This window comes from Sinorhizobium sp. NFACC03, from assembly GCF_900103435.1.
Classification (GTDB): Bacteria; Pseudomonadota; Alphaproteobacteria; order Rhizobiales; family Rhizobiaceae; genus Ensifer.
Map to the genome: position 1 here is coordinate 1 of NZ_FMXF01000030.1, position 56190 is coordinate 56190.

Sequence of the window (56190 nt, forward strand, 5' to 3'; positions counted from 1 at the left end):
CACCATCCAGTTGCGCGTTGCCTCGACAACCGCATGGCTATTCTCGCGATAGCGTTCGAGAAAGCTGCCCAGCGACTGGCGGTCGTTCTTCACCCGGCCGGATCTGAGCGTTTTGCCGCCCGAATCCTGCACCACCAGGTGGCTGTAGGATTTGTGGTAGTCGACGCCGATATGGTATTCATAGGACGCAGTCATGCTTCCAACTCCCGTGTTGAAGATCTCCAAAACCCCAACAGGATAAGCCGACAGGCTGGAAGCGTGACTGTCCCTCGATCATCACCTGCATCTCAGTGATCCGTTCTCTCAGTGGGCGGGCGCTCTTTCATGCCACCTCCTTTTGTCGTGCGACAGCCGAGCACAACAATAAGGCGAAGCCATAGCAGGATTCGCTACCCGCATGTTTCCCCAAGTCTTCGCCGACGCGGCGCTGAGCTCAGGCCGGTGGCAAGCCGGCGCGGCGGCGGGCGACGACGCGCTCGCGCCACACGGTGAAGATGCCGGCGGCGACCACCAGCACGGAGCCGACGATCATGTTGACCGTCAGCGTCTCGCTGAAAATCGTCGCGCCCATGATTGAGGCAAAGACGAGCTGGAGGTAGGTGAGCGGCTGAACGGCCACCGCATCCAGCACCTCATAGGCCCGGATGAGGAAGTAGTGGCTGGAGGATCCGGTGATGCAGAGCAACAGCATCCAGCCCCAGTCCGCCGGCGCAAGTGTGACCCAGAAGAACGGGCCGACCAGGCTGATCGCGGCAGCGCCCACGACGCCGGTGTAGAAGAAACTGGTCATCGCCGAATCCTGCCGGCTGACGAGCCGCGTGACGATGACATAAAGCGCAAACAGCAGAGCCGCCCCGAGCGGCAAGAGGAAGGTCCGGTCGAACAAGCCGTCTGCGGGCTTCAGAATCAGAAGCACACCGCCGAGACCGACGGAGATTGCCAGCCATCGCCGCCAGCCGACGCGCTCGCCGAGAAGCGGCATGGACAGGAGGGCAACGAAGAGAGGCGTCGCCGCCAGAATCGCTTGCGAATGGGCAAGCCCGACCCAGGTGAAAGACGTGATCACCATGACGATCTGGGTCGGCAGCAACACGCCGCGCAGGATCTGAAGCCACGGTCTCCTGGTTGTCGCCGTGATCTTCAGGCCTTCCTTGGTACGCGCAGCCAGCGCAATCGCGAAAAGTGCAAAGGCCCAATAGCGGATCATCGCGACGAAGACCGGCGGATAGATCGCGCCCAGATGCTTGGAGATGCCGTCCTGGATCGAAAAGATGACGATCGCCAGAAGCGTGAAGATGTAGCCGTTTGCCTTGGAAGCCTGTGAGACGGTGGACGTCATGGCGCGCCGATACCTGCGAGAACCCGCCGCGCCGCCAATTGCGCACGACAGGTGCCACATACAGGGAAACACGGCCGTATTCGAGACATGAAAAGAGCCCCGTGTGGGAGGAGGTACACGGGGCTCTCGAACTTGATCGGTGACTGGGAGGAGGAGTGCCACCGACCCGCATCGGGCGCCGCGGGAGGAGGTGCAGCGCTTCGATAAGTCATATAATAATCGTGCGTCGCAGCAATTTCAAGACGTGATTTTTGCATTGCACAAAATCGTGAAGGCGAAGCGTCAGGTCGAGCCATCTTGACCCGCTGATCGGAGCCTGAGCCAGGGAACAACTCGTCGCCGGGCCGGCACGCGAAAGCCATGCATGGCGCGGTAACCAGCCGGAAACCACAACCTTTGATAGCTTTTTACTCTACTTCAGCTTTCCTGATATACGACCAGCAATATTAGAAGAAATATATTCACTCTCCATAATTGCAGGCTTTCAGATGAAATTATTGCTCCAGGTCCCCACCGCAATCATCGTTGTCCTGATCCTCGCCACCTGGATCGCCAGCCTGCGCCTCGTCGTGCTGCCACCGGGCTCCTTCAAGTTAAGAGCGATGACGGCGCTCGTTTATCAAGGGCACGACTACCGGCTGGTGGACAGCCCGCGCGCCATGTGCGACCGACAGGCCTACCAGGCGAAGGACTGCGAGGAAGTGGCGATGAACCACCTGGGGAAACGGGTTCTGTTTCGGCTTCCCTATAGCCAATGGCTCTACGACTTTACCGAGCCCGGTGCTGCCGCATCGAACGTGGCGGTCGAAGATACGCCACTGCGCAGCTCCATCCAGTAGTTGCGACCATATTGGGCTCGTTAGCACAACGGAGTGGACGTCTCACCCACTGCCACGCGCAGCGCATCGCTTAAACGCAAGCTGTTGAAGACCATGCGTATTTCACGTTCCGCTTCTTAACTCCCCCTTAAATTGCCGTATTTAAAGTTCACCCGGTCGCCGTGGCGGATGAGCGCAGAGCGCCGGTACCGCCGTCGAGATCGAAGTCACCGTCGTGGTTGAGCCAATCGGCCCCGCAGACGGCAGAGGGACAAATCCAAACGGCATGGCAACAAACGGCAGGTCAGGACAGCGGATCGAGCCATCGTTCGGCGGAAACGAGGACGATGATGACGATTTTCGCGTCGAGGCCAGCGACCGTGTGACCAGCAGCCGCAAGGCACCCCGCGGCAAATCTTCGGGCAGCGGCAAGAAGGGCAACAGCAAGAAGAAGGCAGCCGGCAAGCGCGGCAGCGCCCGGCGCAACTCTGGCAGCGGCGGCTTCATTGGCCTTGTCCGCACGCTGTTCTACTGGTGCATCGTGCTGGGCATCTGGGGCGCCATGGGCGTCGGCGGCCTGGTGCTCTACTACGGCGCGCGCATGCCGAGCGCCGAGAGCTGGTCGATCCCCGAGCGACCGCCGAACGTCAAGATCCTTGCGGTCAGCGGCGACGTCATCGCCAATCGTGGCACCACCGGCGGCGAAGCGCTGTCGCTGGAAAACATGTCGCCCTATATCCCGCAGGCGGTGATCGCCATCGAGGACCGCCGTTTCTATTCGCATTTCGGCATCGATCCGCTGGGTCTCGCCCGCGCCATGCTGACGAACCTCACCACCGGGCGCATGGTGCAGGGTGGCTCGACGCTGACGCAGCAGCTTGCCAAGAACCTGTTCCTTTCGCCGGAGCGCACGCTCGAGCGCAAGGTCCAGGAGGTGCTGCTCGCCTTCTGGCTCGAGCAGAAATATTCCAAGGACCAGATCCTGGCGATGTATCTCAACCGGGTGTTCTTCGGCTCCAACGCCTATGGCGTGGAGGCGGCATCGCGGCGCTATTTCAACAAATCGGCGCGCGACGTGAACCTCGGCGAGGCCGCACTGCTTGCAGGCCTGCTCAAGGCCCCTTCCCGCCTGTCGCCGGCCCGCGACCCGAAGGCTGCGGAAGAACGCGCCCAGGTCGTTCTCGGCGCCATGCGCGAGGAAGGTTACGTCACCGATAGCGAGATCAAGACGGCGATGTCGCAGACCCCGACCAAGGCCAAGAGCTACTGGTCAGGCGCCGAGCACTACGTCGCCGACATGGTGATGGACCAGCTTCCCGGCATGATCGGCGAGATCAAGGAAGATCTCATCATCGACACGACGATTGACCTCAACCTCGAGAAGAAGGCCGAGGAGGTGATCGCTGCCACGCTAGACGCCGACGGCAAGAAGCTCGACGCTTCGCAGGCAGCACTCGTCTCGATCGATGGCACCGGCGCCATCCGGGCGCTCGTCGGCGGCAAGGACTACGCAGAGAGCCAGTTCGACCGCGCCTCCAAGGCCAAGCGTCAGCCGGGTTCCGCCTTCAAGCCCTTCGTCTATGCCGCGGCACTCGAGATCGGCCGCACGCCGATGTCGATCCGCAACGACGGCCCGGTCCGGATCGGCAACTGGACGCCCGAGAATTACGACCAGAAATATCGCGGCGAGGTAACGATCGCCGATGCGCTCGCCAATTCGCTGAACACCATCGCCGCACAGCTGGTGATGGAGGTCGGGCCGCAGAACGTCGTCAAGGTCGCCCATCGCCTCGGCATCGATACCGAGATGCAGGCAAACGCCTCGATCGCGCTCGGCACGTCCGAAGTCAGCCTCGTCGAACTGACGTCGGCCTATGCCCCATTCATGAATGGCGGCTTCAAGGCGACGCCGCATGTCATTCGCCGCATTTCCAAGGCCGACGGCACGGTGCTTTACGAAAACACCTACGACAACCCGCCGCGTGTGCTCGACCCGGCGATCGTCAGCGAAATGAACCAGATGATGGTGCGTGTGCTGACCAAGGGTACGGGCAAGAAAGCGCAGCTCAAGGGCTGGGAGGCGGCCGGCAAGACCGGTACCACGCAATCCTTCCGCGACGCGCTGTTCGTCGGCTACACCTCGAACCTGACGACCGGCGTCTGGTTCGGCAACGACGACGGCAAGTCGATGAAGAAGGTCACGGGCGGCGGCCTGCCGGCCAAGGCCTGGCACGATTTCATGATGGCGGCCCACGAAGGCCTCTCGCCCTCGCCGCTCTTCGGCACGACGGGCGTGCAGCCGGTCTTCGATGAAGGCGTGGGCGCACCGGCCGGCGACTTGCTCTCCGGCGATCCGGAAGCCTTCCCGGAAGCACCCGTGGGCGTCAATGGCGCGGTCGCAGTGGGGCAGCGCCCGGTAGACCAGGGGGGCGAATGGGATGGCCAGAGCGCCGATCAGGGCAATGGCGGTCTCGTACCACCGGCCGATGTCGGCCAGACGACGGGTGCCACGCGCCGCACGACCCTCTTCGACATTTTGACCGGCGGTTGAGCCGGCGCGACTGGCGCTGCAAGCGTGCGACTGGTGCCATTCTCACCAGCCGCGCATAGCCCATTTCTAGCTAGGCAAATCCCGGACTTGCATTTGCCCCCAAACGCCCCGCAGAATGCCTTGCAGTCCGAAACGCCGGTCCTTATATACGCCGCATCGGCGCAGTCTCGACTGCGAAGAAATCCTGAGACCATCCCGTTAGGGGCTGTCTTACGAATGCCTGACCGGGTTCCGACAGTCCGCTGCAAGGAGAGAACGACATGGCTAAAGTTATTGGTATTGACCTGGGAACGACCAACTCCTGCGTCGCCGTCATGGACGGAAAAGACGCGAAGGTGATCGAAAACGCCGAGGGTGCGCGCACGACCCCCTCGATGGTGGCATTCAGCGACGACGGCGAACGTCTCGTCGGCCAGCCGGCCAAGCGCCAGGCCGTCACCAATCCGGAAAACACGCTTTTTGCGATCAAGCGCCTGATCGGCCGGACCTTCCAGGACCCGACCACGCAAAAAGACAAGGACATGGTTCCTTACAAGATCATCAAGGCCGACAATGGCGACGCCTGGGTCGAAGCGCACGGCAAGGATTATTCCCCGTCGCAGATCTCCGCCATGATCCTTCAGAAGATGAAGGAAACGGCCGAATCCTACCTCGGTGAAAAGGTCGAAAAGGCCGTTATCACCGTACCGGCCTACTTCAACGACGCCCAGCGCCAGGCAACCAAGGATGCCGGCAAGATCGCTGGTCTTGAAGTTCTGCGCATCATCAACGAGCCGACCGCGGCAGCCCTTGCCTACGGCCTCGACAAGAAGGACGGCAAGACGATCGCCGTCTACGACTTGGGCGGTGGTACCTTCGATATCTCGGTTCTGGAAATCGGCGACGGCGTCTTCGAAGTGAAGTCGACCAACGGCGACACCTTCCTCGGCGGTGAAGACTTCGACATGCGTCTCGTCGAATACCTCGCCGGCGAGTTCAAGAAGGAACAGGGCATCGACCTGAAGAACGACAAGCTCGCCCTTCAGCGCCTGAAGGAAGCCGCCGAAAAGGCCAAGATCGAGCTGTCTTCGTCGCAGCAGACCGAAATCAACCTGCCGTTCATCACGGCTGACGCTTCCGGTCCGAAGCACCTGACGATGAAGCTGTCGCGCGCCAAGTTCGAAAGCCTGGTCGACGACCTGATCCAGCGCACCGTTGCGCCGTGCAAGGCAGCCCTCAAGGATGCCGGCGTCTCGGCTGCCGAGATCGACGAAGTCGTTCTCGTCGGCGGCATGAGCCGCATGCCGAAGGTTCAGGAAACCGTGAAGCAGTTGTTCGGCAAGGAGCCGCACAAGGGCGTGAACCCGGATGAAGTGGTCGCCATGGGCGCCGCCATCCAGGCCGGCGTTCTGCAGGGCGACGTCAAGGACGTTCTTCTGCTCGACGTCACGCCGCTGTCGCTCGGCATCGAAACGCTCGGTGGCGTCTTCACCCGCCTGATCGAACGCAACACGACGATCCCGACCAAGAAGTCGCAGACCTTCTCGACCGCCGACGACAACCAGTCGGCCGTGACGATCCGCGTCTCCCAGGGTGAGCGTGAAATGGCCGCCGACAACAAGCTGCTCGGCCAGTTCGACCTCGTCGGCATTCCGCCGGCACCGCGCGGCATGCCGCAGATCGAAGTCACCTTCGACATCGACGCCAACGGCATCGTGCAGGTTTCGGCCAAGGACAAGGGCACCGGCAAGGAACACCAGATCCGCATTCAGGCATCTGGCGGTCTTTCCGACGCCGACATCGAAAAGATGGTCAAGGATGCCGAAGCCAATGCCGAGGCCGACAAGAAGCGCCGCGAAGGCGTCGAAGCCAAGAACCAGGCCGAAAGCCTGATCCACTCCAGCGAGAAGTCGCTGAAGGATTACGGTGACAAGGTTTCGGAAGCCGACCGCAAGGCGATCTCCGACGCGATTGCAGCACTGAAGACTGCCGTCGAAGCCTCCGAGCCGGACGCCGAAGACATCAAGGCCAAGACCAACACGCTGATGGAAGTTTCCATGAAGCTTGGCCAGGCGATCTACGAAGCGCAGCAGACGGAAGCCGCCCATGCGGATGCCGCAGCAGACGCAGCGCGCGACGGCGATGTCGTCGATGCCGACTACGAAGAAGTCAACGACGAGGACGACCGCAAGCGTTCGGCCTAATCCGTCCCTTCGATCAGACGAAAAGCCCGGGTTCGCCCGGGCTTTTTTTGTTGGCCGGAGGGGCCGTTCATGCGGACAAGAATGACGACGGACGCTGTGAGCCGCCGCAAACGTTACTTTTCCGACAAAAAACCGCATCTAGCGTCGTTCGGGCTATGGTATCGCGCTTCAAGGTTTACTAAATCGGTGGCAAGGTAAACGGGCAGCCGCCGAGCCCTCGCGCTGGCATGCCAACAGGATAATCTTCGACGAATGAAACGTGATCTCTACGAAACGCTTGGCGTTGCCAAGAACGCCGACGAGAAGGAGCTAAAGGGCGCCTTCCGCAAGCTCGCAATGAAGTATCACCCGGACAAGAACCCCGGCGACGCGGCAGCGGAGAAGACCTTCAAGGAAATCAACGAGGCCTATGAGACCCTCAAGGACCCGCAGAAGCGCGCCGCTTACGATCGCTACGGTCATGCGGCCTTCGAGCAGGGCGGTATGGGCAACGGCTTCGGCGGCGGGGGGGCCGGCGGCTTCTCCGACATTTTCGAAGACATCTTCGGCGAGATGATGGGCGGCGGGCGCCAGCGGCGTTCCTCGGGCGGCCGCGAACGCGGCGCCGATCTTCGCTACAACATGGAGATCTCGCTCGAGGAAGCCTTCTCAGGCAAGACCGCGCAGATCCGCGTTCCAACCTCGATCACCTGCGACGTCTGCAGCGGCTCCGGCGCCAAGCCTGGCACGAGCCCGAAGACCTGCGGCACCTGTCACGGCTCCGGTCGCGTGCGCGCTGCCCAGGGCTTCTTCTCGATCGAACGCACCTGCCCGACCTGCGGCGGGCGCGGCCAGACGATCACCGACCCCTGCGGCAAGTGCCATGGCCAGGGTCGTGTCACCGAAGAGCGCACGCTCTCGGTCAACATTCCGGCGGGCATCGAGGACGGAACGCGTATCCGCCTCTCCGGCGAAGGCGAAGCGGGGCTTCGCGGCGGACCGGCTGGCGACCTCTACATTTTCCTCTCGGTTCGGCCGCATGAGTTCTACCAGCGCGACGGCGCCGATCTCTATTGCAGCGTGCCGATCTCGATGACGACGGCGGCCCTTGGCGGCAAGTTCGATGTGACCACGCTCGACGGCACCAAGTCGCGCGTCACGGTTCCCGAGGGCACTCAGGCGGGCAAGCAGTTCCGCCTCAAGGGCAAGGGCATGCCGGTGCTGCGCTCAGCCCAATCCGGCGACCTCTACATCCAGATCCAGATCGAAACACCGCAGAAGCTGACCAAGCGTCAGCGCGAACTGCTGCAGGAATTCGAGCAGATCTCCTCGAAGGACAACAATCCGGAATCGACGGGCTTCTTCGCCCGGATGAAGGATTTCTTCGATACGCTGAGCGACTAAAGCGCCCCCACGTTCCCACAGCGATCTTGCGCGCCGGATGGGGCGCGCAGTGCTGTAAGCTTCACGTCATGGCCGCAAGCTGCCACAGCCCGGCCATGACGAGCACCACCCCAGCGACACGGGACAGGAGCCGGCCGCCGGGCACCACCTTTTCGGCGAGCACGAAGATGGCGATCGCCGCGATCCACAACACGTTCATCACCCCGCCGACGAACAGAAGCGCCATCAGCGCCCAGCAGCAGCCGACGCAATAAAGGCCATGCCGCAGGCCGAGGCCGAAGGCGGCACCCGCCTCGCGGCGAAATCCGCCGTGGTTCTGGATGAAAAGTAGCGGCGACTGGCATTGCGTGAGGCAACGATCCTTGAGCGACGTCCACTGAAACAGGCCGACGGCGACGAGGACCGCACCGCTCAAGGCTTCGTTGGTGCTCGAGAGCGCCGGAGTGAGCAACAGGGCGCGATCAAGGAGCCATTGCCCGAGAACGGCGACCAGCGCGAACAGGGTCCAGGCCAACAGATAGCCGCCGGCGAAGAAGCCGGTCGCGGCGAAGGGCTTGCCCTGCTGCGCCGCCTGTCTTCCGACCCGCGCATAGAGCAGGATCATCGGCGTTGCCGACGGCACCATCATGCCAACCATCATGACGGCCCACATGACAAAGGCATAGGCGAAGGTTGCCGCGGTCCAGGGACCGGCGGCCGCAGTCGCCATCGATGTCATCGATCCCCCTTGCGCCTCCATGGGCATGTTCATCGGCATGTCCATGGGCATCTCCATGTCCATGCCCGAACCCATATCCATGGTGTCGGAGGCTGCCGGGGGCGCAGTCATGTCCATGGCCGAAGCCAGCCACAGGACGTAAATCCAACTGATCGCCGTCAGCGTAATCAGCGCCGCCACAACGATGGCGCGATCACGTCTGAGCAGGGTTTCGAGCGCCGTATCCTTCATCGACGTCAGTGGATCACGCCGCTTTCGGTCAGGTGCATGCGCGCGAAATGAGCATGCGAGTCCGCCAGTGCCAAGGTCAGCGGCCCCTTCGTATCGGCCCATCCGCGCCCGACTTCGCAGACGTCGTATTCGAACCCCTGAGGGAGATTGATGCGCGCCTGATGGGCGGCGCCAGTCACCGGATTGAGGATGGGTTCGCCGCGAGCGACGAGCCAGCCCGGCACATTCAGCCGCGCCGTGCGCGCGCCGACATCGACCTCGAAATCGATCTCGGCAAAGACGGGCTCGTGCATGGTTTCGAAGGTCGTCGCAAAGACCTGGAAGAAGGTAGCACCCGGTTCCGTATCCTCGCCGCTCATGATGCGCAGCAACGCACCGCGCTGTTCGGCCGAAGCGCGGCTATCGACGATCGGCACAACCTGCCCCCTCCCCTCGTGGATGGCGCCCGGCCAGGCGGCGATCAGGCCGCCACGAAGCCCATCGAGCCGCGTATCGCCGTGATAGCCTTCCTCGATCTCGAAGGCGCCGACGGCGCTGCAATGGCCTTGTGTCGGCAATGCATTGAACTGGCAAGGACAGCCATAGGCGCAGTTGCAATGTATGAATTCGCGCCCCTTCATCATCCATCTCACACTCGTCATCGTCTCCTCCTGGGATCTGATCGGTGTTCGGTCTATGTCGATTTCTTGCGACTGAATGCATTCCATTAGATTGCAGAAATATACTCCTGCCTACCGGCGATGCCAACGGCCGGCCGAAGACGACGGGAAGCGCCGCGCCTCCGATTGAACACGCGGCGCTTCTGTCTGTTCGTTAGAGTTGAGCCGTGATCAGAGCGTCGCCATGCCGCCATCGATGATCAGTTCGGCGCCGACAGTGAAAGCAGCCTCGTCGGAGGCGAGGAAGACGACCGCCTTGGCGATTTCGCTTGCGTTGCCGAAGCGGCCAAGCGGGATCTGCGCCGCGATCGCATCGACGACCTGCTTATTTTCCTCCACCGTCGGGGCATGGCCGTCATGCAGCGGCGTGCGGATCGGGCCGGGGCTGACGGCGTTGACACGGATGCCGCGGCCGAGGAGTTCGCCGGAGAGCGTTTTGGCGAGCGACAGCAGCCCTGCCTTGGTCAACGCATAGACGCTTGAGGTCGGCATGCCGATATGGGCGTTGATCGAGGTGTTGAACACGATCGATGCCGGTTTGGAAAAGACCGGCAGCAAGGCCTGGATCAGGAAATACGGACCCTTGAGGTTAATGGCGAGCGAGCGGTCGAAGCTTGCCTCGTCCCACTGTTCGATCGGCTGCAGCTTGGCGATGCCGGCATTGACGAACAGGATATCGAGCGTGCCCAAGGCGGCGCGGATCTTTTCAGCGACGGCGGCCTGGCCGGCGACATTGCCGGCATCGGCCTCGATGATCAGCGCGCCGTCGCCGAGAATGGCGCGGGCTTCGGCAATGTTCTTCGGATTGGTGCCGGTGACGGCGACCCTTGCGCCTTCGGCGATGAACTGGCGTGCGGTTTCGAGACCGATGCCGCTGGTGCCGCCGGTGATGAGTGCCGTCTTGTTCTGCAAACGAGACATGATGAAAGTCCTCTTGTTGGGTTGAAGAGGAGATCGGCTCGGTAGGCTGGAACCGTCGTCCTCGAATGCAGACAGTTATGGCGGAAAACGATCGTTCGGATTAGTCTTCCAATTGTGGAACTCGAATTCGGAAAAGTCGAACGATGGTGAAGATCGAGGGAATAACCGCCTTTGTCGCGGTCGCCGAAGCTGGCTCGATCAGTGAAGCGGCGCGGCGCCTGCGCCTGTCGAAATCCGTCGTCAGCGAACGCGTGGCGGAACTGGAGCGCGGGCTCAACGCCACGCTCCTCCATCGCACGACGCGCAAGCTGACGCTCACCGAGGACGGCATCGCCTTCCGCGAGCGCGCCGTCAGGATCGTCAGCGAGGTGCAGGCGGCCGCGAGCGACCTTGCCGAGCGGCGCGGACAGCTGACGGGGCCGCTTCGGATCGCCGCGCCCGTCAGCTTTGGCCGCCGGCATCTCGGCCCGGCGCTCTATCCGTTCCTGGCGCGCCATCCGGAAATCGAACTGACGCTCGATCTCGACGACCGGCGGGTCGATGCCGCCTCGGAAGGCTACGACGCGATTGTCCGCCACGGCGTGATCGCCGATTCCCGCCTGGTGGTTTGGAAACTTGCCAGAAGCCGGCGCCTGCTCGTCGCCTCGCCCGATTATCTCGAACGACACGGCACACCGGCGTCGCTTACCGAGCTCGAAGGCCATCGCGGCGTCTTCTACACCAATCGCGGTGCGGCCGATTGGCGGTTCGAGGGACCTTCCGGTGCAACGATCGTCAGGGCGCGCCTAGCCCTCGGCATGAACAATGGCGACATGATGCACGACGCCGCCGTCGCCGGGCTCGGCATCGCGCTGTTGCCCGCCTTCATCGCCGGCCCCGCGGTGCGCGAAGGGCAATTGCGTGAGATTGATGTCGGGCTGCGTCCGGAGCCCGAATTCATCTACATGGCGCATCCGGAAGGACGACGCGTCTCCGCCAAGCTCCGAGCCATCGCCCAACATCTGAAGGAAGCCTTTGGCGATCCGCCCTATTGGGATCCATGAAGCGTTTCCGCAACCCCGGCGTAATCGCCGTCGGTGACGGTATCTCGCCGATTGCCGATCGAGTCTCGACAGAAGCTTGATCGAAATCGGCTGGCATGCGCTTCGCACCCATCGCAACCAAAGATTGGTTTCCTATCTTCTCATCATGCGGACCTTCTTTCTGAACTGGATCGTCGCCATGACGCTTGGCACCACCGCCCATGCGGGTTCCCTCTCCACGGCCCCGACCGATGCCGAAATCCTGAATATTCTGACCGATCGAATCGACAAGCAGCAGCAGTCGATCGGCATTGTCGTCGGAATCATCGATGCCAATGGACGACGCATCGTAGCGCATGGCCATCCGGCCAAAGGTGACCCGCGCCCGGTCGATGGACGGACCGTGTTCGAGATCGGCTCGGTCACCAAAGTCTTCACCGCGCTGTTGCTCGCGGACGCGATTGAAAAAGGCACGCTGCGCCTCGACACGCCCGTCTCCACGTTGCTTCCGCCAGGTGTGGCGATGCCGGACGACAAGGAGGAGCCGGTCACGCTGAAGGACCTGGCGACGCATATGTCCGGCCTGCCGCGGCTACCCAGCAATCTGAACCCGACAGACACAAGCAATCCGTATGCGGACTACGGCACCGCAAAGCTTTATGCCTTCCTGTCCCATCACAAGCCGCTGCGGCGCCCTGGCGTCGAGCACGAGTACTCCAATCTCGGCGCCGGGCTTCTCGGCCACGCGCTCGCCTTGAAGGCCGGCCTTTCCTACGAGGAGCTCGTCATCAGCCGCATCACAGCGCCTCTCGACATGAAGGACACGGCGATCTCGTCGCAGCCCGACTGGCCCGAAAGGCGGGCGACAGGCCACAATGCGGCGCTGGAGCCGGTGAGAGACTGGGATCTCAACGCGCTGCAAGGAGCCGGCGCGCTGCGCTCCACGACGAACGATCTTCTGATATTCCTGGAGGCGGCCATGGGGAAAACGTCATCGCCGCTGGCGCCGGCCTTCACCATGCTACTTGCGACCCGGCAGCCGCTCGGCAACGGGGGAGACGACCAGCAGGCACTCGGCTGGGTGATCTCGGGCAAGGGCGACGAGCAGATTATCTGGCACAATGGCGGGACCGGCGGCTATCGGTCCTTCGTCGGCTACCGACCGTCGACCGGTATCGGCGTCGTCGCCCTCTCCAATGCGTCGACCGAGGTCGGCGTGGACGATATCGGCCAACACCTGCTCAACCGCAACGCTCCGCTTGCGCCGGCAAATGTCAGGCGCACTGCGATAACCGTCGATCCGACGAGCTATGACGCCTATGTCGGCACCTATCGGCTGGCCCCCAGCTTCGAGCTGACGATCTTTCGCGATGGAGATCGGCTGTTTGCCCAGGCAACGGGACAGGATCGGATCGAAATCTTTCCGGAGGCCGAACACCGTTTCTTTGCGAAGCTTATCGATGCGCAGATCAGCTTCACCGTAACCGGCACCCGCGCCGGGAGCCTGACCTTGCATCAGGGCGGGCGGGACAGCCCCGCGCCTCGGATCGAGAAATGATGCACGTCTCCCACCGATTGAAGCGGGAGACGCTGTTCGCTTCGATCAGAAGATCAGATCGATCAGGAAATAGGCGAGCGCCGAAATCGCCGCCGCGGCCGGCATGGTGATGAACCAGGCAATCACGATATTGCCGGCAAGCCCCCAGCGGACCGCCGAGACGCGCCGCGCCGCACCGACGCCGATGATCGCACCGGTGATGGTGTGCGTCGTCGAGACGGGAATGCCGAGCCAGGTGGCGGCAAAGAGCGTGATCGCCCCGCCGGTTTCGGCGCAGAAGCCCTGCATAGGATTGAGCCTGGTAATCTTCGAGCCCATGGTGTGCACGATGCGCCAGCCGCCGAACAGCGTGCCGAGCGCGATTGCCGCCTGGCAGGTTATGACCACCCAGAAGGGCACGTAGAACTCCGAACCGAGATAGCCCTGCGAGAAGAGCAGAACGGCAATGATGCCCATGGTCTTCTGCGCGTCATTGCCGCCGTGGCCGAGCGAATAGAGCGACGCGGAAACGAACTGCATCACGCGGAAGGTGCGGTCGACGGCAAAGGGCGTCTGCCGCACGAAAATCCAGGAGACGATCAACACCAGGAGCAAGGCCAGGAAGAAGCCTATCGCCGGCGACATGAAGATGGCGCCGACGGTCTTGAGAAGACCGGTCCAGACGATGGAACTAAAGCCGGTGCTGGCAAGGCCGGCACCGACGAGGCCGCCGATCAGCGCATGCGACGAACTCGACGGAATGCCGAAGAGCCAGGTGACGATGTTCCAGACGATCGCCCCCATGAGGGCCGAAAAGATCACCAGCGGCGTGACGATGCCGGGATCGATGATGCCCTTGCCGAGCGTCTCGGCCACATGCAGGCCAAAGAACAGGAAGGCGATGAAGTTGAAAAAGGCTGCCCAGATGACCGCGTATTGCGGTCTCAGCACCCGCGTCGAGACGATTGTCGCGATCGAGTTGGCAGCGTCGTGCAAACCGTTCAGGAAGTCGAAGAACAGCGCGATGCCGATCAGCCCGACGAGCAACGGAAAGGCGAGCGTCGCATCCATCAGACGTTCTCGATCACGATGCCGCTGATTTCATTGGCGACGTCCTCGAAGCGATCGATCACCTTTTCGAGCTCGCCATAGATCTCACTGCCGATGATATAGGCCATCGGGTTGCTGGCGCCGTGACGGCGGAAGAGATCCTTGAGGCCGAGGTCGTGCAATTCGTCGGCACGCCCCTCGATGCGGGTAACTTCCTCGGCGATGGCGATAAGGCGATTGTGATTGGCGCCGATACGGTCGAGCAACGGAATGGCCTCGCCGATCAGATGCGCGGCCTGGACGATGATCGTCGCCATCTCGCGCATGCCCGGATCGAATGTCTTCTGCTCGTAGAGCCGGATCGTCTTGACCGTCTTGTGCATCATGTCGATGGCATCGTCCATCGACTGGATCAGGTCCTTGATGTCGCCGCGGTCGAAGGGCGTGATGAAGGACCGGCGCACCGCCAGGAGCACTTCGCCAGTAATATGATCCGCTTCATCCTCAAGCGCGACGATCCGGTCGCACTGTTTCTCCATGTCGTCGCCACCGGCAAGCAGCCTGTCGAGCGCTTCGGCGGCACCGACAACGGTGAGCGCGTGTTTTGCGAAAAGGTCGAAGAAGCGATCTTCGCGGGGAAGCAGTTTGCGGAACCAAGCCAGCATTACAAATATATCCATCCGTGGATTGTCATGAAACTGTCATATTTGACCGAGGCGCTCAAGAAAAGCACCTGATTCAAGGGGTTTGTCGCCTATCCCCTGCCGATATCGACCTATCCCAGGCGATATCGACGCGCTGGCCATTTCGTCTTGCCTTGGCCAACGCTTTCGTCCTACTGCATGTCTCCTTAAATCGACCTCGATTTAAGGACGAAGACATGCAGCAATTCAAAGTGCTACAGCGACCTTTGCGCGTCTGATATGACGCGCGGCGCTGTAGCTGGCGCCCAACGTCGAATCCGGTTTGCCCATGCCCCACAAGGTCTTTCTCAACCGCTTGAAGCTCACGGAGTTCCGCAACTATGCGGCTCTCTCGCTGGAGCTCGACCAGCGCCATGTGGTGCTGACGGGAGAGAACGGCGCCGGCAAGACCAATTTGATGGAAGCGGTTTCCTTCCTCTCGCCAGGACGAGGCTTGAGGCGCGCGGCTTACGCCGACGTCACCCGCGTCGGCGCGAGCGACGGGTTTTCCGTCTTTGCGGAGGTCGAGGGCATGGAGGGGCCGGTCGAAATCGGCACCGGCACCGCCGGGGTAACCGAGGGCCAATCCCGGCGGCTGCGGCTCAACGGAACTCCGGCATCAACCGTCGACGAACTGACGGATCACCTGCGCGTTCTCTGGCTGACGCCATCGATGGACGGGCTCTTCACCGGGCCTTCGGCCGACCGGCGGCGCTTCCTCGATCGGCTGGTGCTTTCGCTCGATCCTGAGCATGGCCGACGCGCCAGCGAATTCGATCGGGCGATGCGAAGCCGAAACCGGCTGCTCAGCGAGTTTCGCCCGGATCCGTCCTGGCTGACCGCAATTGAGCGAGAGATGGCCGGTCTCGGGGTTTCCATGGCGCTGGCAAGGCAGGAGATGCTCGGCCTCTTGACCGCGCTCGTCGAGCGGAACGTCGATGACAGCGTTTTTCCGTCCGCCCGCCTGGCGCTGTCCGGCTTTCTCGACGACGAGGGCCATCGCCCGGCCTATGATCTCGAAGAGCAATATCTGACAATGTTGCGCGACGGGCGGCCGCGCGACGCAGCGGCGGGCCGGACGCTCGATGGGCCGCACCGAAGCGACCTGCTGGTGCGTCATCGGGACAAGGACATGGAAGCCGCACGCTGCTCGACCGGCGAGCAGAAAGCGCTGCTCGTCGGACTGGTGCTGGCGCATGCGCGCCTCGTCGGCGACATGACTGGCCACGCGCCAATCATGTTGCTCGACGAGATCGCCGCGCATCTCGACGTCAACCGGCGTGCGGCGCTGTTCGACCTCGTCGATGGCCTCGGCGGCCAGGCCTTCATGACGGGAACGGACCAGGCGATGTTCGACGCACTTGGCGATCGCGGCCGCTTCCTGACCGTTTCGCACGGGAGCGTTACGGGATAAGCAAGAGCGGATGGGGAAAAGTGTGTGTGGTTTTCCGCCCGCATCCGCTCTCGCTTGAGAATCGATCGGCCACCCGGCCGAGCGGGATGAGGAGGATGTTGCATGACCGGTGAGAACAAGCTCGACCAATCGGAGATCGCCCGCTACGCCCGCCATATCGTGCTGCCGGAAATCGGCGGCGCGGGGCAGCAAAAACTCAAAGCGGCACGTGTGCTGGTGATCGGCGCCGGCGGGCTCGGCGCCCCGGTGCTCGTCTATCTCGCGGCCGCTGGCATCGGCCGGATCGGCGTCGTCGACGACGACATCGTTGCACTCTCGAACCTGCAGCGGCAGATCATTCACCGCACCGAGGACATCGATCGCGCCAAGGTCGAGCGAGCAGCCGAAGCGATCGGTTCACTCAACCCGCATGTCAGCGTCGACGAACACAGGCTGCGGCTTAACCCCGACAATGCCGAGGCGCTGTTCCGGCAATATCACCTGGTGATCGACGGCTCGGACAATTTCGACACGCGCTATCTCGCAGCCGATACGGCAGCCGCGGTCGGCATTCCGCTTGTAACCGGCGCCGTCGGCCGCTTCGACGGATCGCTGACGGTGCTGATGCCGTACAAGGCAGGCAGCGATGGGCGGCCGAACCCCTCCTATCGCGATCTTTTCCCGGAACCGCCGCCGGCCGGCGTCGTGCCCTCCTGTGCCGAAGCGGGCATCGTCGGCGCCCTGACCGGCGTCATCGGCACGCTCCAGGCGATGGAGGCAATCAAGGTGATCGCCGGTTTCGGCGAACCGCTGGTCGGTCGGCTGTTGATGTATGACGCGCTGACGGCGCAGTTCAACACCATCCGTTACCATCGCAGAGCGTAGGCCGATCATGGTGCAGATCTTTCGCATCAGTGAAAGTTTCGACCGGCACGAGGAGCTGCTGAAGCTGATCCTTGGCGCCTTCTCCTACATGGACGGACGGGTCGACCCGCCCTCCTCGGCGCACGTACTCACCGTCGAATCGCTCCGGCAGAAGAGTGCCGACGAGATCGCCTTTGGCGTCAGCGACGGCGAGCGGCTTGTCGGCTGCATCTTTTGCAAGCCTGAAGCCGATTGCCTCTACATCGGCAAGCTCGCGGTTGCCCCACAGACACAGGGAAAGGGTATCGGCCGGTTGCTGCTCGCGGAAGCGGAGGCGACAGCGCGAGCGCTCGGCCTTTCGGCGTTGCGGCTACTCACCCGCATCGAACTCACCGAAAACCACCGGGCGTTCGCCGCCTGGGGCTTCGTCGAAACCGGTACGATGTGCCACCCCGGCTTTACCCGACCGACGGCGATCGAGATGCGCAAGACACTCTAGCTAGCTTCTAACTTTGAGCAGGCCGGACAGACAGCCGCACGGCAGGACCGTGCGGCGCTCCGCGATCAGTCGCGGCCCGGAAGCACGCGGTCCGGCGGGCGATGGCCATCGAAGAAGGTGCGGATGTTGATCACCACCTTGTCGCCCATGTCGATGCGGCCCTCGAGCGTCGCCGAACTCATATGTGGCAACAGCACGACCTTGCCTTCGCCGGCGAGCTTGATCAGCTTCGGATTGACCGCGGGCTCGTTCTCGAAGACGTCGAGGCCGGCACCGGCGATCTTACCCTCGCGCAGGGACTTGATCAGCGCCGTCTCGTCGATGATGCCGCCGCGGGCCGTGTTGACGATGTAGCTGTCAGGCCGCATCAGCGCCAGGCGGCGGGCCGAGAGCAGGTGATAGGTCGCCGGCGTCGACGGGCAGTTGACCGAAACAATATCGACGCGGGCCAGCATCTGGTCGAGGCTGTCCCAGTAGGTCGCCTCCAGCATCTCTTCGGTTTCCGCGTTCACCCGGTGACGGTTGTGATAGTGGATCGAAAGGCCGAAGGCCTTGGCGCGGCGTGCGACCGCGGTGCCGATCCGGCCCATGCCGACGATGCCGATGCGTTTTCCGGCAATGCGCCGGCCGAGCATCCAGGTCGGCGACCACCCGGCCCATTCGCCCTTGCGATCGGTCAGGATCTGCGCACCTTCGGCAAGCCGGCGCGGCACTGCGAGAATCAGCGCCATCGCCATGTCGGCGGTGTCCTCCGTCAACACGTTCGGCGTGTTGGTGACGGTGATGCCTTTGCGCGCTGCGGCGTCGACGTCGATATTGTCGACCCCATTCGAGAAGCTGGCGATCAGCTTCAGCTGTGGGCCGGCCTGCTCGATCAGCGCCGCATCGATGCGATCGGTCACTGTCGGCACCAGCACGTCGGCGCGCTTCACCGCCGCGACGAGCTCGGGCTGGCTGCGCGGCGTGTCGTCGATGTTCAACTCCGCATCGAAGAGTTCGCGCATGCGCGTCTCGACGATGTCAGGCAGTTTACGGGTGATGTAGACCGTGGGCTTCTTCTTGCTTGTCATTGCTGCGACGGGCCTTGTTGACGGGTCCTTAACCAAGTTGGGCGATACTTTCTCCCTGTAGCCGCAATTTCTACCAGACCCCACCGGGAAGACAAACAAAACTCGCGCGTTCGTCCCCGCGATTTCAGCCCGTGTGTTGGGCCCCAGGTGAACTGCGCCCGCAAAAGCTAGTGCCACGGAAAATGAGCTTCGTCATGCGTCATGTCATTTCCAGATTCTCGTTCTCGTTGATCGCCGCCTGCCTTGGCGCCGGGATCATGGCGTCGGCGGCTTACGCTCAAGCTGCCAAGGGCGCCAGCGGACTGCCGCTGCCGCGCTTCGTGAGCCTCAAGTCGAAGAGCGTCAATCTGCGGATCGGCCCGAGCGTCGATTACGCGGTCGCCTTCCGCTACATGAAGCCCGGCGTGCCGGTGGAGATCATCCAGGAATACGATAACTGGCGCCGTATCCGCGACGCCGACGGCACCGAAGGCTGGGTCAACCAGGCACTGCTTTCCGGCGACCGTACAGCCGTCGCAGCGCCCTGGATGCGCGGCAAGGGCGAAGGCGTCTTCGTCAACATGCGCCGTGATCCGCAGGGTACATCCCCGATCGTCGCCCGCATGGAGCCGGGGGTCATCGTGCATGTCGGCGAATGCAATGGCGACTGGTGCCATGCCGAGACGCAGGGCGTCGAAGGCTGGATCGCCCAGAGCGAGATCTGGGGCGCCTATCCCGGCGAGGCCTTCAAGTAAGGCCACGCCTGCTTTTCACAAAATTCAATCAGGACGAATCAGGCGAGACCCGCCTGCTTGGCGGCCGTTTCCAGCGAGACCATCGGCCGCGGGCCGATCTGACCGATGACAATGCCGGCGGCGAGATTGCCGAGCCTGCTGCAGTCTTCGAGCGAGCGTCCGGTCGTGTAGCCGTGCAGGAAGCCCGCGGCATAGAGGTCGCCGGCACCGGTCGTATCGACGACCTTGGCGATCGGCGTTGCGCGGACCCGAACCCTCTCCTCTCCACGCACGACCACCGAGCCTTCCTCGCTGAGCGTCACGGCAGCGAGCTTGCAATCCTTCGAGAGTTTTTCCAGCGCCAGATCGAAGTCTTCGGTCTCGTAGAGGGCCAACGCTTCCTGCCTGTTGGCGAAGACGATATCGACCGTGCCTGATCGCATGAGTTCGAGGAACTCCTCGCGATAGCGGTGAACGCAGAAGCTGTCAGACAGCGTGATCGCGGTTTCGCGGCCGTTTTCGTGGGCGATCCGCGCGGTCTCGCGGATGGCGTCCTTGGCCCGCGGCGGATCCCAGAGATAGCCTTCGAAATAGGTGACCTTGGCCTCAGCGACGACGTCGGCCTCCACATCCTCGGGGCCAAGCTCGACGCAGGCGCCGAGATAGGTGTTCATCGAGCGCTCGCCGTCTTCGGTGACGAAGATCATCGAGCGCGCCGTCGGCGGCACGTTTTCGAGCGGCTTCGTCTCGAAGTAAACGCCCTGGGCGCGGATGTCGTGCGCGAAGATCTCGCCGAGCTGGTCGCTCGCGGTCTTGCCAAAATAGGCAGCGCGACCGCCGAGGCTGGCGACACCGGCTGCCGTATTGCCGGCGCTCCCGCCGGACGCTTCGACCGCCGGGCCCATGCGCGAGTACAACAACTCGGCTCGCTCCGCATCGATGAGGTTCATGGCGCCCTTTATGATGCCGTTTTCATTGAGAAAGGCATCGTCGCAGCGCGCGATGATATCAACGATGGCATTGCCGATCGTCAGCACGTCGTATTTTGTCATGAACCTCGTCCGGTCTCCGTGATGGCCGGTGTTCGTTAATACCGGTTTTCCGGCCATTTGGAAGACAAAAGACGTGGGGCCATCGCATCAGGCCGTCGGAAGCGCGCTTTCGTCGTAAGCTGCGGCGAATTCGGCGCTCGGCGGGATCGGCTTGATGACGTCGATCAGTACGCCGTTGGGGTCGGCGGTGATGAAATGACGCTGGCCGAAGTCCTCGTCGCGCAACGTCTTCAGGATTGGAAGCCCGGCGGCAACCGCTTGCGCGTAGATGCGATCCGGATCCTCGACCTCGAAATTCAGCAGTAAGCCGCGGGTCGGCGTACGTGCTTCCTCCGGGATCGTCTCGTGGCGGTAGTTGAGCACGGCGAGGGTCACATGTTCGTCCTCGACCGACTGGAGATGCACATACCAATCGCTGGTGAAGAGCGCCTGGAAGCGGAAGTGCTCGATGTAGAAGGCGGCAGTGGAGGCAACATCTGATGTCATGATGACAGGATAGTAGCTCGTCGATTTCATGGCTTTCCCTCGCTTCGGCAATATCATACAATCTGTATGTTTCTTTAATTAACATACAGGCTGCATGTATGCAACAGGAAAACTCCCGCCGCTCCAACCGCGAGCGATCCGACACGACGCGCGCCGCAATCCTCGATGCCGCGCGCGGCCTCTTCGTCACCCGGGGTTATGCCGACACCTCCACGCCCGATATCGTCGCCGCCGCAGGATTGACCCGCGGCGCGCTCTATCACCACTTCGAAGACAAGAAGGCATTGTTCCGTGCCGTGGCGGAGCGGGAGGCGGGCGCAGTGGCGATATCGATCGAGCAGGCAACGGCCAACGACCTCACGCCCCGCGACGCACTGAAAGTCGGTGCCCGCGCCTATTTCGACGCGATGCGCGAGCCGGGCCGAATCCGTCTGCTGCTGCTCGACGGGCCGGCGGTGCTCGGCAAGCAGGAAATGGCCGCGATCGACGCGGCCAATGCCCAGAGAACCCTGGAGCAGGGCATTGCCGAGGCGATGGCGCCGGCAGTGCCGGGCCCGGAAAGGCTGTCGGCCATGGCCTCGCTGCTTTCGGCCGCCTTCGATCGCGCGGCGCTCGACATCGCCGATGGTGCTTCGGCCGAGCTTTACGCGGAGACGATCGGCACGCTGATCGACCGGCTGGTGTCGGCCTGACGCCGACCGTCAAGACAATACCAGGGTGCCTCAGCCTGCGGCGGAGATGATCTGCGGCGGTAGTTCGACGAGCGGCGCCGGGATATCGCAGGTCTTTTCCGGCGACTTGCAGAGATCGGCGATGACGCAGCGCTCGCATTCGGGCTTGCGCGCCTTGCAACAGTAGCGCCCGTGCAGGATCAGCCAGTGATGCGCGTGGTAGAGGTATTCATCCGGGATGATCTTGATCAGCTTGTCTTCCACCTCGTCTGGGGTCTTGCCCGGTGCCAGACAGAGGCGGTTGGCGATGCGGAGGATGTGGGTGTCGACGGCGATCGTCGACTGGCCGAAGGCCATCGACAACACCACATTGGCGGTCTTGCGACCGACCCCCGGAAAGGTCACCAGTTCCTCCCGCGTGCGCGGCACTTCGCCACCGAAATCGCGGATCAGCTTTTCGCTGAGCGCGATGACGTTCTTCGCCTTGTTGCGGTAGAGACCGATGGTCTTGATGTAGTCCCGGACCTTCTCTTCCCCAAGCGCCAGCATCTTCTCCGGCGTATCGGCGATGGCGAAGAGCGCGCGCGTCGCCTTGTTGACGCCGGCATCGGTCGCTTGCGCCGAGAGCGCCACGGCAACGACGAGCGTGAACGGGTTGACGTGCTCCAACTCGCCCTTCGGCTCGGGGCGCTGGATCGAGAAGCGGCGGAAAATCTCCTTGAGCTCGTCCTGGCTGTAGAGGCTCTTCACCCGCGGCGTTGCGCGGCGGCTCGTCTTGGGTTTTGCGGCGCTGACGGGGAATTTCGGCTTCACGTTTTTCATGATGCATCTATAGTCAAAGGTCATGATCAATGGCAACGTCACCACCCCGCCCGAGGATGCGCCGGTCTTCACCGCCGAGCTTACGCCCTATCGTTCGCTCGGGCGAAAAGGCTTCAGGATCGTCTTCCTGATCGCCGGACTGCTCAGCCTGGTGCACGCTTTTGTCTTCCTCGTCATCGGCGCCTGGCCGATCGTGTTCTTCTTCGGGCTCGACTACCTGCTGCTGTTCGGCGCCTTCTGGCTGAATTACCGCTCGGCGCTCAGCCGCGAAGAGGTCAGCGTTTCCAGAACCGATGTTTCCGTGCGCAAGTTCACGCCGTCGGGCCAGATCACCGAACACCGCTTCAATCCGTTCTGGGCCCGCTTCAATGTCGCCCGCCATCAGGAAATCGGCATCATCTCGATGACGATCAGCGGTGGTGGCCGCCGGACCGACATCGGTTCGTTTCTCAATCGCGACGATCGCGAGACCTTCGCGCTCGCCCTCTCGGGTGCGCTTGCGACCGTTCGCCGCCGCTGACGCTCGCCGAACGACCAATGGGACGCAAATCCGCGCATTCGTTCAAGTTTCGGGTGGTTTCCTGGACCAGCAAGGGATTACCTGTGACATGACAGGAGAAGAGCCATGAACATTGCTGCATCCGTACCCACAGACATCACGCCGAAAGGCACCGATTACGATACGGTCAGCCGCGTGATCGAAATGCTCACCGAGGATTATCGCGACCAGCCGTCGCTCGAAACGGTGGCGCACCGCCTGAAGCAGTCGCCGACGCAACTCCAGAAAGTCTTCACCCGCTGGGCCGGGCTTTCGCCGAAAGCCTTCCTCCAGGCGGTGACGCTCGACCATGCCAAGCGCCTGTTGCGCCAGGAAGACATGCCGCTGCTCGAAACCAGCATCGAGGTCGGTCTATCAGGACCGAGCCGCCTGCACGACCTGTTCGTGACCCATGAGGCAATGTCGCCGGGTGAGTGGAAGGCCCGCGGCACCGGCCTGACGATCCGCTACGGTTACCATCCCTCGCCCTTCGGCACGGCGCTGGTGATGATCACAGACCGCGGCCTGGCAGGCCTCGCCTTTAACGATGGCGGCGGCGAACAGGCGAGCTTCGAGGACATGGCGCAACGCTGGCCGAACGCCAGCTATATCGAAGACAGTGCGGCCACCGCCTACTATGCGGCACGCATCTTCGATCCCTCGCGCTGGCGCCAGGAAGAGCCGCTGCGTATCTTCCTGATCGGCTCCGATTTCCAGATCCGGGTCTGGCAGGCATTGTTGAAGATCCCGCTCGGGTGCGCCACCACCTATTCGAACATCGCCGGGCGGATCGGCCAGCCGACAGCGTCACGCGCCGTCGGCGCCGCGGTCGGGCGCAACCCTATCTCCTTCGTCGTCCCCTGCCATCGCGCACTCGGCAAGGGCGGAGACCTCACCGGCTACCACTGGGGTCTGACGCGCAAGCGCGCGATCCTCGGCTGGGAAGCCGGCAAGGCGGCGGACGGCACGATCTGATGCTCCAAGTCACGCAGTTCCGGACTGGAAGGCCCCGTCACACCTTTCCTGGAGCTGCTTGGCAAGAACAAAAAAGGGGCGCTCAGCGCCCCTTCTTCATTTCCATATTTGTCAGCGCTCAGTGGGCGCCGGACATGTCGCCCAGCACTTCCTTGGAAGCAACCGTCGAGTCGGCCTTGAGCTTGTAGACCATTGGCACGCCGGTCGCGAGGTTGAGCTTCAGGATCTCTTCCTTGGTCAAACGATCGAGCACCATGACCAGCGAGCGCAGTGAGTTGCCGTGGGCGGCGACCAGGACCTTCTGGCCCGACAGCACGCGCGGCAGGATCTCGGTCAAGTAATAGGGCCAGACGCGGGCACCGGTGTCGCGCAGGCTTTCGCCGCCCGGAGGCGGCACGTCGTAGGAGCGGCGCCAGATATGCACCTGCTCTTCGCCCCACTTCTCGCGTGCGTCGTCTTTGTTGAGACCCGAGAGGTCGCCATAGTCGCGCTCGTTGAGCGCCTGGTCGCGGATCGTTTCGAGCGAAGACTGGCCGACGGCGTCGAGCACGAACTGGCAGGTGCGCTGGGCACGGACGAGGTCCGAGGTGAAGGCGATGTCGAACTTGATGCCATATTCGGCAAGCGCCTTGCCGCCGGCCTTGGCTTCCGCGACGCCGAGTTCCGTCAGGTCCGGATCACGCCAGCCGGTGAACAGGTTCTTCAGGTTCCAGTCGCTCTGGCCATGCCGGACGAGGACGAGAGTACCGCTCATGTCGAATTCCCCTTGAGACTTGAGAGTGGAAAGGTCAGTTGAGCCCGAGCACGTCGAGCATGGAATAGAAGCCGGGTTTCTGGTCGCGCGCCCAGAGCGCCGCGGTGACGGCGCCGCGCGCGAAGATCGAGCGATCCGTCGCGCTGTGCGAGAGCGTCACCAACTCGCCTTCGCCGGCGAGAATGACCGAGTGCTCGCCGACGACCGAGCCGCCGCGCAGCGTCGCAAAACCGATCGTACCGGCCGGACGCGGGCCCGTATGACCGTCACGCACGCGCACCGAATTGTCGGCAAGGCTGATGCCGCGTCCCCTTGCTGCCGCTTCGCCGAGAAGCAGCGCCGTACCCGAGGGCGCATCGACCTTGTGCTTGTGGTGCATTTCGAGGATTTCGATATCCCAATTGGCGGGGCCGAGAGCACGCGCCGCCTTTTCCGTCAACACGCCGAGCAGGTTCACGCCGAGGCTCATATTGCCCGACTTGACGATCCGGGCGTGGCGCGCAGCAGCACGGATCTTCGCCTCGTCGTCGGCCGAGCAGCCGGTGGTCCCGATGACATGGACGATGCGGGCCTGGGCCGCAAGGCCGGCAAACTCGACGGTACCCGCGGGTGCTGTGAAATCAAGCACGCCTTCCGCCTCGACGAAAGCTTCGAGCGGCTGGTCGGTGACCGGCACGCCGATCGGCCCGAGACCGGCCACTTCGCCGGCGTCGCGGCCGATGAAGGGAGAACCCGGACGTTCGATGGCAGCATGCAGGCGCACGCCGTCCATCGCGTGGACCGTGCGTATCAGCGTCTGGCCCATACGGCCTGCAGCACCCACCACCACGAGCTTCATATCGGGTTCGCCCATCGGTGATTTCCTTCTCGTCCGCTGTTAGCGCGTTCCCAGTCAAAACGGCGTCGGGAAACGCTCTATCTCATTGTTCTTACGCATTTCCGGACGCAAAACCGCTACGCGCTTTTGCTGGAAATGTTCTAGATTTCGGCGCCGGCCGGCGCTTCGGGCGCCTTGGCCTCAGTCGACTGGCCCTGAAGATTGTGAAGCCGAGCGTAGAGACCGTCCGGTCGCCGTGCAAGCTCGGCATGCGTGCCCTCCTCGACGACGGAACCATCCTTCATGACGATGATCTTGTCGGCATTGACGACGGTCGAAAGGCGATGCGCGATGACGATCACCGTACGGCCGTTCATGGCGTAATCGAGCGCCTTCTGCACGGCGGCTTCCGATTCGGTATCGAGCGCCGAGGTGGCCTCGTCGAGCAGCAGGATCGGCGCATTGCGCACGAGTGCACGGGCGATGGACAGCCGCTGGCGCTGGCCGCCGGAAAGCGTCATGCCGTTTTCGCCGACCGGGGTATCGTATCCCTGCGGCTGCGCCAGAATGAAATCATGCGCATAGGCAAGCCGCGCGGCTTCCTCGATCTCCGCGTCGGTCGCATCGATGCGCCCGTAGCGGATGTTGTCGCGGATCGATCCTTCGAAGAGGTAGGGTTGCTGCGACACATAGGCGATGCTCTTGCGCAGCGACTGCTTGGTGACGTCGGCAATATCCTGCCCATCGATCAGGATCTGGCCGGAAGCCGGATCGTAGAACCGCGGGATGAGGCTGATGACCGTCGACTTGCCGGCACCGGAGGGGCCGACGAGCGCCGTCGTCTTGCCGCCTTCTGCAACGAAGCTGACGCCTTTCAGAACCTCGTCGCCGTTAGCGTACTGGAAGCGGACGTCGCGCAGCTCGACTGCGGCGTTCGTGAAGGCCAGTTCCTTGGCGTCCGCCTTGTCGCGCTGATGCGGCACGGTGTCGAGGATTTCGTAGACCATGCGGGCATTGACGGCAGCACGCTCCATCGAGACCTGCAGCCGCGCCAGTCGGCGGGCCGGATCGTAAGCCATCAGGAGAGCCACCACGAAGGCGAAGAAGGCGCCGGGCGGCACGTCCGCATAGATCGCGCGGAAGGCGGAATAGGCAAGCACAGCAGAAATCGCGAGGCCGGCGAAGGTTTCGGTCATCGGCGCCGTGCGCTCGCTCAACCGCGCGATGCGGTTCGCCCGGTTCTCGGCCCGATCGATGATCGCATCGACCTTGCCGCGCAGTTCGCCTTCCATGGTGAAGGCCTTGACGATGGTGATGCCCTGGATCGTTTCCTGCATCGCGCCGAGAACGCGGCTATTGACCTCGATCGATTCGCGCGTTGCCGAACGCAGGCGCCTGGAAACGTAGCGCAGGCCGAGCAGCAATGGCGGCGCCGCGACGAAGACGATGATCGACAGCAGCCAGTCCTTGGCGAACATGACGCCGACCAGACCGATCAGGGTCAAGAGATCGCGGGCGATCGACGTGACCGTCAGGTTGAGCACGTCGCGGATGCCGCTGACATTCTGGCTGATTTGGGCTGCAAGCTGTGCCGATCGCGTCTCATTGAAATAGCCGACGCTCAGCGCCATCAGATGGGCGTAGAGCCGGCGCTGGTAACGCGCGACGATGTTGTTGCCGATCTTCGACAGGGCAACGGCCTGGCCGTAGGTGGCGAAGCCGCGCAGAATGAAGGCTGCGAGGATCGCGCCGCAGACGAGCAGGACGATATCTGCCCGCTTGTTGGCGAAAGCCTCGTTGATCACGGTCTCCATGATCGAGGCCGTGAAACCGGTTGTTGCAGCGACGACGGCCAGACAGGCTATGGCAAAGACATAGCCGCGAATGTGGTCGCGACCGTTTTCCGCAATGACCCGTTTCAGAATTCCGCTGATCGTATCGGAATCGACCGCGTGCTGTTTTCTATTGCTGGCGCTCAAAAAGCCCGTCTTCCCTGGACCCAATGTGGCGAGCCGGTTTCCGGCCCGACCTTTCCCGGGGCTCTATAGTAGTTTGGTATCGCTTTGGCGAGTCTTTGCGCGCGCCGACTGCTCAGCTTCTCCAGCGGCGTCCCTCCGTTGCAACACCGAAATCCCTCGGCGTGCGGGCAAAAGCGGCCAGACCGGAGAGCGCCGCCATCGGATGAATGACGGCAAAGGTCGGGATCGTCTTCATCAGCGCCGAGTGCGGCGCCTTGTCTTCGAAGGCGTCACGGAACGGTGATTTCATGAGCGCCGGCAGGATCTTCTGCGAGATGCCACCCGCCAAAAACACGCCGCCGCGCGCCATGAAAATCAGCGCCATGTCGCCGGCAACGCGGCCGAGATAGGTGCAGAACAGCGAGATCGTCTCGATCGCTGCCCTGTCACTCTCGGCCAGCGCGTGCGTCGTCACTTCCGCCGGATCGATGAGCACCGGGTCCACGCCATCGGCGGCACAGACGGCGCGATAGAGATTCATGATGCCGCGCCCGCAGAGGATCTGCTCGCCGGCCATGCGTCCCTCGATCGGTTCGAGGAAGGGCCAGATCTGAAAGTCGCGCTCAGTGCGCGGGCCGATGTCGACATGGCCGCCCTCACCCGGTACCGGGATCCAGGTGTGCTGGGCAAAGACCAGTCCGCCGACGCCGAGACCCGTGCCCGGGCCGAGGACCACACGCGACGTCAGGGGACGAACGCTGCCGCCACCGATCTGCACGAGATCCTCGTCCGCCGGCGCGGCCACGGCGAGCGCCTGTGCCTCGAAATCGTTGATGATCAGCACGTCCTCGAGGCCAAGGCTCGAGAGCATGTCTTTCGGCTTGATCACCCAGCCGGCATTGGTGAGCGGAATTTCATCGCCTCGGATCGGACCGGCCACCGCCAGGATCGCCGAACGCGGCTGCACCGAAGTCTTGTCGAGGATGCTCTTCTGCATCGCTTCCTCGATCGTTTCGAAATCGCCGGTCTTGATCGGTGGCAGCTGCTTCGGCTCGGCAAAAGCATCGAGCAGCAGGGCAAAGCGGGCATTGGTGCCACCGATATCACCGATCAGGATCGGAAAGGGGAAGGCGTTTTCACTGGTGCCGGGCATCGCAAGATCCATCCTGATGGTCGTGGCAGGTATATCGCTGTCTATCAGCTAGAGCGGAATAAGGGAAAGTGTGTCCGGTTTTCGGACCGCAGCCGCCTAACTCATGAGAAGCGATCACGTTTATGATTTTGGGTTGAAGTCGATCAACCGTTCGGCCGTCGCCTGGTTGAGAGCCATCGGAATGTCGTAGACGATCGCGAGACGCATCAGCGCCTTGACGTCCACGTCATGCGGCATCGCCGTCAGAGGATCGACGAAGAAGATCAGAAGCTGCACTTCGCCGGTGGCGATCATCGCGCCGATCTGCTGGTCGCCGCCGAGCGGACCGCTTTTCAGGCGCGTGATATCGAGCCCCGGACAGACATCGAGGACTCGGCCGCCTGTCGTGCCTGTCGCAACGATGCGCCATTGGGACAAAACCGCTTCATGCGCCTTGGCGAAAGCCGCAAGATCGTCCTTCTTCTGATCGTGGGCAATCAGGGCAATGCATTTCCGATCCGCCATGTCGGGCCTCGCATCAATCTTTAAATCGATTTGATCGCCCTATACATGAACGCCGCGGCAATGGGAAGGTTGAAGCCCGCCCACCCCGCTCACGCGTTCATAATCATTGCAAGGCCGGACGGGCCAGCGGCACTGGAATATCGGTCGGCGGAACGTCTCCGGCGGCAGCGCCGATCACCTGCTCGATACCTTCAGTCGCCGGGGCAGGTGCCGCCGCCCGATAGGCCGTGCCAAACGTGGCGGCCTCTTCCGAGGCAGGCGCGGGACCGTTCAGCACCAGCGCGCAAGCTTTCGGCAGGTCGGCCATGGTCGTGAGCCTTGGCTTCACCGGCTTTTCGCCCGGCTTCTTCTTCGGCTTTGCCCAGGGCTCGTCGGTAAACCACCAGGCCAGCGACTTGTCGCAGCCATCGCCGGCCGGCACCGCCGCCTGGTCCTTGCAGCTCGCTGCACCCGCGGGGCATTTGATGCGGATGTGGAAGTGATAGTCATGACCGTAGATCGGCCGGACCTTGCCAAGTGCCGATCGGTCCCCGGTCCAGGTGTCGCAGAGCTTCTTCTTGATCGCCGGATTGACGAAGACGCGCTCCACCTGCGGGTAGCTGGCGGCCAGCATGATGAGCTGCGCGTGTTTCGGCGTCCAAATGGAGCGATCTACCGTCAGGAACTTGTTCTTCTGCAGCATCGAGGTCGCAGAGATATCTTCGCGCTCGCGGTAGCTGAGCGTGCGCTGCGGCATCGGCGTCAGCCAGATATCGGCGTCGAGACCGATCTGATGGGACGCGTGGCCCGACAGCATCGGGCCGCCGCGCGGCTGCGAGATGTCACCGAGCAAAAGGCCCGGCCAGCCGACCTTTTCAGCGGCATCGTGCGAAAACTGCTCGATCAGCGCGATCATCTGCGGGTGACCCCAGCGGCGGTTGCGCGACAGCCGCATCGCCTGCCAGGTGGGCCCGTCGGTCGGGATCGCGACACCGCCGGCAAGGCAGCCCTTCGCGTAGAAACCATAGGGGTTCGCGGCCATTTCGGCCGGCAGGGCCTTGGCACCGAACAGCGCCTTTGCCGGCGCATCGTCGGCCGCCGCGTTGTCGGCAATCAGAAGGCTTGTTCCCAGCAGCAACGCAAGAAACGCCGAGCCGCAACGTCGAAGTGGAGCAATCATTGAATTTCGTCCCATTTGTCTCGCGGACAGAAGCGCCAACACGCGGCATTCCCTGTCCGACGAACTCCGATCCTACGGCCCCGTGTTTGCCTCAGCCTTACGCGTCACGCACTTGTGAATCACCGGGATGTGACTCAAAAATTTTGCCTGATTTGCGGCGGTGCCTGTCAATTGCCCGGATTTCGCCTATGCTCTCGAAAAAGAAGATTGAAATATAAGGGGTACCGGCTGGATGCCAAACTTCTGCAGGACCGTGAAACCTGGCCTCGCTGCCTCGCTTCTGACAGCAGCGTTTCTTCTCTTCCCTCCTGCATCGAACGCCGAAGATCAGCCCGTCTGGCGTCATGGCACGTCTTCAATCGGTGAACTGAAATACAAGCCTGACTTTGCCCGCTTCGACTATGTCAATGCGGATGCGCCCAAAGGCGGCGAATTGCACCTCTCCGAAAGCGGCACCTTCGACACGTTCAATCCGATCCTTTCCAAGGGCGAGGCGGCGAGCGGTGTTACCTCCCTCGTCTTCGACACCCTGCTGAAGTCCGCTGAGGATGAGATCACCACGGCCTACGGTCTGCTAGCCGAGGGCGTCTCCTATCCCGATGATATTTCCTCCGCCACTTTTCGTCTTCGCGCCGAGGCGAAGTGGGCGGACGGCAAGCCAGTGACGCCGGAGGATGTCGTCTTCTCGTTTGAAAAGGTGAAGGAGCACAATCCGCTCCTATCCAACTACTACCGCCACGTCGTTTCGGCGGAAAAGACGGGCGAGCGCGACGTTACTTTCCGCTTCGACGAGAAGAACAACCACGAACTGCCAAACATTCTCGGCCAGTTCCCGATCCTGCCGAAGCATTGGTGGGAAGGGCAGGACGAGAAAGGCAACAAACGCGACATCAGCCGCACGACGCTTGAACCGGTCATGGGCTCCGGCCCCTACAAGATCGCTTCGTTCCAGGCCGGCGGCTCCATCCGCTTCGAACGCAGGGACGACTATTGGGGCAAAAACCTCAACGTGAATGTCGGTCAGTATAATTTCGGTACGATCACCTACGCCTTCTTCAGCGACCGGAACGTACAATTCGAGGCGTTCCGCGCCGGCAATGTCGATTTCTACCAGGACAACAGCGCCAGCCATTGGGCGACGGCCTATGATTTTCCGGCCATGAAGGATGGCCGCGTGATCCGCGAGGAAATCGAGAACCCCTTGCGCGCGGCCGGGATCATGCAGGCCTTTGTGCCGAACATGCGCCGAGAAAAATTCCGGGACCAGCGCGTGCGCGAGGCGCTAAACTACGCCTTCGACTTCGAGGATCTCAACCGCAATCTCGCCTACAATGCCTTCCAGCGTGTCGACAGTTACTTCTGGGGCACCGAGCTTGCCTCATCCGCTTTGCCTGAAGGCCGGGAAAAGGCCATCCTGGAGGAGCTGAAGGACAAGGTTCCGGCCGAGGTCTTCACCACGCCCTACACCAACCCCATCAATGGCGACCCGCAAAAGGTGCGCGACAACCTGCGCAACGCGCTCGCGCTGTTCAAGGAGGCCGGCTACGAGCTGAAGGGCAACCGCCTCGTCAACGTGAAGACTGGCGAACCCTTCAGCTTCGAACTGCTTCTGTCCAACCCGTCTTTCGAGCGCACGGTCACCCCGTTCATCAACAGTGTGAAGAAGATCGGTATCGATGCCCGCATCCGCACCGTCGATGACTCCCAGTACACCAATCGCGTCAGAAGCTTCGACTATGACATGATCTACGGCATCTGGGCGCAGACACTGGTGCCCGGCAACGAGCAACTCGACTATTGGGGCTCATCCTCGGTCAACCAACAGGGATCGAGAAACTATGCCGGGATCGCCGATCCGGCGATCGACGAGCTCATTCGCAGAGTGATCTTCGCGCCGAACCGCGATGAACTGGTCGCGACCACGCGGGCGCTCGACCGCGTCCTTCTCGCCCACCACTACGTCGTGCCGCTCTTCTATTCGAAGTCGGTGCGCGTCGCCTATTGGAACCACCTCGCCCACACGAAGGAACTTCCCTATTACGGCACAGGCTTCCCGGATGCCTGGTGGTCGAAAAACGCCACCCCCAAATGAAGTCCTTGCACTCGGATGGCGTCTCGATTCCAAATGCAGAAAAACGAATCACTGAAACAAGCCCCGATCCGGGCCTGACAGCCGCAAGGAGACACAGGGATTGAAACACCATAGACGGCATGCCGACGCTTCGCCGGTCCGGGCCACCGCCCACACGTCGATCGAAAGGCTCGCCTGATGGGTGCCTATATCCTGCGCCGCCTGCTTCTGATGATCCCGACGATCTTCGGGATCATGGCGATCTCGTTTGCCATCGTACAGTTCGCACCGGGCGGCCCGGTCGAGCAGGTGATTTCGGATCTCACCAATGCTGGCGGCGGCTCGGACCGCTTGAGCGGCAGCAGCGGCGACCTGATGCCGTCGGGGGGGGATGAAGGCGGCCGCTATCGCGGCGCGCAAGGGCTAGATCCGGAATTCATCGCCAAGCTCGAAAAGCAATTCGGCTTCGACAAGCCGCCGCTTGAGCGCTTCGCGACGATGATGTGGAATTACATCCGCTTCGATTTCGGCGAGAGCTTCTTCCGCAACACATCGGTCATCGATCTCATCAAGGAGAAGATGCCGGTCTCGATCTCGCTCGGCCTCTGGATTCTGCTGTTTTCCTACGCAATCTCGATCCCGCTGGGCATCAAGAAGGCCGTTTCCGATGGTTCGGCCTTCGACGTCTGGACCTCCGGCATCATCGTCATCGGCTATGCCGTGCCGAGCTTCCTGTTCGGTATCCTCTTGATCGTCATCTTTGCCGGCGGGTCGTTCTTCGACTGGTTCCCGCTCCGCGGCATTGTCTCCGACAATTTCTGGCAATTGCCCTGGTGGCAGAAGCCACTCGACTACATCTGGCACATGACGCTGCCGCTGATCACGCTGCTGCTTTCGGCATTTGCGACCACCACGCTGCTCACCAAGAATTCCTTCATCGACGAGATCAAGAAGCAATATGTGACGACGGCACGGGCGAAGGGTCTCAACGATCGCCAGGTGCTCTACGGCCACGTGTTCCGTAACGCCATGCTGATCATCATCGCCGGCTTCCCGGGCGCCTTCATCTCGGCCTTCTTCACCGGGTCGCTGCTGATCGAGTACATCTTCTCGCTCGATGGCCTCGGTCGCCTCGGTTATGATTCGGTCGTCAAGCGTGACTACCCGATCGTCTTTGCAACGCTCTTCATCTTCTCGCTGATGGGTCTGCTCGTCAGCCTGCTGTCAGACCTCATCTACACCTGGGTCGATCCGCGCATCGACTTCGAGCGGAGGGACGTCTGATGGTGGACGTGACGACCTCCCCGACAAGCCGCGTGGCGGTGCCCCCGCGCGGCTGGCTGTCTCCGGTCAACCAGCGGCGCTGGCAGAATTTTAGGGCGAACCGACGCGGCTACTGGTCGCTCTGGATCTTCCTTGCGCTTTTCGGCCTCAGCCTTGTTGGCGAATTCATCGCCAACGACAGGCCCATTGTCGCCTCCTACAAGGGCGAGCTTCTCTTCCCGGTGGTCATCGATTACCCGGAGGAAAAGTTCGGCGGCTTCCTTGCCGAGACCGACTACCGCTCCGACTTCATCCGCGACGAAATCGAGGCCAATGGCTGGATGGTCTGGCCGCCGGTCCGCTACTCCTATCAGACCGTCAATTCCAACATCCCACATTCGGCGCCCACCAAACCCTTCTGGCTGATGGACAAGGAGGAGCGCTGCTCCGCCTATCCGGAGGGTCGGAATGACCGCAACTGCATCGTCGGCAATCTCAACTGGCTTGGCACCGACGATCAGGCCCGCGACGTGTTTGCGCGCATGATCTACGGCTTCCGTCTCTCGGTGCTGTTCGGCCTGACGCTGACCATTGCCTCGGCGGTGATCGGCGTGACCGCCGGTGCTGTCCAGGGCTATTTCGGCGGCTGGACCGATCTCCTGATGCAACGCTTCATCGAGATCTGGTCGTCAATGCCGGTGCTCTACATTCTGTTGATCATTGCCGCGATCCTGCCGCCCGGCTTCTTCATCCTGCTCGGCATCATGCTCTTGTTTTCCTGGGTCGGCTTCGTCGGCGTCGTGCGCGCCGAGTTCTTGAGGGCGCGCAACTTCGAATATGTGAACGCGGCACGCGCGCTCGGCGTCGGCAACGGCACGATCATGTATCGCCACCTGCTGCCGAACGCGATGGTCGCAACGCTGACCTTCCTGCCCTTCATCCTCTCCGGCTCGATCACGACGCTGACATCGCTCGACTTCCTCGGTTTCGGCATGCCACCGGGCTCGCCTTCGCTCGGCGAGATGATCGCGCAGGGCAAATCCAACCTGCAGGCACCCTGGCTCGGGCTGACGGCCTTCTGCGTCATGTCGCTGATGCTATCGCTACTGATCTTCGTCGGTGAAGCAACGCGCGATGCCTTCGATCCGAGAAAGACGTTCCGGTGAGCGCGACGATGACAGATCCCATCCTCTCCGTCCGCGACCTCTCGGTCGCCTTTCACCAGGGCGGCAACACCTCGATCGCCGTCGACCACATCTCCTTCGAGATCAAGCGCGGGGAGACTGTGGCGCTTGTCGGCGAATCCGGTTCGGGCAAGTCGGTTTCGGCCAATTCGATCCTGAAGCTGCTGCCCTATCCGTCCGCGAGCCACCCGAGCGGCGAGATCGTCTTCAACGGCAAGGACCTGTTGAAGGCCGGCGATGCGGAGCTGCGCAACGTGCGCGGCAACGACATCACCATGATCTTCCAGGAGCCGATGACCTCGCTCAACCCGCTGCATTCGATCGAGCGGCAGATCGGCGAGATCCTCGAACTGCACCAGGGGCTCGAAGGAGCCGCTGCGCGCACCCGCATTCTCGAGCTTCTCAATCAGGTCGGCATCCGCGAGCCGGAGAAGCGCCTCAGCGCCTATCCGCACGAGCTCTCCGGTGGCCAGCGCCAGCGCGTCATGATCGCCATGGCGCTTGCCAACCGGCCCGAGCTTTTGATCGCCGACGAGCCGACGACGGCGCTCGACGTCACGGTGCAGGCGCAGATCCTCGAGCTTCTGAAGACGCTCAAGGACGAGCACGGCATGTCGATGCTGTTCATCACCCACGACCTCGGCATCGTGCGCAAGATCGCCGACCGGGTCTGCGTGATGACCAAGGGCAAGATCGTCGAAACCGGGCCGACCGCCGAGATCTTCGCCAACCCGCAGCACGCCTATACCCGCCATCTGCTCGCTTCTGAACCGAAGGGCAACCCACCGCCGTCCGACGCGTCGAAGCCGATCGTGATGGAAGCCTCGGACATGAAGGTCTGGTTCCCGATCAAGGCCGGCTTTCTGCGCAAGGTGGTCGACCATGTGAAGGCCGTCGACGGCATCGACCTGAAGCTGCGCGCCGGCCAGACGCTCGGGGTCGTCGGCGAATCCGGTTCCGGCAAGACGACGCTCGGCCTGGCGCTGACGCGGCTGATCTCGTCGAAGGGCCGCATCGCCTTTATCGGCAAGGGCATCGACCGCTACAGCTTCAACGAAATGCGGCCACTTCGAAACCGGATGCAGATCGTCTTTCAGGACCCCTATGGCTCGCTCAGCCCGCGCATGTCGGTGGCCGATATCATCGCCGAAGGCCTGAAGATCCATGAACGTTCGCTTTCGGAGAACGAGCGCGACGCCCGCGTCGCCGCCGCTCTCGAAGAGGTCGGCCTCGACCCCTCGACCCGTTGGCGCTATCCGCACGAGTTCTCCGGCGGCCAGCGGCAGCGCATTGCCATTGCGCGTGCCATGGTGCTGAAGCCGCAATTCGTCATGCTCGACGAACCAACGTCGGCGCTCGACATGAGCGTGCAGGCGCAGGTGGTCGATCTCTTGCGCGACCTGCAGAGCAAACACGATCTCGCCTATCTGTTCATCAGCCATGACCTGAAGGTCGTGCGGGCGCTTGCCAACGAGATGATCGTGATGCGCCTGGGCAAGGTGGTGGAACAGGGGCCGGCCGAGCGCATCTTCAATGCGCCGAGCGAAGATTACACGAAGGCGCTGATGGCAGCGGCCTTCAACCTCGAAGCCGTCAATCTCACCGCGATCCGCCAGTAGAGTGCCCGCAATGTCCGCAAAGAGCCCCGTCATCGTCGATCTGAAGTTCATTTCGGAGGAGGTCGAGGCGGCTCTTCGCGGCGCCTTTCCCGATCGCGAGGTGATCAATCGCGCCGACGTCGTGCACCACAACCGCGATCTCTCGGGGATCGACTATGCAGTGGTGTGGAAATCGGCGCCGGATCTCTTCGAACGGGCACCCAACCTCAAAGTCGTGTTCTCCGGCGGCGCCGGCGTCGACCACGTTCTGACGCTTCCCGGTCTTCCCGAGGTGCCGCTCGTGCGCTTCGTCGATCAGACGCTGACGACGCGCATGAGCGAGTGGGTCGTCATGCAATGTCTTCTGCATCTGCGCCAGCACCGCGCCTATGAGGCGCTGGCGGCGAAGCGTGAATGGCGTGACCTGACCCAGCCGGAAGCGGCCGACATTACCGTCGGCATCATGGGCATGGGCGTGCTTGGCCAGGACGCCGCCCGCAAGCTCTCCACCATGGGCTTCAAGGTCGGCGGCTGGTCGCGCAGCAAGCGAGACGTCGCAGGCATCGAGACCTTCGGCGGCAGCGAGCTCGACACGTTCCTGGCGCGCACGGATTTCCTCGTCGGTCTGCTGCCGCTGACGCCGGACACGCGCGGCATTTTCAATCTGCGCCTGTTTGCCAAGCTCAGCCGCAACGGCCCGTTCGGTGCGCCTGTTTTCATCAATGCCGGCCGTGGCGGCAGCCAGGTCGAAGCCGATATCGTTCAGGCACTCGACAATGGCGTGCTCGGCGGCGCCTCGCTCGATGTCTTCGAAGAGGAACCGCTTGCCAGCGACAGCCGCTTCTGGACCATGCCGAACGTGTATGTCACACCGCATGTGGCGGCATCCTCCGACGTCAAGGCGTTGTTCCGCCATGTCGAGCAGCAGATCGCCCGCTTCGAAAGCGGTCAATCTCTCGAACACGTGGTCGACAAAGTAGCCGGCTATTGATTTAGCGGAAGCGAGGTGCGGCGGAATCAACCCGCCTGCACGTGGCTTGCTTCAGGGCCGTCGATAGCCGGTCGGCTGGTCGTAGAGCCAGCCAATGCGAGCGATCGCCTCTTCCAATCCTTCATGCGCGACCGACATGGTGTGGCCGTTGGCATGGATCAGCGTGCGTTCGTCTTCCATGATCGCGACATGGCCCTTCCAGAACACGAGATCGCCGCGCCGCAACTCTTCACGAGAGATCGGCATGCCGAGCCGAGCCGCCTGCATGTCGGAATCGCGCTCGACTACACGGCCTGCCATCAACATCGACGTCTGCACTAGGCCTGAGCAATCGATGCCGAAGCCGGAGCGGCCGCCCCACAGATAGGGCGTCTCCAGGAAGCGGGTGGCGACGGTGACGTAGTCGGCGCTGACGGCGTGGCCAACGGGCGCACAATGATTGGCGACGATCGCGCGGCCGCCCTCAAGCAGGAAGTAGCGCGTGCCACGCGTTTCCGCCTCGCCGATGACCGCGACACGGCTTCCCATCGAGAGAGCGAGGGCATGCGGAAACTTGAGGTCGGCACCGTTGTAGACGAATGTGCGCGGCACGGTGACGATATGGGTCAGAACTGTGGTCTGCCGCAGAAGAGCCGTCTCCGGCATGTAGCCGACATAACCGTCGAGATCGGCTTTGACCCAGGCCCAGCCGTTGGCCGTATCAAGCACCCGCACGCCCTCGCCATAGAGCACCTCGGTGTCCGTGCCGCAGGCGGCATCCGGACGAGCACGCAGCGGCGCGACCGGCACGGCGAGCGTCGCCACCTCTCCCTCGACATAACGCTCCGCCTCGACCTGGCCGCGAAGCGCGATCTCGGCGAGATCGCTGCGATAGGCGTTGAGACGACGGTCCGGCAGTTGCGACATGGCTGAGACTCACAAGGTCAATTTGCGACCCTGAAGAATGATCAGATCGCCGAGTTTTTCAAGGTAAAGCGCACCTTCGACGGTGCGTTTTATGATCACGTTGCGCCGGTCGATATCGTCACGCACCCTGTCCACGAGACCAAGAGCGCCCATGGTGTCGAGCGCGCGGGTGATGACCGGTTTGGTAACGCCAAGCGTCGCCGCCAGCCCGCGGACGGTATGGGGCGGCGGCACGAGGTAGATATGCAAGAGGATCGCCAGTTGCCGCAGGGTCAGGTCGCGGCTGTCGACGCGCACCTGGGCGAGCGACACCGTATGCCAAAGCCCGAGGGCCTGGGAAGGCGTAAGCTCGATCGGCAATGGCGGCTCCTGCGCAGAAAGGTGATCCGCCACGATAGCGGCGGATCGTTACGCAAGCGTTTCTTTCTTGCCAATCGTTCCGATAGGCTATTTCGCCATCTTCTGGACGTGATGGTAGAGCGCCCGGATCGCCTGCGCCTCGCCGCCGACCGGAGAATGCGGCCGTTCGGACTGCGCCCATCCGAAGATGTCGAAATGCACCCAGCTCTTGGTGTTGGTAACGAAACGCCGGAGGAAGAGCGCCGCGGTGATCGAACCAGCCATCCCGCCCGCCGGCGCATTGGTGAGATCAGCGATCCGCGCCGAGACATCCTTGTCGTAGCCATTATAGAGCGGCATGCGCCACATCGGATCGTCGACCTCGAGGCTTGCTTCCGAGAGATCATGGGCAAGATCGGCGTCGTCGGTAAAGAAGGGCGGTAGATCCGGGCCGAGTGCGACGCGAGCGGCACCGGTGAGCGTCGCCATGTCGACCAAAAGATCAGTCTTCTCCTCGTCGGCATAGGCGAGCGCATCGGCCAAGATCAGCCGGCCCTCGGCATCAGTGTTGTCGATCTGAACTGTCAGCCCCTTGCGGCTGCGGTAGATGTCACCGGGGCGGAAGGCATTGGCGGAGATCGAGTTCTCGACCACCGGCACGATGACGCGCAGATCCACCTTGAGTTTGGCGTCCATGATCATCAACGCGAGGCCGAGGACATTGGCGGCACCGCCCATGTCCTTCTTCATCAGCAGCATCGAAGCGGCCGGCTTGATGTCTAGACCGCCGGTATCGAAGCAGACGCCCTTGCCGACCAGCGTTACCTTCTTGTGGCCCTTCTTGCCCCAGCGCAGCTCAAGCAGGCGCGGAGCTTCGGCGCTGGCGCGTCCTACGGTATAGACCAGAGGGAAATTCTGCGTCAGCAGCGCTTCGCCTGATATCACCGAGACATTGGCCTTGTAGTGGGCGGCAAGCGCGCGGAATGCCGCTTCGAGCGCCTCGGGACCCATGTCGTTGGTTGGCGTGTTGATCAGGTCGCGCGCAAGGAAGACGCCGGCGAGTTGCCGCTTGATATCGGTCGCATCGGCGTCGGCGGGGATCAGCAGTGTCGGCGGCTCGCCCTTGGTGGATTTGTAGCGCTCGAAACGATAGGAACCGAGGCCATAGCCGAGCGCCAGCCGGTTGGCGGTGAGCGGTGCGGTTTCGATATGCCACTTGCCTGCCGGCAGTGCTCGCGCAAGCTTGCCGGCCAGAAACGGCGCTTCCGACGGGTTGCTGCCGAGACCGAAGAGCGCACCGCCGAGATGACCGTCTGAGGACGGGATCAACAGCACCGCGCCGGATTCGGCCGTGAAGCCAGCCTTGCGCGCCCAGTCCAAAGCGATCGGATCGATCGTCCCCGTCTCGATATGCGCCGGCGTGACCGCGAAGATCGGCAGGGTCTTGCCGGCGCTGGTGTTGAACGGCGACGGCCGCTCGATGAACTGATAGGGAGCCATGAAAGTCCTCGGCTGACAGAGATGGAATCGCGCCATTAACGCTCCGTTAGGGTTAACAGATTATTGCTGGAGTGAAAGTTGCGCCGGTGTTGTCTGAAGTTCAGGTGCGCGAATGCATGCTGGGGACACTCATGGCCAAACGCACGACTTCACAGTTGAAAGCCGCTCACTTCTTCCAGGGCGCGGCGATTGCGCTGGTGGCGCTCTCGCTCGCAGGCTGCGCCAATCAGCCGAAGAAGGAGCTGACCACGGGCTCGATTTCGAGAACATCGAACCCGGTGCAGTCGATGACCGCGACCGAGCTTTCGGCGGCGGCCGAAAGCATTGGCCAGGCCTATGAAAAGAACCCCAAGGATCGTGAAGCCGGCCTCAACTACGCCAACCTCCTGCGCATGACCGGCCGCAACGAGCAGGCCCTTGCGGTCATGCAGCAGGTCGCGATCAACAATCCGTCGGACCGGGAAGTGCTCGGTGCCTATGGCAAGGCGCAGGCCGCGGCCGGCCAGCTCGATCAGGCGCTGGCGACGATCAGCCGCGCCCAGACGCCGGACCGTCCGGACTGGAAGCTGAAATCGGCCGAGGGCGCGATCCTCGACCAGCTCGGACGCCCGCAGGAGGCGCGCACCCGCTACCGCGAAGCGCTCGAACTCAAGCCGAATGAACCGTCGGTGCTCTCCAACCTCGGCATGTCCTATCTTCTGACCAAGGATCTCCGTACCGCCGAAACCTATCTCAAATCGGCAACGGCCCAGCCCGCCGCTGACAGCAGCGTGCGCCAGAACCTGGCGCTGGCCGTCGGGCTTCAGGGCCGCTTTCAGGAGGCCGAGACCATCGCCCGGCAGGAACTTTCCAGCGAGCAGGCAGAAGCGAACGTCGCCTATCTGCGCTCAATGCTCTCCCAGCAGGGAGCGTGGAAGCAGTTGGCCAAGGCTGACGAAGCGAAGACCAACTGAGCACCTTGCAGTCAAGGCACAGTTAGGCGGCTCTCCCCTCCTCCGGTGTATTTCATCTCAGAAACGCATGCGTCAAGCGCGTCAGACCGCGCGACGTCGTGAGCTGACACTGTCCCAAACAGTGGGCACAACGGACGACACGGTTTTCGGTTACACCCCGAAAATTCGCCGGAGCAGCCCGCTTCGAGCGGAATCGCTGGAAGCAAAAAAGACGCTTTGGAATCAAAGTTCCAGAGCGTCGTTCGTCCGTTCGTCTGAGCGCAGGGTGGTCTAGAACTTGTCGGCCACCTGAATGCCTGCGGGTCCGAGGATGACGGCGACCAGCACGGGCAGAAAGAACAGGATCATCGGCACCGTCAGCTTCGGCGGCAGAGCAGCCGCTTTCTTCTCCGCCGCGTTCATGCGCTGATCGCGGCTTTCCTGCGCAAGGACCCGCAGTGCCTGAGCGATCGGGGTGCCGTAGCGGTCCGCCTGGATGAGCGCCTGAACCACCGACTTGACCTCATCGAGGCCGGTGCGCTGACCGAGGTTTTCAAGTGCTGCGCGACGCTCGGGCAGGAAGGAAAGTTCTGCCGTCGTGAGCACCAGTTCTTCCGCCAATGGCTGCGACTGGGCTGCGATTTCGTCGGCGACACGCCGCATGGCAAGTTCCATCGACACACCCGATTCGACACAGATCAAGAGAAGGTCGAGCGCATCCGGCCAGGCGCGACGAATGGAAGCCTGACGCTTGGAGACGGCATTGGCGACGATAATGTTCGGCGCGTAGAAGCCCAGATAGGCGAAACCGATCGCAAAGAAGAGACGTACCATCAGCGGTTTCTCGGCAAAGTTGCCGAGCCCGAAGATGTAGACGAGGGCGACGAGCAGAAACAGGAAGGGCAGGCAGAAACGCGCAAACAGGAAGGTATTGAGGGCATTCTGTGAGCGAAAGCCGGCCATTTTCAAACGGTTGACCGTCTTGTCATCCACGAGCGCCGTGCGCAGATTGAGCCGTTCGACGATCTGGCGAATGGAGGCGTTGTTTTGGCCACGCAGGCTCGCCCTGCCGCCCTGCATATCAGCAAGCCGCGCCCGTTCGCGTGCTCGGATTTGTTCCCGCTCGCTCGCAACCGACTTCATCCGCTTTCCGAGGTCGCCCCGTTCGAAGAACGGCACGATCAGCGAATAAAAAGTCGCGAGCACGGCGAGCGAAACCAGAACGGCCAGGACAACGTTCGGATCGGTCAGTGTCTTGATCAGGCCCGTGCTCATCGATGCCCCCTCAGATATCGAAATTGATCATGTTGCGCATCACCATGATGCCTACGCTCATCCAGAAGAGGCCGAGACCGATAATCAAGTGGCCGCGCGGGTCGGTGAACAGGACCATCATGTATGCGGGTGACGTCAGATAAACCAGCAAAGCAACGATGAACGGCAGGGCACCAATGATGCACGCCGACGCCTTGGCCTCCATCGACATCGCGCTGACCTTCGCCCTCATCTTCCTACGTTCGCGCAGAACCTTCGACAGGTTGCCGAGGGCTTCGGAAAGGTTGCCGCCCGCCTGCGCCTGAATGGCGATCACGATCGCAAAGAAGTTCACCTCCGGCAAAGGAATGCTATTGATCATGCGGGCACAGGCATCGGTGACGCTCAACCCGACCTGCTGTGATTCCACCACGCGGCGAAACTCGGTCTTCACCGGCTCCTGCGCGTCGGCGGCAATGAGGCGGAGCGCGTCATTGAGAGGAAGGCCCGATTTGATCGAGCGGACCATGGTCTCGAGAGCGTTCGGAAACTCCTCCAGGAACTTCTTGCAGCGTCGCTTGATCAGGAAGCCGACAAACCAGCGGGGTAGGCCAAGGCCGGCGATCACTGCTATGCCGAGGCCAATAGCGGGTCCGGCTCCCATGATCAGGGCGACGAGAAAGGCGAAGGCGCCGAAAAGCGCGCTGAACAGATAGAAGCGCCCCAAGGAAACTGAGAGGTCCGCCTGGGTCAGTCGCACCTTCATCGAAGGGGAAGACTTGGCCGAGCGCTCCTGTTGCTTCTTCTCGAGTTCCTTTAGCGAATCCTGCACGGACTTGCGCCGCTTCGACAGTTCGCTTACGCGGTCCCGCGCGGCCTTCACCTTGGCGCGGTCCGTTTCAGCCGCGCTGACCTTACGCACGCGGCCTTCCGCCTTCCTTTCGCTTTCGATACGCGAGAACAAAAGGCCGTAGGCGAGCGCCGCCGCCGATATTGCGACAAGAGCGGCCAGCGCCAGAACGGTGATGTCTATGCCGAACATCGCAGCTCCTAGTTCTTGTCCATGGCGTCAAGGGTGGCGGCCAAACGCTTGTCCTCGTTGAAGTAGCGGGCGCGATCCCAGAAATGCGGCCGGCCGATGCCGGTCGACGTGTGGCGGCCAATGATACGTCCGCCGGCGTCCTCGCCATCGATCTCGTAGCGCATCAGGTCCTGCGTGATGATCACGTCACCTTCCATGCCGACCACTTCGGTTATGTGGGTAATGCGCCGGGAGCCGTCGCGCAAACGCGATGCCTGGATGATCACATCAACCGATCCGGCAATGATCTCGCGCACGGTTTTGGCTGGCAGGCTGTAGCCACCCAAGGCGATCATCGATTCCATACGGCTCAAGCATTCGCGCGGCGTGTTGGCATGGATCGTTCCCATCGAGCCGTCATGGCCGGTGTTCATCGCCTGAAGCAGGTCGAAAACCTCTGGTCCGCGCACTTCGCCGACGATGATGCGTTCGGGGCGCATGCGCAGGCAGTTCTTGATAAGGTCGCGCATGGTGATCTCACCTTCGCCTTCGATGTTCGGTGGGCGCGTTTCCAGGCGCACGACATGCGGCTGCTGCAGCTGCAGCTCGGCCGTGTCCTCGCAGGTAATGACCCGTTCGTCGGCGTCGATGTAGCGCGTGAGGCAGTTGAGAAGTGTCGTCTTGCCCGAGCCGGTGCCACCGGAGATGACAATGTTGCAGCGGACGCGGCCGATGATCTGCAGAAGGACGGCACCCTCCGCCGTTACCGAACCGAAGCGCACGAGCTGCTCCAGCGTCAGCTTGTCCTTCTTGAACTTGCGGATGGTCAGCGCCGTGCCGTCGATGGCGAGCGGCGGGGCAATGACGTTGACACGGGATCCGTCTGGCAGGCGGGCGTCGCAGATTGGGCTCGATTCATCGACGCGACGGCCGACCTGGCCGACGATGCGCTGGCAGATCGACAGCAGCTGCGCGTTGTCGCGAAACCGGATTTCCGATTCCTGCACCTTGCCGCCGACTTCGATGAAGGTCTGACCAGCGCCATTGACCATGATGTCGGCAATGTCGTCGCGGGCAAGCAGCGGTTCGAGCGGACCATACCCCAGCACGTCGTTGCATATGTCGTCGAGCAGCTCTTCCTGCTCGGAGATCGACATCGCGAAATTCTTGATCGTGATGATGTCGTTGACGATGTCGCGGATTTCCTCGCGCGCGCTCTCGGTGTCGAGCTTGGCGAGCTGCGACAGGTCGATCGTGTCGATCAGCGCCGAAAATACCTGCGACTTCGTATCGTAATAGTCTTCCGTTCGCGCGGTGCGACGCCGGGTCGTCGATGAGGCGGCCGGCTGGATCTTCGGGATCGCGGACGTCGTTTCGCCGAGAACCGGAACCGCGGACCGCTCGGTCGCCATCGGTTGCGCAGCAACCACGGGCGGAGGAACGGCGGGACCCGGGGTGCCGCTTTTGCCGAAGCCTTCGTTTCCGCGTTTGCCAAACATTTGCGTGATCCTATGTCCAGTCTATTTCCTGCCGAGCGCGGCAAGCACCTTTCCAAGTCCGCCGCGCCGAGCCTTCTTCATCGTTACCCGGCCGGTCAAAAGATGCGCGAGCTGTGAGAACGTTTCAGCCGCCGGCGCCTTCTTGTCGATTTCCGCTATCATCCGTCCGCTGTTCGAAGCGTTGCCAAATAGGGCCGCGTCAAAGGGAATGATGGCCGCCGCTTCGGTTTCCAGCGAATCGCAGAACTCGCTCGCCGTAATCTCCGGACGCTTCGGCATCCCGACCTGGTTCAGAACCAAGTGGGGCGGTTTGTCGTTTGGACGCAGCTTCTTCATTGCATCGAGCAGGTTCTTGGTATTGCGCAGGCTGGCGAGATCGGGGATCGCGGTAATCACCACTTCGTCGGCTTCTCCGAGCACGGCGCGGGTCCAGTCCGTCCACAGATGCGGAAGATCGAGTACGGAAACGGGGGCGCTGCGCTGCAGGATCTCCAGGATCGGGTGGAACGCACCGGTCTCAAAATCATAGGCGCGGTCCAGCATGGAGGGGGCGGCCAACAGCGACAGGTGGTCGGAGCATTTGGTCAGCAGCCGGTCAAGGAACACCTCGTCCAGGCGCTCTGGCGCAAACACCGCTTCGGCAATGCCCTGCGGCGGATCCTGGTCGAAATCGATGTTGGCCGTGCCATAGGGAAGGTCGAGATCGGCGAGAATGGTCTCGGTCGAGAAGAGGCTGGAGATGCCCCAGGCGCAATTGTGCGCGATCACCGACGAACCGCAACCGCCCTTTGCACCGATAAAGGCGATGCTTCGGCCCAGGGGCTCGGCATCCGGGTCGACGAAGATCGCCGAAACGGCGGTGAGAATGTCCGGCATAGACACCGGTGCGACCATGTATTCCGAAATGCCGTTGCGGATGAGCTCGCGATAGAGCCCGATATCATTGTGTTTGCCGACGAGAATCACCTTGGTGCTCGGGTCGCAGACCTCTGCAAGCGGCGTAAGCTCGGCCAGTAGCGACCGTGGTTCGGTCGATGTTTCAAGGATGATGAGATTGGGGGTAGACACGGTCGCGAACATGTTTGCGGCCGCGTCGATGCTGCCGCTGTTGATGCGCAAGCTGACCTTGGCCATGCGCCGGTCCCGCCCGCAACGCTCCATCAGCTGCTGCATTGCATTGGTTTCGCAGAATGCGTGGATCGAGATCCGCGGTAGCGGGCGGACTTGCTCCAGATCGCCCGTGCGCACCTGGTCGAAGAAAGGATCGTCCCCCTCGCCGCCGGTGCCGATCTTATAATCGATCGTGTTCATTTCTTCATCCCGCCGCTATCAGTTGAAGATGACGACCGGGCCGTCGCTCTTGTCGGTTCCACGCCAGTCCTTGATCACCTGGCCACGCTGTTCCGCGTCGATCGGCGACGTCTGGCGCGGGCCGAGCAGGTCTGTCGGATTGGCGATCTGGGCGGCCAGGTTCGATTGCGAGGCGCAACCGAAATTGTAATAGTTCTTGTTTTCCAGTGTGTTGAGGTTCAGATCTTCCGGCCAGGTGCCGCAAGGCGCGGTCTGGGCGGTAATCGCAACGTAGCTCAGGCGGATCGGTGCCGCGTCTCCATAAGGTCCGGCGTCGTAGCTCGTCTCGAGCAGACGTTTGGCGGGAATGCCCGCAGCAACCAGGACGCCGCGGATTTCCCTGCGCATCGCTTGCGCAGCATGGCTGTTGGCCGCGCCGCGCGGCATCATGATCTGCACGACGCCGCTTGCCGAATTGCGATAGTCGGAAGCGAACCCGGCGATAACATCGCGCGTGCCCTGGGTCAGGCGACGGTCGCCCGATGCGATCGGGATGTCGATGGCGCGTTCGCCTTCGGCGAGCACGATCGGATGTCTCGTGCGATAGTCGTCCGGAATCGAGCCAGTAGCGAGATTGTCCTTTGTCCCGCAGCTCGCAAGAAAGATACCAGCGATGGCCAGCATGGCCACGCGGCTCGTGCATCGCATGAAGGCGCTGGATGTGCTCAGGGGCATGGCAGTCGGCCTTTCAGAATTCTGGTGGGAACCGGTTCGAAGCGTCATGACCCGACCTATTTGTAGATGAAGCCGACATTGCCGTGGTAACGCCCTGCCGGAGCGGCCGCCTCCGGCCGCCCGTAGATGCGGTTCACGCGGCCAAGGAAGTAGCTGTCGAGATCATTGGCCGGATTGAAATTGTCGTCAGGCCGGGAGATCGCGCTTCTGGCGACAGGACGGACAAGATAGGGCGTCGCGATGATGACGAGCTCGGTTTCGTTGCGCACGAAATCCTTGCTGCGGAAGAGCGTTCCGAGGATCGGGATCTTCGAAGCACCCGGCAGGCCGGACATCGCCTGGCGAATATTGTCCTGAACCAGGCCGGCGATCACGATCGAGCCGCCGGAAGGCAACTCGACGCTGGTCGAAGCTTCGCGCCTGCGGATGCCGAGAAAGGTATTGCCAGGAATCTTGCTCGTGCCGTTGCCAGTGACGACGGATCCCTCATAGGTGGGCTCAGAGACATTCGTCTCGATCTGCAGGCTGATGCGTCCCGGTCCCAGGACAACAGGCTTGAAGTTCAGGCGGATGCCGTATTCGACGTCGTTGACTTCGCGCGTGACCCTGTTTTCGCCGGCCTGATCGTCGGTCGTGACTTCCTGGGTTCCCGACAGGCGAAATTGACCGCCGACGTAGAACTTTGCCTCCTGTCCCGAAATCGCCGTCAGGCTTGGCTCGGCCAGTGTCCGCATCACACCCGCCTGCTCCATCGCGTTGATGTAGCTGGAGATCATCGTGCCGCCGACAGACTTGTTGATCACGGCGTTGACACCAACGCCGATCGCATCCCCGAGGTTGGCCGGATTGCGGAAACCGATGCCGCTTTCGCCGTCGCTAACACGGCCGTTGAAACCGAGCTGCTTCAGCACCTGGCGGCTGACTTCGGCCACCGTGACCTTGAGGTTGACCTGGTCATCGCCGTCGATCGTCAGGAGGTTGACGATCTGCGAAACCTGGCGGTCTTCAGCGAAGATGTCGGCATCGCCATTGTTGCCCTGGGCGGTGATGTTGCGCGTGGTCGCCTCGCCGCCCTGGAGGAAGGCCTTCGCAAGGTCTACGGCACGGGTGGAATCGAGCGGCGTTCGCACGGTTCCGGTCAAGACGATGTTGTCCGAAATGATCTCGACATTGATGTCGGCGTCCGGAATGAAGCGACGCAGATTGGACTGGAGATTGGCGATATCGCGCTCGACTTCGATGTCGAGGCTGACGATCTCCTCGCCATTGGGGCCGAAGACGAAGATGTTGGTCTGGCCGACGGATTTGCCGAAGAGATAGATACGCCGTGAGGTGCGCGTCACTGCGTCCGCCAGCGACGGGTCCGCCACGAGAATGTCGTGCGCGTCCGCCGGCAGGTCGACGACCACGGCCTTGTTTAAGCCGAGACTGACCTTCTTCTTGACGCCTGGGCCGCTTTCAACGATCCGCACGACGGAGGAAGCAGCGGCGAGTGCGACCGTCGGCGCCGGCAGATACATGCCGGTAAACGCCACGCAGAATGATAGGCCGGCTGCGACAGACGCCCGAAATGTGTTTCCGCTCCGTTTCACCTTATGCCCCATTCTAGCCTGGTTACTGCTGTGTCTGGCCGAGGGCGCCATCGCTCTTGACGATGGACCCGGATTTGATGACCTGAATGCTCGGCTGACCGTCGCCGCTCAATAGATAGTCTGCGGCGTCGGTGTCGGATTCCTGTGCATCGGCGACGCTTCGGAGCGCCAATGAAATGCGCTCGGCCATCTGCTGCGCCACTGTCATTACTTTCGACTGGTCGGGCGTCAGCTCCAGCGTGGCCGTGGTTCCGACCACGGCCTTGGTGCCGTCTTCCTTCTCCTCGACCTGCTGGTCGATCGCCAGAACACGCACGTTGCTGAGCACGGTTTCGGTCAGGTAGAGTTCGCCATCGCCCTTGCGGACCATGATGACGTCGACACGGTCATTCGGAAGGATGAAGCCGCCGGCACCGGTGGCGACGGTGATTTCCGTCGCGACGGCGCGTTTGCCCGCCGGCAACAGCGACGACATGATGCGGTTGGACGAGTCTGCGACCTTTTCGTGACGGACCGGCTCGCCGTTGAAGATCGGCAAGCGAACGACGGCTCCGGTGAGGTCGTCGATTGCCGACGGTCGACTTTCGTCGGTGATCAGGCCGTCAACCAAACCGTCCTTCGGCCAGGCCATCCACTGGATGGAATCGCCGGCCAGGCGCGATCCGACAGGCAGGCTCTTGCTGGCAACCAGGACGTTGACGGTCGGCGCCCGCTCGATCAGAGGCTCGGCGGCCAACGGCGCAGGTGCGCGCGTCAGTTTCATCGCCAATAGACCAGCCATTGCAGCCGACAGAACGGCCACCGCCAGTATTATGATGCGAACCGGTTTCATGATCGTTTCCGAGCCCCGAAGAATTGCCAGGGTCAGATTGATCAGGAATTGGTGTAATTATAGTTAACGGATTACTTATGAGGAGAGTTAACGAAAGGTGATGCCCCGCGCTTGAGCCTTAAGAAAGGCGCGCAAAGACCGCCTCCATAAGCGGCGAAGCCGGATAGGCAACAAAGCCACCGAGCGCGATTGCCACGCCGTACGGAATTTTCTTGGCCGTCAGCAAGAGCTGCGGAACGGGGATGCCACTCGCCAGTATCGTGTTTTCCTGCCGGCGCAACATCAGGATGGCAAGCGTCAACAAACCTCCAAAAATGGAAACGTAGAGCAGAAAAGCGGTCAACGACGGGGTGAATCCGAACCAGATGGCGCTTGCTGTCAGGAGCTTGGCGTCGCCGCCGCCCATCACGTTTGCAGCAAACAGGCCGAAGCACACGGCAAAGACAACCAAGGCCGCGGCCACATGCTGGCCGATCTCCCCGAGATCGAGTCCCGCCAGCAGCGCCACGACAAAAAAGCTGCCCAGAAGCACTACCGAAACGCGATTGGGAATCGTCATGGTCAGCAGGTCTGAAAAGGCTGCAAACGCCAGGCAAAAGGGAAAAACCACCAAAATAGCAGCCTCAGTCATGGTTCCTGCCTCCAAGATGAGCGCACGCAATCTCCGATTCCCCGTGGGGCTCCAGATAGAAATGGAGCCGCTTTTGCAGCGGCTCCATTTGTTCCTTGCAAGACCGGTTCATTAGATCTTGCCGCTCGTCGCAATACTCGATCCGATTGCATTGAGCGCGGAATCGAGCGTATTGCCAATCGTGGTTGCGCCGGCAATCAGGGCCGCGGAAACGAGCACCGCGATCAGACCATACTCGATGGCGGTCGCACCACTGTCATCCCGCTTCAGGCGACGGAAAATCTTCGCCATGCGAATCTCGCCTCGCTTGAACCGGTCAGACCGATTAGAGCTTACCAGTCGTGCTATCCGTGAGCTTTCCGCCCAGGCCGTCGAACGTGGTGTTGAGCGCGTCGCCCAGGGTGCTTGCGCCAGCAATGAGGGCAACCGAGATGAGGGCGGCGATCAGGCCGTACTCGATAGCGGTCGCGCCGGACTCGTCCTTCATCAGACGGGCAAAAATCTTCTTCATGATGATTCTCCTACTTCGCGTTTGTTGTTCAGCACTTCCGCCAACTGTTGCCGTTGATCGGATGGCCTCAAACTAGTCCTGGCGCATTTCCATCGACTTAAAGAAGGCGGTTACCGACAGGTTAACGATGCATCCCTGATTTTTGGGTAAACGAACAGAAAACGGCGCGGGGCCTATCCGGTCTCGAAATCATGGATTTAACGGTTCATTCACCAAGACGAGGGAGTATGGCGTGAGCATCACCTCAAGGACCTGCCATGACCATGCCATTCGCGACCGGCCGAGCCGCCCTGTTTGCTTTCGTGATCGCATCGCTCCCGGTGGTCGCCGCTGCTGCAGAGAACGACATGATGCGCGTCTATATGGATCACGCGCGCGTGCTCAAACTCGATCGTCCGGTCAGCAAGGTCATCATCGGAAATGCCGACGTGGCAGACGCCACGGTTGCCGATGCCCGAACCATCGTCATCACCGGCCGCAATTTTGGCACGACCAATCTGGTCATCCTCGACCAGGATGGAAACGCAATTGTCGATGAGCGGATTCTGGTGTCGATCGATGAAGGCAACACCGTGCGCGTCTACAAACAGACGTCGCGCACCGTGCTCTCCTGTACGCCAAATTGTGAACGACACGCGGAACGTAAAACCACAGGTAGCGCCAACTGAATTTTATGGGTTTCGACCCGCGATTCGTTAAAATGCACATGATTTGCGGGAACGAAATATCAACGGTTGCTCCATAATCTTCCGCCCGTCTGGCGTAACATGATGGGACGGCACAATGAGCAGCGAGCAGGCAATCGAACGTGCGAGCGGGCCTGATATCAGGCGAAAAGGTATTCTGCGCCGCTTCATCCGCAACCGCAAAGGCACGACGAGCATCGAGTTCGCCATCCTCGCGCTGCCCTTCTTCGTGGTGATTTTCGCCTCACTCGAAACCTTTGCCGCCTTCTACGGCGACCAGCTCCTGGCGAACGCAACGGAGACGATGGCGCGCAAGGTCCGTACCGGCCAGATTACCTTCCAGCGGGGGAAGGCCACGGATATGACTCAGGCGCAGTTTCGCCAGGCCTTCTGCAATGAAATCTCAGTCCTGATGAAATGCTCCGCCACCGAAGCAAACCAGCCCTCGCAGTTCTACCTGGATGTCCGGGCGGTCCCGGATCTCAGCACGTTTCCTGTGAACATCCCGCGCAAGGCGGATTCGACCGATATTGATACGGGCGACTTCAAGTTTGCCCCCGGCGGTCCGGGTACCTTCAACGTGGTGCGTGCCTACTATCGGTGGAGCGTGATCACCGACCTCGTCAGGCCGTTCGTCACCAATTTGCGGCCCGCCGGCGCGAGCATGCCGAAGGACTATCTCATGGTGGCAACCGCCACCTTCCGAAACGAGAGCGAGTGAGGTTTGCCGTGAAGCAGATTGCGAAGCAAACGATCCTGCGCCTTCGGGCGGTTTCTGCCATGTTTCACGCACTGCGGCGGGACAAACGCGGCGTCGGAGCCGTTGAATTCGCGATCGTCGCACCCTTGCTGATCATAACCTATCTCGGTGCGTTCGAGCTTTCGGTCGGTTTTACGGTCGCAGGCAAGACGGCCCGCGCCGCGAGCGCCGTCGCCGACATCATCGCACAGCAATCGGAAGTCAACAAAGCCTTCCTCGCCAAGGTGCCGAATATCGCAAAGAGTATTCTCGAACCCTATGGGAACGCGAACTACACACTGAAGATCACCGGTATCGAGGTCTCAAGCACCAATGAGGGGACCGTCATTTGGTCGCGCGATCAGGCCGGCGGGGTTCCCTACAGCGTGAATTCGAAGGTCACCCTGCCCGGCCAATTCACGGCCAACAAGTCCTTTGTCATTCGCACGGAGCTGACCGTGCCGCACGAGTTGCTGCTCTACGCTCCGAGCCTTCAGGCCACGGCGAAGACGATAGACCTCTCCAAGACGGCCTACTTCCATTCGCGTCTCGCCCAAACAATAAAATGCACTGATTGCTGATCGGGCACTGATCCGGCGCAATTGCATTGCGCCGTGCGCAGCGCTATCCCTTCGGGATTGTGCGTGGCGCGCGCCTCCGGCGTCGTCGCGTTCTTCCAGAAGCTTTCGGAGCGCGATGCGAGCGCTTCCGCTGTCAGGTGCATCATGGCGCGTGCGTTTCTATTCGTTCTCGATTCCTTCGGCTTAGGCGGCGCGCCGGATGCCGAAACCTACGGTGACCTGGGCGCCAACACGCTCGGACACATCGCGGAGTTCTGCGCCGCCGGCGCCGCAGATCGCGTTGGTTTGCGAGAAGGGCCGCTCAATCTGCCGAACATGTCCGCCCTTGGCCTTGTTCACGCAGCAAAGCTCGCCAACGGCACGATTCCCAAGGGCATGCCGGTGCCCAATCGGGTCTATGGTGCCTTTGGCGCCGCCAGCGAAGTCTCGCGCGGCAAGGACACGCCCTCCGGGCACTGGGAAATCGGCGGCACGCCGGTCATGTTCGATTGGGGTTACTTTTCGGCTGAAGGCGATGCCTTTCCGCCCGAGCTCGTCGAAACCATCTGCCGCGAAGGCAACATTCCCGGCATCCTCGGCAATTGCCATGCTTCCGGCACCGACATCATCGCCCGCCACGGCGAGGAGCACATGCGCAGCGGCAAGCCGATCTGCTACACCTCTTCGGACTCGGTCTTCCAGATCGCGGCGCATGAGCAGAGCTTCGGGCTCGATCGCCTGCTTGAGCTTTGCCAGACGGTCCGCCGCCTGGTCGACGACTACAATATCGGCCGCGTGATCGCCCGCCCCTTCGTCGGCACCAGCCCGCAGACTTTCACCCGGACCGGCAATCGCCGTGACTATTCCGTGCTGCCGCCGGAGCCGACGATCCTCGACCGGCTGACGGAAGCGGGGCGCACGGTTCACGCGATCGGCAAGATCGGCGACATCTTCGCCCACCAGGGGGTGACGAAGCTGACGAAGGCCGACGGCAATATGGCGCTCTTCGACGCAAGTCTCGCGGCCATCGACGAGGCCGAAGACGGCAGCCTGGTCTTCACCAATTTCGTCGATTTCGACATGCTCTACGGCCATCGCCGCGACGTCGCCGGTTACGCGGCAGCACTCGAAGCCTTCGATGCGCGCCTGCCGGATCTCGACCGCCGCCTGCAGCCCACCGACATCGTCATCCTCACGGCCGATCACGGCTGCGACCCGACTTGGCGCGGCACCGACCATACGCGCGAGCGGGTGCCGGTGCTGATGTTCGGACCGTCGCTGCGCAGCCGCTCGCTCGGCGTCGCCAACACCTTCGCGCATATCGGCGAATCCGTCGCCAAACATCTCGGCATCGCGCCGGGCCATCATGGGAGAAGCCTCATTTGACCGCGCATCTGAAGAAGGCGGAGCTGCATTGCCACATCGAAGGCGCGACGCCGCCTGAGCTGGCTTTAGCTCAGGCCGAGAAGTATGGCATCGACACCAGCGCGATCATCCGTGACAGGGCCTATGTCTGGGAAGACTTCACCAGCTTCGTGAAATGCTACGACGCCATCGCCTCGCTGTTTCGGACCGAGGAAGACTACGCACTGCTCGCCGAAGCCTATCTGACGGAGCTTGCCGAAGCCGGCACAATCTACAGTGAAATCATCGTTTCGCCCGACCACGGCAACACGATCGGCCTGGGCGCGAAAGCCTACCTTGAGGGCCTTGCCGCCGGCATGGAAGCCGCAAGGCAGAAGACCGGGATCGAATCGCGCATGCTGATCACAGGCATTCGCCATCTCGGCCCGGAGTCCGTAATCAAGACCGCAGAATTCGCGGCCAGGCGGGAGCATGCGCTCGTCACCGGCTTCAACCTCGCTGGCGAAGAACGCATGCACAACGTGGCCGATTTTGCCCGCGCCTTCGACATTGTACGGGACGCAGGCCTTGGCCTGACGATCCATGCGGGCGAGCTCTCCGGCGCCTTTAGTGTGCGCGACGCGCTTGACCACGTGCACCCCTCGCGCATTAGCCATGGCGTTCGGGCGATCGAAGACATGGATCTGGTGCGGCGCCTTGCCGATGCCGGAGTCGTGCTCGAAGTCTGCCCCGGCTCCAACATCTCGCTGCAGGTCTTCCCGGACTTCGCCTCGCACCCATTGCGGGCACTTTACGAGGCAGGCGTGCGCGTCACGCTCAATTCCGACGATCCGCCGTTCTTCCATACGTCGCTCGCTCAGGAATACGACATCGCCTCTGCGGTGATGGGCTTCACCGACGAGGAGATCAACCGCATGACCCGCACGGCGATCGAGGCCGCCTTCGTCGACGAGCCGACCCGCCAGCGGCTGCTCGCGCGGATCTAGGAACCGCCGCCATCCGTCGGCTGGGGATGACGCTCTCCGGCCGGCCAACACCCTTGCGGCGACGACGCATTCCATGGAAAAAGGACGGATACAAAAAATCCGGAAAGGTGAGCCATGAACGGCGTTACAGTGATCGATCATCCGCTTGTGCAGCACAAGCTGACCATCATGCGCAAGAAGGAGACCTCAACCGCGGGTTTTCGCCGGCTTCTCCGGGAGATCTCGACGCTGCTCTGCTACGAGGTCACGCGCGATCTCGAACTGACGATGGAGCGGATCGAGACTCCGCTGGAGGAAATGGACTCGCCGGTCCTCGAGGGCAAGAAGCTTGTGTTCGCCTCGATCCTGCGCGCCGGCAACGGGCTGCTGGAAGGCATGCTCGAGCTGGTGCCTTCGGCCCGCGTCTCGCACATCGGCGTCTATCGTGACCATGAGACGCTGGAAGCGGTGGAGTATTACTTCAAGGCGCCGGAAAGCCTGTCCGAACGCCTCATCATCGTCGTCGACCCGATGCTCGCCACCGGCAATTCGTCGATCGCAGCGATCGACAAGCTGAAGGAGCGGGGCGCCAAGAACATCCGCTTCCTCTGCCTGCTGGCTGCCCCCGAGGGGATCCGCAATTTCCAGGGTGCACACCCGGACGTGCCGATCTACACCGCCTCGATCGACAGCCACCTCAACGAACTCGGCTACATCATGCCCGGACTCGGTGACGCGGGCGACCGCATGTACGGCACCAAATGATTTCCTGATCCTTAACCAGGATTGCAAATCCGTGAGAAAGCCGCCGGTATCCGGCGGCTTTTTTATGTCGTCTTAGGCGTCATGCGGTCTACTGCTCCATAGCGATCGCGCCTCCTTTCGGGCGTGCAGACCGGTCTCCGCAGCAATTTGCGTTTGCTGCATCCGATGCCATTGAAGGGTGATGTCCATGCTCGTCCGTTTGCTCGCATTGGCAGCTTTGGCCGCACTTGCAGCCATGGTGGTTCCGCACTTGGCAACGACCGCCTTGACGCAAGGCGGTAACAAAACGGCTGCCAAGGAAGCTGCAGCCCCGCCGACGACCACGGCAAAGTATGCGGCGGGGCGGAGCGTTGTGCTCGACGCCGATGGCAGGGGCCACTTCTTTGGCACTTTCCGCATCAACGGCCGCAGCGAGCGCGGCCTGGTCGACACCGGCGC

Annotated in this window: 56 protein-coding genes (1 of these 56 only partly in view); 26 read left to right on the plus strand and 30 right to left on the minus strand. The window is 62.1% G+C overall.

Features of this window, described 5'->3' with window-relative positions; translation table 11 throughout:
• On the minus strand, positions 1-195 hold a 195-nt coding region (locus BLU35_RS27665), incomplete at its 3' end, for an IS110 family transposase (protein WP_143033009.1).
• A gap of 238 nt (positions 196-433) precedes the next feature.
• Complete coding sequence (locus BLU35_RS27670; RefSeq protein ID WP_093235355.1) at positions 434-1339, minus strand: DMT family transporter; 906 nt, start codon at positions 1337-1339, stop codon at positions 434-436.
• Positions 1340-1827: 488 nt separating this feature from the next.
• Here BLU35_RS27670 and BLU35_RS27675 point away from each other — a divergent pair, with 488 nt between their 5' ends.
• The 4 genes from BLU35_RS27675 (at position 1828) to dnaJ (ending at position 8274) form a co-directional block, all read left to right on the plus strand.
• Positions 1828-2178, plus strand: a complete 351-nt coding sequence (locus tag BLU35_RS27675; protein WP_057247764.1) for a hypothetical protein — start codon at positions 1828-1830, stop codon at positions 2176-2178.
• A gap of 265 nt (positions 2179-2443) precedes the next feature.
• On the plus strand, positions 2444-4708 hold the full coding sequence (locus BLU35_RS27680; RefSeq protein WP_093235356.1) for a transglycosylase domain-containing protein: 2265 nt from the start codon (positions 2444-2446) through the stop codon (positions 4706-4708).
• 260 nt (positions 4709-4968) lie between these two features.
• Positions 4969-6891 carry a molecular chaperone DnaK gene (gene dnaK, locus BLU35_RS27685; RefSeq protein WP_057247762.1) on the plus strand — a complete coding sequence of 641 codons (1923 nt, stop codon included), beginning with the start codon at positions 4969-4971 and terminating at the stop codon, positions 6889-6891.
• A gap of 252 nt (positions 6892-7143) precedes the next feature.
• Positions 7144-8274 carry a molecular chaperone DnaJ gene (gene dnaJ / locus BLU35_RS27690; protein WP_057247761.1) on the plus strand — a complete coding sequence of 377 codons (1131 nt, stop codon included), beginning with the start codon at positions 7144-7146 and terminating at the stop codon, positions 8272-8274.
• A 61-nt stretch (positions 8275-8335) separates the two neighbouring features.
• Here dnaJ and BLU35_RS27695 read toward each other — a convergent pair whose 3' ends face one another.
• The 3 genes from BLU35_RS27695 to BLU35_RS27705 form a co-directional block, all read right to left on the minus strand.
• Entirely contained in the window at positions 8336-9223 is an 888-nt protein-coding gene (locus BLU35_RS27695; protein ID WP_093235357.1) for a DUF2182 domain-containing protein, read from the minus strand.
• Positions 9224-9228: 5 nt separating this feature from the next.
• Positions 9229-9864 carry a DUF1326 domain-containing protein gene (locus BLU35_RS27700; protein ID WP_057247759.1) on the minus strand — a complete coding sequence of 212 codons (636 nt, stop codon included), beginning with the start codon at positions 9862-9864 and terminating at the stop codon, positions 9229-9231.
• A gap of 189 nt (positions 9865-10053) precedes the next feature.
• The gene (locus tag BLU35_RS27705; protein ID WP_093235358.1) at positions 10054-10803 is read right to left on the minus strand and encodes an SDR family oxidoreductase; all 750 of its coding nucleotides are present in this window, start codon (positions 10801-10803) and stop codon (positions 10054-10056) included.
• Positions 10804-10946: 143 nt separating this feature from the next.
• Between BLU35_RS27705 and BLU35_RS27710 the strand changes: the two genes are divergently transcribed.
• The gene (locus tag BLU35_RS27710; protein WP_093235359.1) at positions 10947-11846 is read left to right on the plus strand and encodes a LysR family transcriptional regulator; all 900 of its coding nucleotides are present in this window, start codon (positions 10947-10949) and stop codon (positions 11844-11846) included.
• Between the two features lie 76 nt (positions 11847-11922).
• Positions 11923-13383, plus strand: a complete 1461-nt coding sequence (locus BLU35_RS27715; RefSeq protein ID WP_210185168.1) for a serine hydrolase — start codon at positions 11923-11925, stop codon at positions 13381-13383.
• Between the two features lie 45 nt (positions 13384-13428).
• Here BLU35_RS27715 and BLU35_RS27720 read toward each other — a convergent pair whose 3' ends face one another.
• Together BLU35_RS27720 and BLU35_RS27725 are read right to left on the minus strand one after the other, a co-directional pair.
• Positions 13429-14433: an inorganic phosphate transporter gene (locus tag BLU35_RS27720; protein ID WP_057247755.1), complete on the minus strand. Its 1005-nt coding sequence runs from the start codon at positions 14431-14433 to the stop codon at positions 13429-13431.
• Positions 14433-15077: a DUF47 family protein gene (locus BLU35_RS27725; RefSeq protein ID WP_057247754.1), complete on the minus strand. Its 645-nt coding sequence runs from the start codon at positions 15075-15077 to the stop codon at positions 14433-14435. The genes BLU35_RS27720 and BLU35_RS27725 overlap by 1 nt, the downstream gene beginning before the upstream one ends.
• A 307-nt stretch (positions 15078-15384) precedes the next feature.
• On the opposite strand from BLU35_RS27725, the gene recF reads away from it, so the two are divergent.
• The 3 genes from recF to BLU35_RS27740 all read left to right on the plus strand — a co-directional run bounded on the left by recF (position 15385) and on the right by BLU35_RS27740 (position 17851).
• Positions 15385-16509: a DNA replication/repair protein RecF gene (gene recF / locus BLU35_RS27730; RefSeq protein ID WP_057247753.1), complete on the plus strand. Its 1125-nt coding sequence runs from the start codon at positions 15385-15387 to the stop codon at positions 16507-16509.
• Between the two features lie 102 nt (positions 16510-16611).
• Entirely contained in the window at positions 16612-17373 is a 762-nt protein-coding gene (locus BLU35_RS27735) for a molybdopterin-synthase adenylyltransferase MoeB (protein ID WP_057247752.1), read from the plus strand.
• Between the two features lie 7 nt (positions 17374-17380).
• Complete coding sequence (locus BLU35_RS27740) at positions 17381-17851, plus strand: GNAT family N-acetyltransferase (protein ID WP_210334372.1); 471 nt, start codon at positions 17381-17383, stop codon at positions 17849-17851.
• Positions 17852-17916: 65 nt separating this feature from the next.
• On the opposite strand, the gene BLU35_RS27745 is transcribed toward BLU35_RS27740, so the two are convergent.
• Entirely contained in the window at positions 17917-18921 is a 1005-nt protein-coding gene (locus BLU35_RS27745) for a 2-hydroxyacid dehydrogenase (protein ID WP_057247751.1), read from the minus strand.
• A gap of 182 nt (positions 18922-19103) precedes the next feature.
• Between BLU35_RS27745 and BLU35_RS27750 the strand changes: the two genes are divergently transcribed.
• A complete protein-coding gene (locus tag BLU35_RS27750) occupies positions 19104-19655 on the plus strand; it encodes an SH3 domain-containing protein (RefSeq protein ID WP_057247750.1) in 552 nt (183 codons plus the stop codon).
• Positions 19656-19693: 38 nt separating this feature from the next.
• Here BLU35_RS27750 and BLU35_RS27755 read toward each other — a convergent pair whose 3' ends face one another.
• Positions 19694-20686: an adenosine kinase gene (locus BLU35_RS27755; RefSeq protein ID WP_093235360.1), complete on the minus strand. Its 993-nt coding sequence runs from the start codon at positions 20684-20686 to the stop codon at positions 19694-19696.
• An 87-nt stretch (positions 20687-20773) separates the two neighbouring features.
• Complete coding sequence (locus tag BLU35_RS27760) at positions 20774-21202, minus strand: VOC family protein (RefSeq protein ID WP_093235361.1); 429 nt, start codon at positions 21200-21202, stop codon at positions 20774-20776.
• Between the two features lie 68 nt (positions 21203-21270).
• Here BLU35_RS27760 and BLU35_RS27765 point away from each other — a divergent pair, with 68 nt between their 5' ends.
• A complete protein-coding gene (locus BLU35_RS27765) occupies positions 21271-21864 on the plus strand; it encodes a TetR/AcrR family transcriptional regulator (protein WP_093235362.1) in 594 nt (197 codons plus the stop codon).
• Between the two features lie 30 nt (positions 21865-21894).
• Here BLU35_RS27765 and nth read toward each other — a convergent pair whose 3' ends face one another.
• On the minus strand, positions 21895-22665 hold the full coding sequence (gene nth / locus BLU35_RS27770; protein WP_093235388.1) for an endonuclease III: 771 nt from the start codon (positions 22663-22665) through the stop codon (positions 21895-21897).
• Between the two features lie 22 nt (positions 22666-22687).
• On the opposite strand from nth, the gene BLU35_RS27775 reads away from it, so the two are divergent.
• Positions 22688-23185, plus strand: coding sequence for a DUF2244 domain-containing protein (locus tag BLU35_RS27775; RefSeq protein WP_057247746.1), 498 nt, complete (start codon positions 22688-22690; stop codon positions 23183-23185).
• Positions 23186-23290: 105 nt separating this feature from the next.
• On the plus strand, positions 23291-24178 hold the full coding sequence (locus BLU35_RS27780) for a methylated-DNA--[protein]-cysteine S-methyltransferase (protein ID WP_093235363.1): 888 nt from the start codon (positions 23291-23293) through the stop codon (positions 24176-24178).
• 118 nt (positions 24179-24296) lie between these two features.
• On the opposite strand, the gene BLU35_RS27785 is transcribed toward BLU35_RS27780, so the two are convergent.
• The 6 genes from BLU35_RS27785 to mepA all read right to left on the minus strand — a co-directional run bounded on the left by BLU35_RS27785 (position 24297) and on the right by mepA (position 30523).
• Complete coding sequence (locus BLU35_RS27785) at positions 24297-24932, minus strand: 2,3-bisphosphoglycerate-dependent phosphoglycerate mutase (RefSeq protein ID WP_065371996.1); 636 nt, start codon at positions 24930-24932, stop codon at positions 24297-24299.
• A gap of 34 nt (positions 24933-24966) precedes the next feature.
• Entirely contained in the window at positions 24967-25785 is an 819-nt protein-coding gene (gene dapB / locus BLU35_RS27790; protein ID WP_093235364.1) for a 4-hydroxy-tetrahydrodipicolinate reductase, read from the minus strand.
• Between the two features lie 125 nt (positions 25786-25910).
• Positions 25911-27728 (minus strand): ABC transporter ATP-binding protein, encoded by a 1818-nt coding sequence (locus BLU35_RS27795; RefSeq protein ID WP_093235365.1) that lies wholly within the window; start codon positions 27726-27728, stop codon positions 25911-25913.
• A 112-nt stretch (positions 27729-27840) separates the two neighbouring features.
• Positions 27841-28860, minus strand: a complete 1020-nt coding sequence (locus BLU35_RS27800; protein WP_093235390.1) for a glucokinase — start codon at positions 28858-28860, stop codon at positions 27841-27843.
• 120 nt (positions 28861-28980) lie between these two features.
• A complete protein-coding gene (locus tag BLU35_RS27805; protein ID WP_093235366.1) occupies positions 28981-29364 on the minus strand; it encodes a methylglyoxal synthase in 384 nt (127 codons plus the stop codon).
• A 103-nt stretch (positions 29365-29467) separates the two neighbouring features.
• The gene (mepA, locus tag BLU35_RS27810) at positions 29468-30523 is read right to left on the minus strand and encodes a penicillin-insensitive murein endopeptidase (RefSeq protein WP_502688182.1); all 1056 of its coding nucleotides are present in this window, start codon (positions 30521-30523) and stop codon (positions 29468-29470) included.
• A gap of 232 nt (positions 30524-30755) precedes the next feature.
• On the opposite strand from mepA, the gene BLU35_RS27815 reads away from it, so the two are divergent.
• From BLU35_RS27815 to BLU35_RS27835, 5 genes are all read left to right on the plus strand, one after another.
• A complete protein-coding gene (locus tag BLU35_RS27815) occupies positions 30756-32615 on the plus strand; it encodes an extracellular solute-binding protein (protein ID WP_093235368.1) in 1860 nt (619 codons plus the stop codon).
• 177 nt (positions 32616-32792) lie between these two features.
• Positions 32793-33878, plus strand: coding sequence for a microcin C ABC transporter permease YejB (locus tag BLU35_RS27820; protein WP_058328328.1), 1086 nt, complete (start codon positions 32793-32795; stop codon positions 33876-33878).
• Entirely contained in the window at positions 33878-35023 is a 1146-nt protein-coding gene (locus BLU35_RS27825; RefSeq protein ID WP_093235369.1) for an ABC transporter permease, read from the plus strand. The genes BLU35_RS27820 and BLU35_RS27825 overlap by 1 nt, the downstream gene beginning before the upstream one ends.
• Before the next feature lie 8 nt (positions 35024-35031).
• Positions 35032-36660 (plus strand): ABC transporter ATP-binding protein, encoded by a 1629-nt coding sequence (locus tag BLU35_RS27830; RefSeq protein WP_093235391.1) that lies wholly within the window; start codon positions 35032-35034, stop codon positions 36658-36660.
• Positions 36661-36670: 10 nt separating this feature from the next.
• Positions 36671-37630: a 2-hydroxyacid dehydrogenase gene (locus BLU35_RS27835; protein ID WP_093235370.1), complete on the plus strand. Its 960-nt coding sequence runs from the start codon at positions 36671-36673 to the stop codon at positions 37628-37630.
• Positions 37631-37681: 51 nt separating this feature from the next.
• Here the strand turns inward: BLU35_RS27835 and BLU35_RS27840 are convergent, their stop codons facing one another.
• From BLU35_RS27840 to BLU35_RS27850, 3 genes are all read right to left on the minus strand, one after another.
• Entirely contained in the window at positions 37682-38536 is an 855-nt protein-coding gene (locus BLU35_RS27840) for a C40 family peptidase (protein ID WP_093235371.1), read from the minus strand.
• 9 nt (positions 38537-38545) lie between these two features.
• A complete protein-coding gene (locus BLU35_RS27845; protein ID WP_065371988.1) occupies positions 38546-38896 on the minus strand; it encodes a MarR family transcriptional regulator in 351 nt (116 codons plus the stop codon).
• An 87-nt stretch (positions 38897-38983) separates the two neighbouring features.
• Positions 38984-40375 (minus strand): leucyl aminopeptidase family protein, encoded by a 1392-nt coding sequence (locus tag BLU35_RS27850; RefSeq protein WP_093235372.1) that lies wholly within the window; start codon positions 40373-40375, stop codon positions 38984-38986.
• Positions 40376-40506: 131 nt separating this feature from the next.
• Between BLU35_RS27850 and BLU35_RS27855 the strand changes: the two genes are divergently transcribed.
• Positions 40507-41328, plus strand: coding sequence for a tetratricopeptide repeat protein (locus BLU35_RS27855; protein ID WP_093235373.1), 822 nt, complete (start codon positions 40507-40509; stop codon positions 41326-41328).
• A gap of 270 nt (positions 41329-41598) precedes the next feature.
• On the opposite strand, the gene BLU35_RS27860 is transcribed toward BLU35_RS27855, so the two are convergent.
• The 10 genes from BLU35_RS27860 to BLU35_RS27905 all read right to left on the minus strand — a co-directional run bounded on the left by BLU35_RS27860 (position 41599) and on the right by BLU35_RS27905 (position 50672).
• Positions 41599-42582 carry a type II secretion system F family protein gene (locus BLU35_RS27860; RefSeq protein WP_093235374.1) on the minus strand — a complete coding sequence of 328 codons (984 nt, stop codon included), beginning with the start codon at positions 42580-42582 and terminating at the stop codon, positions 41599-41601.
• Between the two features lie 10 nt (positions 42583-42592).
• Positions 42593-43603: a type II secretion system F family protein gene (locus tag BLU35_RS27865; protein WP_093235375.1), complete on the minus strand. Its 1011-nt coding sequence runs from the start codon at positions 43601-43603 to the stop codon at positions 42593-42595.
• 8 nt (positions 43604-43611) lie between these two features.
• Complete coding sequence (locus BLU35_RS27870) at positions 43612-45081, minus strand: TadA family conjugal transfer-associated ATPase (protein WP_093235376.1); 1470 nt, start codon at positions 45079-45081, stop codon at positions 43612-43614.
• Between the two features lie 21 nt (positions 45082-45102).
• On the minus strand, positions 45103-46392 hold the full coding sequence (locus BLU35_RS27875) for a CpaE/TadZ family protein (protein WP_093235377.1): 1290 nt from the start codon (positions 46390-46392) through the stop codon (positions 45103-45105).
• Positions 46393-46410: 18 nt separating this feature from the next.
• On the minus strand, positions 46411-47106 hold the full coding sequence (locus BLU35_RS27880; protein ID WP_057247728.1) for a CpaD family pilus assembly protein: 696 nt from the start codon (positions 47104-47106) through the stop codon (positions 46411-46413).
• Between the two features lie 56 nt (positions 47107-47162).
• Complete coding sequence (locus BLU35_RS27885) at positions 47163-48710, minus strand: type II and III secretion system protein family protein (RefSeq protein ID WP_093235378.1); 1548 nt, start codon at positions 48708-48710, stop codon at positions 47163-47165.
• Between the two features lie 10 nt (positions 48711-48720).
• Positions 48721-49530 carry a Flp pilus assembly protein CpaB gene (gene cpaB / locus BLU35_RS27890; protein ID WP_093235379.1) on the minus strand — a complete coding sequence of 270 codons (810 nt, stop codon included), beginning with the start codon at positions 49528-49530 and terminating at the stop codon, positions 48721-48723.
• A gap of 118 nt (positions 49531-49648) precedes the next feature.
• A complete protein-coding gene (locus tag BLU35_RS27895; protein WP_057247725.1) occupies positions 49649-50161 on the minus strand; it encodes an A24 family peptidase in 513 nt (170 codons plus the stop codon).
• Positions 50162-50272: 111 nt separating this feature from the next.
• On the minus strand, positions 50273-50452 hold the full coding sequence (locus tag BLU35_RS27900) for a Flp family type IVb pilin (RefSeq protein WP_057247724.1): 180 nt from the start codon (positions 50450-50452) through the stop codon (positions 50273-50275).
• 34 nt (positions 50453-50486) lie between these two features.
• Entirely contained in the window at positions 50487-50672 is a 186-nt protein-coding gene (locus tag BLU35_RS27905) for a Flp family type IVb pilin (protein ID WP_057247723.1), read from the minus strand.
• A gap of 257 nt (positions 50673-50929) precedes the next feature.
• Between BLU35_RS27905 and BLU35_RS27910 the strand changes: the two genes are divergently transcribed.
• From BLU35_RS27910 to BLU35_RS27940, 7 genes are all read left to right on the plus strand, one after another.
• Positions 50930-51340: a pilus assembly protein N-terminal domain-containing protein gene (locus tag BLU35_RS27910; protein WP_093235380.1), complete on the plus strand. Its 411-nt coding sequence runs from the start codon at positions 50930-50932 to the stop codon at positions 51338-51340.
• A 115-nt stretch (positions 51341-51455) separates the two neighbouring features.
• Positions 51456-52079: a TadE/TadG family type IV pilus assembly protein gene (locus BLU35_RS27915; protein WP_093235381.1), complete on the plus strand. Its 624-nt coding sequence runs from the start codon at positions 51456-51458 to the stop codon at positions 52077-52079.
• Between the two features lie 59 nt (positions 52080-52138).
• Positions 52139-52678: a TadE/TadG family type IV pilus assembly protein gene (locus tag BLU35_RS27920; protein WP_093235394.1), complete on the plus strand. Its 540-nt coding sequence runs from the start codon at positions 52139-52141 to the stop codon at positions 52676-52678.
• A gap of 144 nt (positions 52679-52822) precedes the next feature.
• Positions 52823-54043, plus strand: a complete 1221-nt coding sequence (locus tag BLU35_RS27925; RefSeq protein WP_093235395.1) for a phosphopentomutase — start codon at positions 52823-52825, stop codon at positions 54041-54043.
• On the plus strand, positions 54040-55008 hold the full coding sequence (locus BLU35_RS27930) for an adenosine deaminase (RefSeq protein WP_057247720.1): 969 nt from the start codon (positions 54040-54042) through the stop codon (positions 55006-55008). Before BLU35_RS27925 ends, BLU35_RS27930 begins: the two co-directional genes overlap by 4 nt.
• Positions 55009-55122: 114 nt before the next feature.
• Complete coding sequence (gene upp, locus BLU35_RS27935; protein WP_058324465.1) at positions 55123-55752, plus strand: uracil phosphoribosyltransferase; 630 nt, start codon at positions 55123-55125, stop codon at positions 55750-55752.
• Between the two features lie 187 nt (positions 55753-55939).
• Positions 55940-56190, plus strand: partial view of a TIGR02281 family clan AA aspartic protease gene (locus tag BLU35_RS27940; protein WP_093235397.1) — the 5' portion only. Its footprint extends 274 nt past the window's final position; only the first 251 of its 525 coding nucleotides appear in the window; it begins with the start codon at positions 55940-55942; its stop codon lies off the right edge, out of view.

Excerpts from the sequence above, each read along its gene's own strand:
- BLU35_RS27765 (WP_093235362.1), top strand. The coding sequence starts at position 21,271 with ATGCAACAGGAAAACTCCCGCCGCTCCAACCGCGAGCGATCCGACACG.
- BLU35_RS27705 (WP_093235358.1), bottom strand. The coding sequence starts at position 10,803 with ATGTCTCGTTTGCAGAACAAGACGGCACTCATCACCGGCGGCACCAGC.
- BLU35_RS27820 (WP_058328328.1), top strand. The coding sequence starts at position 32,793 with ATGGGTGCCTATATCCTGCGCCGCCTGCTTCTGATGATCCCGACGATC.
- BLU35_RS27855 (WP_093235373.1), top strand. The coding sequence starts at position 40,507 with ATGGCCAAACGCACGACTTCACAGTTGAAAGCCGCTCACTTCTTCCAG.
- BLU35_RS27835 (WP_093235370.1), top strand. The coding sequence starts at position 36,671 with ATGTCCGCAAAGAGCCCCGTCATCGTCGATCTGAAGTTCATTTCGGAG.
- BLU35_RS27915 (WP_093235381.1), top strand. The coding sequence starts at position 51,456 with ATGAGCAGCGAGCAGGCAATCGAACGTGCGAGCGGGCCTGATATCAGG.
- BLU35_RS27775 (WP_057247746.1), top strand. The coding sequence starts at position 22,688 with ATGATCAATGGCAACGTCACCACCCCGCCCGAGGATGCGCCGGTCTTC.
- BLU35_RS27875 (WP_093235377.1), bottom strand. The coding sequence starts at position 46,392 with ATGAACACGATCGATTATAAGATCGGCACCGGCGGCGAGGGGGACGAT.
- BLU35_RS27695 (WP_093235357.1), bottom strand. The coding sequence starts at position 9,223 with ATGAAGGATACGGCGCTCGAAACCCTGCTCAGACGTGATCGCGCCATC.
- BLU35_RS27780 (WP_093235363.1), top strand. The coding sequence starts at position 23,291 with ATGAACATTGCTGCATCCGTACCCACAGACATCACGCCGAAAGGCACC.
- cpaB (WP_093235379.1), bottom strand. The coding sequence starts at position 49,530 with ATGAAACCGGTTCGCATCATAATACTGGCGGTGGCCGTTCTGTCGGCT.
- BLU35_RS27815 (WP_093235368.1), top strand. The coding sequence starts at position 30,756 with ATGCCAAACTTCTGCAGGACCGTGAAACCTGGCCTCGCTGCCTCGCTT.
- BLU35_RS27760 (WP_093235361.1), bottom strand. The coding sequence starts at position 21,202 with ATGAAATCGACGAGCTACTATCCTGTCATCATGACATCAGATGTTGCC.
- BLU35_RS27720 (WP_057247755.1), bottom strand. The coding sequence starts at position 14,433 with ATGGATGCGACGCTCGCCTTTCCGTTGCTCGTCGGGCTGATCGGCATC.
- dnaJ (WP_057247761.1), top strand. The coding sequence starts at position 7,144 with ATGAAACGTGATCTCTACGAAACGCTTGGCGTTGCCAAGAACGCCGAC.
- BLU35_RS27785 (WP_065371996.1), bottom strand. The coding sequence starts at position 24,932 with ATGAGCGGTACTCTCGTCCTCGTCCGGCATGGCCAGAGCGACTGGAAC.
- BLU35_RS27865 (WP_093235375.1), bottom strand. The coding sequence starts at position 43,603 with ATGTTCGGCATAGACATCACCGTTCTGGCGCTGGCCGCTCTTGTCGCA.
- BLU35_RS27870 (WP_093235376.1), bottom strand. The coding sequence starts at position 45,081 with ATGTTTGGCAAACGCGGAAACGAAGGCTTCGGCAAAAGCGGCACCCCG.
- BLU35_RS27925 (WP_093235395.1), top strand. The coding sequence starts at position 52,823 with ATGGCGCGTGCGTTTCTATTCGTTCTCGATTCCTTCGGCTTAGGCGGC.
- BLU35_RS27675 (WP_057247764.1), top strand. The coding sequence starts at position 1,828 with ATGAAATTATTGCTCCAGGTCCCCACCGCAATCATCGTTGTCCTGATC.
- BLU35_RS27800 (WP_093235390.1), bottom strand. The coding sequence starts at position 28,860 with ATGCCCGGCACCAGTGAAAACGCCTTCCCCTTTCCGATCCTGATCGGT.
- BLU35_RS27700 (WP_057247759.1), bottom strand. The coding sequence starts at position 9,864 with ATGACGAGTGTGAGATGGATGATGAAGGGGCGCGAATTCATACATTGC.
- BLU35_RS27740 (WP_210334372.1), top strand. The coding sequence starts at position 17,381 with ATGGTGCAGATCTTTCGCATCAGTGAAAGTTTCGACCGGCACGAGGAG.
- BLU35_RS27745 (WP_057247751.1), bottom strand. The coding sequence starts at position 18,921 with ATGACAAGCAAGAAGAAGCCCACGGTCTACATCACCCGTAAACTGCCT.
- BLU35_RS27905 (WP_057247723.1), bottom strand. The coding sequence starts at position 50,672 with ATGAAGAAGATTTTTGCCCGTCTGATGAAGGACGAGTCCGGCGCGACC.
- dnaK (WP_057247762.1), top strand. The coding sequence starts at position 4,969 with ATGGCTAAAGTTATTGGTATTGACCTGGGAACGACCAACTCCTGCGTC.
- BLU35_RS27680 (WP_093235356.1), top strand. The coding sequence starts at position 2,444 with ATGGCAACAAACGGCAGGTCAGGACAGCGGATCGAGCCATCGTTCGGC.
- nth (WP_093235388.1), bottom strand. The coding sequence starts at position 22,665 with ATGAAAAACGTGAAGCCGAAATTCCCCGTCAGCGCCGCAAAACCCAAG.
- BLU35_RS27735 (WP_057247752.1), top strand. The coding sequence starts at position 16,612 with ATGACCGGTGAGAACAAGCTCGACCAATCGGAGATCGCCCGCTACGCC.
- BLU35_RS27670 (WP_093235355.1), bottom strand. The coding sequence starts at position 1,339 with ATGACGTCCACCGTCTCACAGGCTTCCAAGGCAAACGGCTACATCTTC.
- BLU35_RS27840 (WP_093235371.1), bottom strand. The coding sequence starts at position 38,536 with ATGTCGCAACTGCCGGACCGTCGTCTCAACGCCTATCGCAGCGATCTC.
- BLU35_RS27825 (WP_093235369.1), top strand. The coding sequence starts at position 33,878 with ATGGTGGACGTGACGACCTCCCCGACAAGCCGCGTGGCGGTGCCCCCG.
- BLU35_RS27805 (WP_093235366.1), bottom strand. The coding sequence starts at position 29,364 with ATGGCGGATCGGAAATGCATTGCCCTGATTGCCCACGATCAGAAGAAG.
- BLU35_RS27880 (WP_057247728.1), bottom strand. The coding sequence starts at position 47,106 with ATGCCCCTGAGCACATCCAGCGCCTTCATGCGATGCACGAGCCGCGTG.
- BLU35_RS27860 (WP_093235374.1), bottom strand. The coding sequence starts at position 42,582 with ATGAGCACGGGCCTGATCAAGACACTGACCGATCCGAACGTTGTCCTG.
- recF (WP_057247753.1), top strand. The coding sequence starts at position 15,385 with ATGCCCCACAAGGTCTTTCTCAACCGCTTGAAGCTCACGGAGTTCCGC.
- mepA (WP_502688182.1), bottom strand. The coding sequence starts at position 30,523 with ATGATTGCTCCACTTCGACGTTGCGGCTCGGCGTTTCTTGCGTTGCTG.
- dapB (WP_093235364.1), bottom strand. The coding sequence starts at position 25,785 with ATGGGCGAACCCGATATGAAGCTCGTGGTGGTGGGTGCTGCAGGCCGT.
- BLU35_RS27885 (WP_093235378.1), bottom strand. The coding sequence starts at position 48,710 with ATGGGGCATAAGGTGAAACGGAGCGGAAACACATTTCGGGCGTCTGTC.
- BLU35_RS27920 (WP_093235394.1), top strand. The coding sequence starts at position 52,139 with ATGTTTCACGCACTGCGGCGGGACAAACGCGGCGTCGGAGCCGTTGAA.
- BLU35_RS27850 (WP_093235372.1), bottom strand. The coding sequence starts at position 40,375 with ATGGCTCCCTATCAGTTCATCGAGCGGCCGTCGCCGTTCAACACCAGC.
- BLU35_RS27755 (WP_093235360.1), bottom strand. The coding sequence starts at position 20,686 with ATGACAAAATACGACGTGCTGACGATCGGCAATGCCATCGTTGATATC.
- BLU35_RS27910 (WP_093235380.1), top strand. The coding sequence starts at position 50,930 with ATGACCATGCCATTCGCGACCGGCCGAGCCGCCCTGTTTGCTTTCGTG.
- BLU35_RS27750 (WP_057247750.1), top strand. The coding sequence starts at position 19,104 with ATGAGCTTCGTCATGCGTCATGTCATTTCCAGATTCTCGTTCTCGTTG.
- BLU35_RS27710 (WP_093235359.1), top strand. The coding sequence starts at position 10,947 with ATGGTGAAGATCGAGGGAATAACCGCCTTTGTCGCGGTCGCCGAAGCT.
- BLU35_RS27895 (WP_057247725.1), bottom strand. The coding sequence starts at position 50,161 with ATGACTGAGGCTGCTATTTTGGTGGTTTTTCCCTTTTGCCTGGCGTTT.
- BLU35_RS27830 (WP_093235391.1), top strand. The coding sequence starts at position 35,032 with ATGACAGATCCCATCCTCTCCGTCCGCGACCTCTCGGTCGCCTTTCAC.
- BLU35_RS27725 (WP_057247754.1), bottom strand. The coding sequence starts at position 15,077 with ATGCTGGCTTGGTTCCGCAAACTGCTTCCCCGCGAAGATCGCTTCTTC.
- upp (WP_058324465.1), top strand. The coding sequence starts at position 55,123 with ATGAACGGCGTTACAGTGATCGATCATCCGCTTGTGCAGCACAAGCTG.
- BLU35_RS27900 (WP_057247724.1), bottom strand. The coding sequence starts at position 50,452 with ATGGCGAAGATTTTCCGTCGCCTGAAGCGGGATGACAGTGGTGCGACC.